Source organism: Streptomyces sp. XM4193 (assembly GCF_023072595.1).
Taxonomy (GTDB): domain Bacteria; phylum Actinomycetota; class Actinomycetes; order Streptomycetales; family Streptomycetaceae; genus Streptomyces.
This window is the reverse complement of the sequence record NZ_JALLGK010000002.1, coordinates 573662-630129: the sequence shown is the minus strand read 5'-3', so window position 1 is coordinate 630129 and position 56468 is coordinate 573662. Positions and strand designations below refer to the sequence as shown.

Below are 56468 nucleotides of genomic sequence, written 5' to 3'. Positions count from 1 at the left end.
CGCGGTGGTCAGCAGTCGGTAGCCGACCAGTGCACGCCACAGCGGTGCCTCCACCGAGACGCTCGGCGCGGTGGCGGGAGGCGCGGTGGCGCTCGGGGTGTCGGTCGTCGGTGCGCCGGTGGCGCGGGATGCTGCGGTCTCGGTCACGTTCCCCCTCCGGGTGCCCGGCACGGTACGGGGCCGCGGCCCCCGGGCGTCTGTCCTGCGGCGCGTCCGGAGCCCGAACTCCGGTCGCCGGCAACGGAATCGGTGCTACTTCCGGTTCTGGTCGCCCGACGCCTTCGCCGCCTCGTCGATCCGGCGCCTGGCGGCGGTGGCGTAGATGTCGACGTACTCCTGCCCCGAGAGCCGCATGATCTCGTACATCACCTCGTCGGTCAGCGCCCGGGTGATGAACCGGTCGTGCTCCATGCCGTCGTAGCGGGAGAAGTCCAGCGGACGGCCGATCCGGATGCCCGGCCGCAACAGCTTGGGAACCACCTTGCCCGGGGGCTGGATCTTCTCGGTGCCGATCATCGCGACCGGGATCACCGGGGCGCCGCTCCCGAGCGCGACCCGCGCGAGGCCGCCGGGCCTGCCCCGGTAGAGCCGCCCGTCCGGGGACCTGGTGCCCTCGGGGTAGATCCCGAACAGCTCACCGCGCTCCAGCACTTCGATGCCGCTGCGGATCGCCGCCTCGGCCGCGCCGCGCACTCCGGACCGGTCCACCGGGAGCTGGCCGGCGCCTCTGAAGAACGCCGCGGTCATCCCGCCCTTGACGCCCGGGGCCGTGAAGTACTCGGCCTTCGCCACGAAGGTGACCTTGCGCGGAAGCACGGCGGGCAGGAAGAAGGAGTCGGAGAAGGAGAGATGGTTGCCGGCGAGGATGGCCGGGCCCCGCTCGGGGATGTTCTCCAGCCCTTCGACCCAGGGGCGGAAAGCGAGCTTCAGCGAGCTGCCGACCGACAGCTTCATCGCGCCGTACAACATCCGGACCTCCCTTTGTCCCACCCGCCGACCCTATCCCGCCACCTTCTGGCGCGAACCCTGCGCGAACGGTCCCGCCCCGCGTCCTCCGCCCCTGCGCCCGCACTGCGGGCTACCCGCCCGGTGCCCGCTCCGCGTAGGGTGATCGGACCCCCGAAACGCGTGCTGTCGAACGGAGACCACGGTGCCTCTGCTCCCCGGTAGTGAGCCGATGTTCCACGAGGGCGGCCGGACCGGCGTACTGCTCTGCCACGGCTTCACCGGCTCGCCGCAGTCGCTCCGCCCCTGGGCGCGCCACCTCGCAGAGCAGGGCCTGACCGTCTCGTTGCCGCTGCTGCCCGGGCACGGCACCCGCTGGCAGGACCTCCAGCACACCGGCTGGCAGGACTGGTACGCCACGGTGGACCGGGAGTTGCGGCTGCTCACCGAGCGCTGCGACCGGGTCTTCGTGGCCGGGCTGTCGATGGGCGGCGCGCTCGCGCTCAGGCTCGCGGCCCGTCACGGCGACACCGTCAGCGGCGTGGTCGTGGTCAACCCGGGGATGACGATGAAGCCGTTGGACTCACTGGTGCTGCCCGTTGCGCGCCATCTGAAGGCGTCCACCCGCGGCATCGTCAGCGACATCGCCAAGGAGGGCGTGGAGGAGAGCGGCTACCAGCGGGTCCCGCTGCACGCCGCGTACTCCCTGCGGAACTTCTTCACCCTGGTGCGCGGGGAGCTGCCGCAGGTGACCCAGCCTCTGCTGGTGCTGCACAGCAGGGTCGACCACGTGGTGCCGCCGAGCGACTCGGCGATCGTGCTGAACAAGGTCTCCTCCACCGATGTGACGGAGACGGTTCTGGAGGACAGCTACCACGTGGCCACACTGGACCACGACGCGGAGCGCATTTTCGCGGACTCCTGCGGATTCATCACCCGGCTGACGACGAGGAAGATCAGCACGTGACGGAGCGTGAGCACGGACGCGGCGAAGGCCGCGAGCCCCTCGACGAGGAAGCTGCCTGGGCGCAGATCGTGGCGGGTTACGACCGGGACGGGCGTTCCCCCGTCGAGTCGGACCCGGCCGAGGACGCGGGCGCGGCCGGACGAGGTGCCTCGGGCACGGCGTCCCCGCAGGACCGGTCCCCGGATTCCCGGGAGCCGGGCCCGGCCGCGGAGGCCGAGGACGGTGCGGACGCCGGGGCGCGTACCGGCGAGGACGCCGACCGGGGTTCGGGAGCGGACGGGGCGGGTTCGGGCAGCCTGCTGGAGAAGCGCCGCCCCTCGGGCGACGACGAGGCCCGCTCCGAGGAGGACGGTCCGGACGCGGGCGAGCAGGACAGCGGCGACGGCGACCCGAAGGTGCGCACCTTCACCGTCTACGCCGCGGGCACCGGCCCCCGCGACTGGCAGCCCGCCGAGAGCGACGAGGACGACCACTTCGTTCCGCCCGAGCCGCCGCCGTTGCCGAAGCTCGACACCACTGCCCGGTTCGCCTGGCTCGCCGTACTCGGCGGCCCGGCCCTGCTCTTCGGGGCGGTGATCTTCCAGATCCCGATGAACTGGTGGATCACCACGCTCGGAATCGGCGGCTTCCTGGGCGGTTTCGGCACTCTGATCGCCCGGATGCGGTCGGAGGACGACGACGAGGGGTTCGAGGACCCGGGCCGGGGCGCGGTCGTCTGAGTCGGTCGGCGTGCAGCCGGCGCCCGCGAGAGATTGCCGGGTTCTGGCAATGCGCCCCGGCGCCCCCAGCTCCAGACTGAGGTGACCACACACCACAGGACCTGGGGGAAACATGGCCCTGCTGCTCGTCTTCTCAGCCATAGCACTGCTCACCGGCTGGGCACTGGCCGTCCAGCGCAAACGCGAGGCACGCGACCGCGGAGAGCGCCCCGAGGAGGAGTGAACGTCCCCGAGGCGGCGGGCAGTTGCCGAGGGCCCGCAACCACACGGAGTCGGTGACAGCGCCGGAACGCCGGACCGGGGCGTACCGGCGGCGGGGGCCTGGACGTACGGGGTTGCGGGGCGGGGCCGGTGAGCAGCTGCGGGGATCCGGTTCCGAACGGGCGGGACCGGCGGGCGGGGGCTGCGTCAGCGCGCGGGAGGCAGCCGCAGGGCGGCCAGCACCGGGAGATGGTCGCTGGCGGCGACCAGATCCGCGCGGGAGACCCCGGGCAGCCCGTCCGGCACCCCGCAGCCCAGCACCTCCACCGAGGAGGAGGCGAGCACCGCGTCGATGCGCTGGTGCGGGCGGGCGGCCTCGGAGGTGTGACCGCCTCCCCAGGGCCGTACCGCGTGGCCGTCCTGGAGCCGGTCGGCCAGTCTGCGGAAGGACCGGCCGTCAGGGCGTTCGTTGAGATCGCCGGCGGCGACCGCGCCGACCGGTCCGCCGCGCAGCTCCCCCCTCGCGGTGAGCGCGTCCAGCCGGTCGAGCAGCATCTCCGCCTGACGCCGGCGCTCGTCCTTCTGCAGGCTCAAGTGGCAGCTGACCACTGCCAGTCCGGCGCGGTCGCCGAAGCGCAGCACTGCGGTGGCGAAGCCGCGGCGGTGCAGCCCCGGCGTGTGCGGCAGCAGTACGTCCTCGGCCCACTCCACGCGCGCCCGCAGCGAGGTGAGGATCATCTGGCCGTTGGCGGTGGCGCCGCCGGTGACGTGCACCAGACCGGACATCCCGGCCAGCCGGGCGGCGTGTGCGCGCCAGCGGAAGAAACGCGGCGCCTCCTGCACACAGACGACGTCGGGGGCGCACGCCCGGATGACCCGGGCGAGCGCCCCCACGTCGTCACGCATGGAGCGGATGTTGTAGCTGAGCAGCCGGACGACCGCACCGCCGTCGGTGTCCGCGGCGGACGCGGGCAGGTCCGTGAGCGTCATGGCCGCAGCGTACGGCGTCAGCCCTGGCGTGCCAGGTCGGCGACACCCACCAGACCGGCCTTGCCACCGAGTTGGGCGGCGAGCACCTGCGCCTGCGGACGCCACTGCGAGCCGACGAGCCAGCGGCGGTAGGACTTGCGGATCGGCTCCAGCACCAGCTCGCCCTCGTCCGAGACACCGCCGCCGACGATGAAGGCGGACGGGTCGAAGAGGCTCGCCAGGTCGGCGAGGCCGGCGCCGGCCCAGCGGGCCAGCTCGCGGAAGGAGTCGATCGCCACCGGGTCGCCCTCCAGGGCGGCCTGGCTGACGTGCTTGCCGTCCACGCCCTCGGGGGTGCCGTCGCCGAGCCCCAGCAGCAGCGCCGCCCGCTCCGGGGTGGCCACCGCGCGCTGCCGGGCGTACCGCACCAGCGCGCTGCCGGAGGCGTACTGCTCCCAGCAGCCCTGGTTGCCGCAGCCGCAGAGCAGGCCGTCGGGCACCATCCGGATGTGGCCGAACTCCGCCGCCACGCCGAACCGGCCGCGGTGCAACCGGCCGCCGATGATGATGCCGCCGCCCAGGCCCGTACCGAGCGTGATGCAGACGACGTCGTCGTGGCCCTGGCCGGCACCGAAGCGGTACTCGCCCCAGGCCGCGGCGTTGGCGTCGTTCTCGATGACGACGGGCAGCCCGACCCGCTTCTCCACGAGGTCCTTCAGCGGCTCGTGCCGCCAGCTGAGGTTCGGGGTGAACAGCACCGTGGCGCGCTTGTCGTCGACGTACCCGGGAGCGCCGATGCCCACGGCGTCCACCGTGTGGTGGGCGCTGGCGCCGCGGACGGCGTCCGCGATGGCGTCGATCACTCCCTCGGTGGTCTTGGGGGTCGGCACCTTGCTGGTCTCGAGGATGTTGCCCTCCTCGTCGACCACACCGGCCGCGACCTTCGTACCGCCGATGTCGACACCAATGGTGAGTCCCATATGTCCCTCAGTTATCCGGTCGAACCCCGCCGCGCACAACGGTACCGGAGGCCCTGGAGGGCTTGTGACCCGCTTCAGTCCAGGTCGATGCGCTCGGTCGCGGGCGGATCGTCGTCCCCGCCGCCCCCGGAGGGCTTCTCGCCGCCCGCTGCACCGGCTCCCCCGCCGCCGCCCCCGCGCCCGGCGGAACCGGGCTCTTCGCCGCTCGCGGCTTCCTCGCCGCTCCGCTTCCGGGCCTGCTCACCGGCCTGCCCGGCGGGCTCGGCACCGGCCGGCTCGTCGTCCCGGGGCACCCGGACACTGGCAGCTTCCTGCCGCGTCCAGCGCTGCTCCTGGCCGGTGACCGCGGCCTGGTAGGCCGAAAGCAGCTCGGAACCGGCCGCCGCCAGGTGCTCCATCACCCTGGGGTTGCGCTCGACGATCGGCCCCAGCAACTCCTTGGCACCGTCGGCGAGTTGACGGCTCCAGTGCTCGGCTGTGGACTCGGCCGCCCGGCGGCCGGCCGACTCTCCGGCGGCGCCGGCCAGCGGGGTGGTGAAGTCGGAGATCCGGCGGGCCACCGAGTCGACCAGTCTGCCGAACTCGTCCGCCGCGCTCGCCGGACGCTCACCGGCCTGCTCGCGACGACGAGCCCGCTCGGCCGCCAGGTCCTCCGCACACGCCTCGGCCCAGGCGCTGCCGTCCGGCTCCTCGGGACCGCGAGGGCTCTCGGAGCGCTCCGGGCGCTTCGGGCTGTCCGGCTCGCTGGAATCGCTCATCACTTGCTCCCGCGGATTCTTCTCGATCGGGCGTTGGAGGCTCTGACGGTTCAACGGGTCCCGGCCGCCGAACGTTCCGGTCGACGGGTGCGCCGCGACCCCGGTGCGGGCCGTCGGTCGGCGCAACCCGTCGGCAGGCACGGCGCCTGGCGGGGCCCCCGCGGCCGTCCACGGCATCCGGACGTCCGGCCGCCGTGGCTCCGACAGTACCGCTCAGCGGGACCGCGGCCACAGTGCCGGATCGGGCCGGAACCGCACCGCGAGTCCGCCCTCGGTCAGCCGCGCCCCGGCCACGGTGCAGCGCCGCAGCGCCGCGGGCAGCGGCAGCGCCCTGCGGTACGGGCCGACGGTCACGATCGCCTCGTCACCGCGCCGCACCAGCGCGAGCTGTTCCTTCCGCGCGCCCGGCAGCGGCAGCCACCAGACCAGCTCGCCCTCCTCGCTCAACCGGTCCTCCACCCACCGCCCCACACCGCGCGAAGCATCGCGGGCCCGGCTCGCGTTCGCCGCCGCGGCCCCGGTGCCGGCACCGGCCTCCGAGGGGACTGCCGCGCCCGTGACCGCGTCGGCACCTCTCGCGTCGGCGACGGTGGTGCCCGCGTCCGCGTCCGCCGCGTCGCCGTCCGCCGCGTCGAGACCCGTCGCGTCGAGATCCGCCGCCGCCAGGGCGACGGCCAACTGCTCCGTCGGGTCCGAAACCCCGCCCAGATGCGGGAGTTCGACGACGGGCACGGGCCCGGCGGCCCCGGCGAGCTCCTTGCACACGGCCCGCTGTTCGGCGGCCCAATCGGCCTGCCAGGCGTCGCCGCCGTCGGGCACCATCCGGTTGGCGATCAGCGCCGTGACCGGCACTCCGGCGAGCGCCATTCCGGCCCGGGTCTCGGCGACCGTCCGCACGGTCGAAGCGCCCGGCTCCACAACCAGCACAGCCGTGCTGCCGACGCTCTCGACCAGCTCCGCGAGGGCCGTGCACTCCGCGCGCAGCCGCTCGCCGACCTCGTACAGCCGCCGTGCGGGCATCGGCACTCCCGCGAGCTGGGCCAGCATCGGCCGCAGCGCCCTCGCCGCCTGCCGTTCGGCCGGCATCAACCGGCCCAGATAGCGGTCGAGTTGGGCGGGCAGGAGGAGCAGCCGCACGGCCTCGGCCGCCGGCGGCAGATCGACGACGATCCGTCGATGCCCCGCGGCGACGGCTTCGCGCAGCGCGCGCAGCACCGCCAGCGCGGTCGCCCCGGGAAGCTCGGTGACCTCGTCGCTCTCCAGCGGTTGGGCGCCGAACTGGTCCAGCAGGTCACCGCCGCCGCGCTGCACATCGGCCACCCGGTCGCGGAAGTCCGCGACCACGTCCACGGCGATCACCTCGACCGCGGCCGGTGAGGCGGCGGTCGTGCGCGGCGGCGCCGGCTCGGTGGTGATCAACGCGGTGCGCGCGCCACCGGTGCGCGCGAGTGCCGCGGCGACGGTCGTACGCCCCGCGCCGCCCGCGCCGGTGACGAACCGCACCTGTACGCCGCCGCCACCGGGACCGCCCGCGCCGCCCGTCTCGCCCTGCGCCTCGGTCTCCTCCGCCGCGTCGGCACCGGATGCCGCGTCGGCACCGGATGCCGTGACGGCGCCCTCCGCCGCGTCGGCGCCGGGGGCCGCGTCGGCGTCCCGCGATGGGTGCTCGGACACCTAGGCCGCGCCGCCGGACGTGGACTCGACCCGCTTCTTCAGCCCATCCAGCGCCCGGTCGATGATGACCTTCTCGGCCTTGCGCTTGATCATCCCGAGCATCGGGATCTTGACGTCCACGGTCAACTGGTAGGTTACCTCGGTCTGTTGGCCGGTGGTGCGCAGTTCGTAGGAGCCGTCCAGCGCGCGCAGCATCTGCGACTTCACCAGCGACCAGCGCACCGAGAGGTCCGAGGACCACTCGTAGGCCAGCGTGTGCTCGTCCTTGATGGCCCCGGCGTCCAGCAGCAGCCTGACCTCCTCGGCCCTGCCCTGCTCGTCGGTGGAGAGGACCTCTGCCTCCTTCACCTCGCCCGTCCACTCGGGGTAGCGCGCGAAGTCGGCGATGACGCCCATGACTTCGGCCGCTGGCGCGTCGATGGTGATACTCGACCTGGTGTGTTCCGCCATCCCTGCGGCTCCTTTGGAAGACCCGTGCCGGTGCTGACCGGAGTTGCTGTCGCGACCGCTGCGCCGCGGTGACCGGCGGCCGTCCGCCGCCCGGGCAGGACGTGCCGGGGCGGGTGTCCGAGCACCCGCGGGGGCGGGTGCCGCCCGTGCCCGTGCGTACGGCCGCCTGCGCAGGCTATCGCGCGCCCGGGGCGGCGCCGTCACCACTCCAGCACGTACGGCTTCCCGGTCGCGTTGAAGTGGCCGACGTTGACGCACTCGGTGGCGCCGATCCGCATCCGGGACGCCAGCGGCTGGTGGACGTGGCCGAAGAGAGCCCAGCGCGGGCGCACTTCGTGGATCGCCTCCAGCAGGGCGGCGCTGCCTCGTTCGAAGCGGCGGGCCACGGTGTCGTAGCAGAGGTCGGGCACCTCGGGCGGGATGTGCGAGCACAGCACGTCGACCCGCCCGAGGGCGGCGACCTTGGCCGCGTACGTCTCGTCGTCGATCTCGTACGGGGTGTTCATGGGGGTGCGCAGTCCGCCTCCGACGAAGCCGACCGTCAGCCCGCCGACCTCGACCGTCTCGCCGTCCAGCACCGTGGTGCCCGGTCGGGCGAACTCGGGCCACAGATCAGGGGCGTCGACGTTGCCGTAGGTCGCGTAGGTCGGGGTGGGGAAGGCGGCGAAGAGCTCGGTGTACTGGCGGCGCACCGCGGCCTGCACCGCGGCCTCCCGGTCGACCGTGGCCCACAGCCGCCGGGTGAACTCCCGCGCCTCGGTGAAGCGGCGGGCGGTGCGCAGCTCGACGATCTCGTCCGCGGCGTCCTTGCCGAAGAGGTCGGGGAAGATCCCGCGCGAGTGGTCGGCGTAGTCGAGGAAGAGGATCAGATCGCCGAGGCAGAACAGCGCGTCCGCGCCCTCGCCGGCCCTGGCGAGATCGGCCGCGTTGCCGTGTACGTCGCTGACCACATGAATCCGAGTGCCGCCCATGGCGGCCAGCCTAGGACCCGGCAGCCGGGCCGCGGGTCGGAACAGCGACTTCCGCGGTCCTCGCCGGCCGAGCGGAAACAGGCGGGACACGGATCACGCCCGATCGATCTCGGGCTGTTACCACAACGGACAAAGGGTCGCTTACTCTTCCCTTCAGCGACACATGCCCAGGCAAGTCGATGTGTGACACACCGAACATCTGACCCCGACCCCCTATCCGCAGTGCCATACCCGTGGGTAACGTCCGGGCCGTCCAACTCAAGGTTTCCGCCTTGAAGCGAGCCAACGGAGGCCGCCGCAACGGCCGATGTTCCGGCGCCGATGAGGAGCAGCAGTCTTGCGCGAGTTCAGCCTTCCGGCCCTGTACGAGGTGCCCGCGGACGGAAATCTGACCGATCTGATCCGCCGCAACGCAGCCCAGTACCCGGACGCTCCGGTGATCGCGCGCAAGGACGCGAAGAACCCGGAGGCGTGGCAGGACCTCACGGCAGTGGAGTTCCGCGCGGAGGTGCACGCCGCGGCCAAGGGCCTGATCGCGGCCGGCGTACAGCCCGGGGACCGCGTCGCGCTGATGTCGCGCACCCGCTTCGAGTGGGCGCTGATGGACTTCGCGATCTGGCACGCCGGCGGCGTCACCGTGCCGATCTACGAGACGAGCTCGCCCGAGCAGATCGCCTGGATTCTCAGCGACTCCGGCGCGGTCGGCATCCTGGTGGAGAACGCCGCGCACGCCGCCAGTGTGGAGTCCGTGCGCGAGCGCGTACCGGGTCTGCGGGACGTGTGGGTCATCGAGGACGGCGCGGTCGCACAGCTCAACGCCGCGGGCGCCGACGTCGAGGAGGCGAAGCTGGCCGAGCACTCGGCCGCCGCGAACGCCGACTCCCCCGCCACGATCGTCTACACCTCGGGCACCACCGGCCGCCCCAAGGGCTGTGTGCTCACCCACCGCTCGTTCTTCGCCGAGTGCGGCAACGTCGTGGAGCGGCTGCGCCCGCTGTTCACCCCGGGCGAGGGCTCGGTGCTGCTCTTCCTGCCGGCCGCGCACGTCTTCGGCCGCATGATCCTCGTCGCCTCGGTGATGGCGCCGGTGCGGCTCGGGCTGGTTCCCGACATCAAGCAGCTCACCGACGAGCTGGCCTCCTTCCGGCCCAACGTCATCCTCGGCGTGCCCCGGGTCTTCGAGAAGGTCTACAACTCGGCACGCGCCAAGGCGCAGGGCGAGGGCAAGGGCAAGATCTTCGACAAGGCCTCCGACACCGCCATCGCCTACAGCAAGGCGCTGGACGCACCCGGCGGTCCGTCGCTCGGCCTCAAGCTCAAGCACAAGCTCTTCGACAAGCTCGTCTACACCAAGCTGCGCAACGTGCTCGGCGGTCGCGCCTCGCACGCCATCTCCGGCGGTGCGGCGCTCGGCGAGCGGCTGGGCCACTTCTACCGCGGCGTCGGCTTCACGGTGCTGGAGGGGTACGGCCTGACCGAGTCCTGCGCGGCGACGGCGTTCAACCCGTGGGACCGGCCGAAGATCGGCACGGTCGGCCAGCCGCTGCCCGGCACCGTCATCCGCATCGCGGACGACGGCGAGGTGCTGCTGCACGGCGAGCACCTGTTCACCGGGTACTGGGAGAACGAGACCGCCACCGAGGAGTCGCTCACCGAGGGCTGGTTCCGCACCGGTGACCTCGGCACCCTCGACGAGGACGGCTATCTGGCGATCACCGGCCGCAAGAAGGAGATTCTGGTCACCGCGGGCGGCAAGAACGTGGCGCCCGCGGTCATCGAGGACCGCATCCGGGCCCACGCGCTGGTCGCGGAGTGCATGGTCGTCGGCGACGCCCGTCCGTTCGTCGCCGCGGTGGTGACCCTGGACGAGGAGTTCCTGCCGCGATGGGCCGAGGAGAAGGGCAAGTCCGGCCTCAGCCGCGAGGAGTTGATCGCCGACGCCGATCTGCTGGCCGCCGTCCAGCAGGCCGTCGACGACGGGAACGCGGCCGTCTCCCGCGCCGAGTCGGTGCGCAAGTTCCGCGTGCTGACGAGCCAGTTCACCGAGGAGTCGGGGCACATCACCCCCTCCCTGAAGCTCAAGCGCAACGTGGTCGCCAAGGACTTCGCCGACGAGATCGAGGCGCTCTACCGCTGACCCCGGGCCACCTCCGGCCCGCGGGACGGGCCGGAGCGCCCGACGGGTCCGCACCGCGCGCCGTACCGCCCGCCGAGCGAGAAGTGCCCGCAGTCCCGAGGGGGCTGCGGGCACCTTCCGTCTGCGGCCGGCGCGCGGACGTCCCGCACGCCGGGACCTCGGGGCTCGCCTCAGAGCAGTTCCTCCAACCGCTCGGCCAGCAGGTCCCGGCGCCACTTCTCCTCGACCCAGGCGCGCCCGCGCTCCCCCATCCGCTGCCTCAACTCCGCGTCCAGCAGCAGGGTGGCGACCCGCTCGGCCGTCTGCGCCGCGTCGCCGCCGCGCACGACCCAGCCGGTCTCGCCGTCCAGCACCGCGTCCGGGGCGCCGCCGGAGTCGCCGGCGACCACCGGCAGCCCGGTCGCGGAAGCCTCCAGGTAGACGATGCCGAGCCCCTCGACGTCCAGCCCCTTGCGCCGCGTACGGCAGGGCATGGCGAAGACGTCGCCCGCCCCGTAGTGCGCCGGCAGCTCCTCCCAGGGCACCGCACCGGTCAGACGCACCGAGTCCGCGACGCCGGTGCGTTCGGCCAGCGCCCGCAGCTTCTGCTCGTACGGGCCGCCGCCCACGATCAGCAGTACGGCGTCGGGCACCCGGGAGAGGATCGCGGGCATGGCCTCGATGAGGGTGTCCTGCCCCTTGCGCGGCACCAGACGGGACACGCACACGACCACCGGACGGTCGCTCAGGCCCAACCGCTCGCGCACCAGGTCGCCGCCGGAGCCGGGATGGAAGGTCTTCTCGTCCACGCCCGGGGGGAGTTGGGTCATCCGGGCCGCCGCCTGCGGGCTCAGCGCCCGGGCGATCCGCGACCTGGTGTACTCGCCGAGGTAGGTCATGGTGTCCGTCGCGCCGCCGATCCGACCCAACAGCTGCCGTGCGACGGGCAGTTGGGCCCAGCCGGCCTCGTGTCCGTGCGTCGTCGCCACGAGGCGCCGCGCGCCGGCCCTGCGCAGCGCCGGGGCCATCAGCCCTAGCGGCGCCGCGGCCCCGAACCACACCGAGGTGCAGCCGTGCTCGCGCAGCAGCGCGGTCGCCCGGCGCGTCACCCGCGGGGTCGGCAGGAGCATGGTGGCGCGGTCGCGCACCACGGTGTAGGGCTGCTCCGCGTCGAACTTCTCGGTGGCCGCCAGCCCTTCGGCGGTGCGCTTCCAGGTCGAGGCGTAGACGACCAGCCGATCCGGGTCGAGACGGAGCGCCATGCTGTGCAGAAACGCCTGGATTCCACCCGGCCTGGGGGGAAAGTCGTTGGTCACGATCAGGGTCTTTTCCATCAGCGCCGACAGTACCGGGTGGTACGGAGCACCGCGTACGGTCGGGGGATGCGTCCGACTCTGCCCGCCGTCCTGACCGCCTGGGCGGCCACCAGGGCCGTGCTGCTGCTCTGCGTCCTCCAGATCCTGACCCTGCCGGGCCCGGTGGTGACCAGTGATGTGGAGGTCATCTACCAGGGCTGGTCCGAGGTCCTGCGCACCGGCGTCTTCCCCGAGGACGACGTCACCTGGCAGTACCCGCCGGCCGCGGCGCTGCCCGTGCTCGCGCCCCTGCTGCTGCCGTTCCTGGAGTACGCCCCGGCCTTCTACACCCTCGTCCTGCTCACCGACGCCGTCGTGCTCGCGCTGCTGCTGCGGGCCGGCCGGGGCAGGGGCCGCAGCCGTGCGGGCGCCTGGCTCTGGGTGGCGGGAGTGCCGCTGCTCGGCCCGACCGTCTATGCCCGGTACGACCTGATGGTCACCGCGGTCGCGGTCGCCGCACTGCTGTGCGCGGTGACCAGGCCGCGGGTGGCGGGGGCGCTGGTGGCCTTCGGCGCGCTGCTGAAGGTCTGGCCCGCCCTGCTGCTGGCCGGAGCCGCACGCGGTCGCGGCGGCCGACGGATGTGGGGCGCCGCGGTGCTCACCGGGCTGGGGGTGACGGGGGCGTTCGCCCTGGCGATGCCGAACGCGCTGAACTTCCTCACCGCGCAACGGGATCGGGGTGTCGAGGTGGAGTCGCTCGGCGCCCTGGTCTTCCACATCGCCCGCCACTTCGGGTGGGAGGGACGCGTCGAACTGCACTACGGCTCCATGGAGTTCCTCGGACCCCAGGTGTCCACCGTCGCCGACGTCTCGCTGCTGCTGAGCCTGGTGGCGTTCGGGTGGCTGCTGTGGTGGCGGGTGCGCGCGGTCGAGTGGACACCCACCACCTGTGCCGACGCCGCGTTCGCCGCGCTGCTGCTGTTCACCGTCACCAGCCGGGTCATCAGCCCGCAGTACATGGTGTGGCTGGTCGGAGTCGCCGCGGTGTGCCTGACCCTGGAATCCCGGCGTCAACGGATGCCCGCCCTGCTGGTGCTGGCGGCGACGGGGGTGACCCTGCTGGAGTTCCCGATCTTCTTCGGCGAGGTCGTCACCAGCGAACCGCTGGGCGTGGCGCTGCTGGTGCTGCGCAACGGCCTGCTGGTCGTGGCCGGCCTGGCCTCCTGCCGGGCGCTGTGGCACACCACGGTCACCGCGCCGCGGCCCCGGGCGGCCGGCCCCACGCCCGGGAGCACCGGAGCCGGTACGACGCCGCACGACGCACCCGACCCGCTGCTCACCCGCTAGCCCCGGCCCGACAGCCCCGGCCCCGCTCGCCCGGCAGGCGCCTGGCCGCCGTCGACGGTCAACCGGCGTCCACGGCCGGACGCGCCGGGTCGGCGGCGGGGGCGGCGGGTCGGCGACGGAGGGCGGAGGACAGAGGACGGCGGACAGAGGACGGCGACGGTGGGCGGTCAGCCGAGCTTGTGGCGGACGAAGTGGCGCCAGCGGGCGTGGAACTCCTGCTCGTCCACGCCCAGTTCCGCCCGCAGGGCGCGGTCCAGCGCCCCCGGGCCGGGACGACCGGCGGCGGCGTAGAACCTCCGCAGGCTCTGCTCGCCCCACTGCTCGGCGACCATCAACGCGCCGAGCCAGCCCGCCTCGTAGGAGAGCGCCAGCGCGTGCGCCGGGCCGTCGAAGGCGAAACCGCCGTCGGCCGGCAGCCGCTCGGGCAGCGTGCCCGCCCGCAGGGCCTCCCGCAGCCGGGGTGCCGCGTCCGGCAGTTGCGCGTCGGTGCCGCCGTAGCCGATCCAGTCGGCCAGACCTTCCGAGAGCCACATCGGGGTGGTCTCCGTGGTGGCCTCCCGGGTCGCCACATGGGCGGCCTCGTGGGTCATCACGACCTGCCGTCCGGCCGCGCTCAGGGTGCCGAACGGCCCGGGGTTGACCACGATCCGGTCGGCCGCGTGCCCTCTGCCGCTCTCGCTGGTCGTCACCGCGGCGATGCCGCGGTACTGCGCGGGCGCGGCGGACAGCAGCTGCGCCGTACGGTCCAGATCGGCCGGCGCCAGCACCACGATCCGACGCGGCCAGCGGCCCGGCCACAGCGCGCTGACCTCGGGCACGGCGCGGTCGGCGGCCCGCGCCAGGGCGCGCAGCTCGCTCCGGGGCCGCCCGGAGCCGAGCACCAGCGAGCGTCTGCCGGTGACGACGTCGAGCCGGCCCTGCTCCCACACCTCGCGGGTGTCGGCGAAGCGGGTGCTGTCGCGGTACCAGCGGCCGTCGCGGGCGACCACGGTCCAGCGCTGGGTGGCGGTGCGGGTGCCCTCGTCGTATCCGCGCAGCCGGTAGCGCAGTTGGGCGACGACCTCGGCCCGGGCCCGGCCGCCGACGGAGCCCTCGGCGAGCGAGACCTCGGCCACCCGGTAGGACCAGTGGGAGAGCGGCAGTCGGCGCACATTGCGCAGCAGCCGCCGCTCGGTGGTGCGGTAGCGCACCGCCCGGGGGTCCACCGTCTCCAGGTACGCCGCCTCGTCCCCCTCCAGCACCGCCGCCGCCTGGCGGTCCAGCAGACGCTGCATCCGGTGCTCCGAGGGCGCCTCCAACAACGAGGTGACCGCGGGTACGCAGCTGAGCGAGCCGGCCGCGAGCGCCGCGGCCAACAGGCAGAGCAGCACGGGCCGCAGACGGGCACGGACGCCGGGCGCGCTCACCGGCCGCACCGACCGTGTCCGCACCCGCCCGGGCCGGACGCCGCTCCCGCCGCGCCCGCAACTCCCGCGACCGCAACGCCCGTCACGCCCACAGCTCCCGTCACGCCCACGGCTCCCGCCGCGACCGCAACGCCCGCCGGGCGCACGCACCCCGCCGGCACCGCCGACCGCGCCGGAACCGCCACGCCCGCACCGCGCTCGGCCCGGCCGCTCACGGCCGCTGCACCGCGCTCACGGGCATCATCCCGATCGGGTCGTACCGGACCGCGGCACCCGGGTACGGGGAGTGGATCACCTGCCCGCCGCCCGCGTAGATCGCGACATGACTGGCGTCGCCGCGGTAGATCACCAGGTCTCCCGGCTGCGCCTGCGACGGCGACACCGAACGACCCACCCCCGCCTGCCCCTGGGAGGTGCGCGGCAGCGCCACCCCGGCCCTGGCGTACGCCCACTGCGTCAGCCCGGAGCAGTCGAACGCCGAGGGGCCGGCCTGCCCCCAGGCGTACGGGCGCCCGAGCACGCTTGTGGCGGCTGCCAGCGCGGCTCCCGCTCTGCCCTCCGCTCCCGGGCCCCCGACGGCGGATCCCGGGCCCCCGACGGCGGACGCGGGGCGCACAGCGCCCTCCTGGCGGCTCTCGCGGGCCGCACGCTCCTCGGCGCTCATCCGGTTCAACATCCGCTGTGCGGTGGCGAGTCGACCGCGCACGTCCTTGCGCCGGTCGGCGAGCTCGGTCCGGTGCCGCGCCAACTCCGCCAGGGCTCTCGCGCCTTCCTGCCGGTGCTGGCGCAGCACCCGCTGGGCCCGCTGGAGTTCGGCGAGCCGACCGGCGGCCCGGTGCCCGACCCGCTCCAGCGCGGCGGCGCGGGCGAGGTAGGCGTCCGGCTCGTCGGTGAGCAGCAGTGCGAGGGCGGGGTCGAAACCCGCGGAACGGTACTGGCTTCCGGCGACGGTGCCCAACGAGTCGCGCAGCCTGTTCACTTCGGCCTGACCGCGTGCCGCGCGGTCCTGTGCCCGGCTCAGCTGTCGCTGGAGGCCGCCCACCCGCTCGGCGGCCGCGTTGTACTTCTCGGTGGCGCGCTCGGCGTCCGCGTAGAGCCCGTCGAGCGCGGCCGGCGGGTCCTCGGCGGGACGCGCCGCGGCGGTGCCGCCGCCGAGCGTCGCGGCCGTCGCGGCAGCCGCGGACAGAGCCGTCAGCCCCCTGCCCCGCGGGGTGGACGCCCTGTGTCGTGAGGACCGGTGAGACACCACGGGTGCCGCACTCCTTCCGCCGGCGCTCCCCCGGCGGGAGCGGCGCGAGCAGACAGTAGCGCCGGCTCGTTCGGCGTTCCACCGACCGCGCGCTGCCCGGGAACGCCGAAGCCCCGCCGCTGACGCAGGTCATCGACGGGGCGAACGCTTTGGCGACCGCTGCCCCGAATCACCCGTACGAGGGAGATTGGCGGGGCCGCGAGCGCGGGCGGCGGAGGAGGCGTCAGACGCGGACGCCGAACATGAACGGCATGTTGTTGATCGACTCGTACCGCACGTTGGCGCCGGGCTTGGGCGAGTGCAGGATCTGGCCGTTGCCCGCGTAGAAGCCGACGTGGTGCAGGTCGTTGTAGAAGAACACCAGGTCGCCGGGGGCGAGTTGGCTGCGCGAGATCCGGGTGCCGATGTTGGCCTGCGCCTCGGAGGTGCGCGGGATGGAGACGCCGGCCTGCTGGAAGGCCCAGGAGGTGAGCCCGGAGCAGTCGAAGGAGCTGGGGCCGGTGGCGCCCCAGACGTAGGGCGAGCCGACCTTGCTCTGCGCCGCGCCGTACGCGCTGGACGCCCGGCCGGGTGCGGGGGCCTCGCTGCCGCCGCCGAGGTCGGCGCGGTCGCCGGCGTCGCGGCTGGCGCGCTCCTCGTCCGCGGCGATCTGCTGGCGCTCCTCGGCGGTGAGCTCGTTCAGCAGCGAACGCGCCTTGCTGAGCTTGCCCTGGATGTCCTTCTTCTTGCTGCCGAGCTCCTTGCGGGTGCTCTCCAGCTGGTCGAGCTTGGTCTTGGCCTCCTTGCGCTGCTGCGCGAGGGACCGCTGCTTGTCCTGGATCTGCTTGAGCTCGCCGGCCTGCTTGCCGCTCATCTGGTCCAGCGTGGCGGCGCGGGCGAGGTAGGAGTCCGGGTCCGCGGAGAGGAAGAGCTGCATCGAGGGGTCGACCGAACCGCTGCGGTACTGCGCGGTCGCCATGGCGCCGAGCCCGTTGCGGAGCTTGTTGAGCTCGGCCTGGCCGCGCGCCACGGAGTCGCGCAGACGCTCCGTCTGCTTCTCCAGCTTGTCGGCCTTCTCCTTGGCCCCGTTGTACTTCTCGGTGGCCGCGGAGGCTTCCTCGTAGAGCTTGTCGACCTTGGCCTTGACCTCGGACTTGGACGAGCCCGGATCGGCCTGGGCGCTCTGAGCGGTGACAGCGACAGCAGCAGCGGCGGTCGCGGTGAGCACGGTCACGCGGGTACGGCTCGGCTGCTTGGGACGACGGTGGGACGCCACTGGGGCGATCTCCTTCTTCCTCAGCCGCCTGCCAGAAGTTGGGCGCTTCCGGCTCCGCGTGAACGCCGCGGAATCGGCGGTTCCTTCACTGCCGCCCCGGGTGGGCGATCAACCGTGCGAAGGTTCGAGGGCAGACACTAGCCAGCCGCGGAATGCGCTTCAAATCTTCGCGGAAAAAAAGTTGCTTCTGCCGGGAATCCTTTACCAACTTCACACGGGCAGCGACCGTCAACTGACCCTGTGTAGAAGTGAGATGGCTTCGCGGTGACGCGTACCACACCCTCCGCCACCATCCGGGCAGCCCGGCCCATTCGCCCAAAAGGCGTCAGGTGCGCCCAAGTCGCTTCAGCAGCAGGCTGGAAGGGACCGGCCGCGCGCCGGCGGCGGCGACCCCGTCGGCCACCTCCCGGTCGGTCGAGACCACGACCACCGGACGCCCCTTGGGCTCCGCGCGCACCAGACGGCGGATCAACTCGTCAGCCGTCTGGCCGGACTTGCTGAAGAGCACCCGGACTCCGCGCGGCGGCGCCAGCAGCACCGGCACCGCCAGCTCCGCCCCGTCGAACACACAGGTGACCTCCGCCCCCGACTGCGCCGCCAGCATCGACAACCCGCCCAGCAGCCGCAGCCGCTGCTTCTCCAACGGGAGCGACGGGTACCCGGTCTTGGTCACGTTGTAGCCGTCGATGAGCAGATGCACCTGGGGCAGCGCCAGCAACTGGTCCAGCAGCGCCGGGTCCTGCTCGGTCAGGGCGCGCTGGGCGATGTCCCCCGGCGTCATCCGTCCCGGCTCGACCGCCTCGACCAGATCGGCCGGGTGCTGGCTCGTGGGCGGCAGTGCCAGCTCGCGCCGCAGCCCCTGCGCCGCGTCGAGCACGGTGTCCAGCAGCAGCCGCACCCGCATGTCCTCGACGCTGCGCCCCTCCCGCACGGCTCGGCGACCGGCCTCCAGCGCCGCCTCGGCCTCCTCCGCACGCGCCCGCAGTCGCCGCGCCTCGCCGTCGGCGGCGGTGCGGTGGTGGGCCAACTGCCCGCGCAGCTCCTCGGACTCGGCGTGCGCCTTGCGCACCGCGGCCTCGCCCCGTTTGACGTCGCTCAGGGCGCTGCGCAGCTTGCGGTGCAGCGCGTCGTTCTCCTTGCGCACCGCCTCCAGATCCGCCTTCACCCGCGCGGTCTCGTCCCGGGCGGCGCTCTGGGCCTGCGTCAACTCCTCGCGCAGGCGGGCCGCTTCGCGGGCGGCCTCCTCGCCGATCCGCTCCGCCTCGGCCCGCTCGGCCTCTCCGCCGGCGGCCTCCACCAGCTCGCCCCAGCCCGGCGGACGCAGCAGGTACGCGAGCGCCGCCACGTCGACCGGGTCGGCGGCGGCCGGCGGCGCCCCGGCGTTCAACGCCTCGGCCAGAGCCGGGAACTCCTCGCGCTGGTGGTCGGCGATGCGTCCGCGGAAGACGGCGTCGCTCTCCAGCGCGGCGGCCATCGCGTTGCCGCCGAACCTCGCCCTGCGCGAGGGCGTGAAACGGGCGTACTGCCGCAGCGAGGCGGGCAGTTCGGAGACGGTCATCCCTCCGAGCGCGTCGTCGGTCAGCGCCACCACCTTCCGCCGGACCTTCTCCGGCAGGGGGCGCTGCGGCTCCTCGGTCGGCTGCCGGTCCTCGGGGGCCGGCTCACCGCCTGTCCGTTGCTCCACCTCTCACACCGCCGCCCGCTCAGACCTGCGCGCCGGGCCGGTCGACCAGCTCCACCCGGTCGACGGCGTCGCACCAGCGGCAGCGCACGGACTCGAGTGATTCGCGCAGCACCTCGCGCTCCTCGACGGTGGGCTCACCCGCGAGGTCCAGGTGGACGTACTCCACGACCCTGCTGCTGCGCATGACGTCGAAGCGGGTGAGATTCCCGCACAGCGTGCAGCGCCAACGGGTCTGCGCCGTGGGCTCGGGGACCGTCATGGCTCGTCCTTCACTCTCGCGATGGGTGCGCGGCCCGCCGACCGTGCCCGACCGGGCGGGCCGGCGCGGCGCGGACCGCACGGTTCCACTCGGTTCGGCTCTCTGTGCCGCAAACCCTACGGCCTGTGGTGCGGCGCGTGTGTCGGCACGGCTGGTCCGTGGCCGAGCCGTCATCATCCACCCCATGCCGCGTACCCCGGGGAGCAACCTGATCGGACAACTGGCCGGACGCCCCGTCGCCACATACGGGCTGGCCGCCGTGAGCGTGGCGCTCTTCCTGCTCGGCCCCGCCTCCGGCTTCACCACCGTCCACGGCGAGGGAGCCGAACTGCGGGCGGCGCAGCAGGCGTACTTCCAGCAGTGGGGCGTGGTCCCCGTACAGCTGTGGGACGGCGGCCTGCGCGCCTGGACGACGCCGCTGACCGCGCTCTTCCTGCACGGCAACTGGTTCCACCTGCTCGGCAACGTGCTCTTCCTGCTCGTCTTCGGCCACCTGGTCGAGGAGCGGACGGGCGTGGCGCGCTTCCTGTGCGCCTATCTGTGCGTCGGGTACGCCGCCACGGTGGTCTACGCCGTCGCCCACCCCGACTCCTCGGAGTCGCTGGTCGGGGCCTCCGGTGCGATCTCCGGCGTGCTCGGAGCCTTCCTGTACCTCTTTCCCCGCGCACGGGTCACCAGCGTCTACCCCTTCCTCTTCTTCCTGCCGCTGCGGCTGCCCGCCTGGCTGGTGCTGGTCTTCTGGGTCTCGTTGCAGTGGCTGGCGCTGCGGATCGACACCGAGGGGCCCGGGGTCGCCCACCTCGCCCATGTCGCCGGTTTCGCACTGGGCTTCACCTGGGCGTGGGTCTGGTCCCGCGGACGCAGGAGTAGGGTGAGCACGCCGGCTCAGGCGACCGAGGGAGAGGCAAGAACGTGATCACTTCGATCGTGCTCATCAAGACCAGCACCGACCGCATTCCCGAGATCGCCGAGCAGATCGCCGCGTTGGAGGGCGTCAGCGAGGTCTACTCGGTGACCGGCGCGCACGATCTGATCGCGATGGTCCGGGTGGCGCGCCACGACGATCTGGCCGAGGTGATCCCCGGCCGGATCAGCAAGGTGCCCGGCGTCGAGGCCACCGAGACGCACATCGCCTTCCGCACGTACTCCCAGCACGACCTCGAAGCGGCCTTCGCCATCGGGCTGGACGCCTGACGCAGCGTTCTGCTCGCGCCCGACGCGGCGTTCTGCTCCGCGCCCGACGCAGCGCCGACGGCAGAGGCAGACCGGCCCCTCCGCATTGCCGGCCTGCCTCCGCGTGGGTCAGTGTGCCGTCTTCCCGCCGGTCAGAGCGGTGCGACGCGGCGCGGAGGCCACATCCGGCACACAGCGCCCCTCTTCCGTGCGGTAGTTCAGCTTCGCGCCCTCGCGGACCAACTCCCGCACCGCTGCGACGAATCGGTCGATGTGCTCGTCCGGGGTGCCGACCCCGAAACTCACCCGTACGGCGTTCAGCGACCGCTCCCCCGGCGCCGCTTCGGGCGCGCCGCACTCACCGGGTTCCGCGTCCTCGGCTCCGAGCAGCGCCCGCAGCAGCGGGTGGGCGCAGAAGAGCCCGTCGCGCACCCCGATGCCGTGTTCGGCCGAGAGCGCCGCGGCGAAGTGCGAGCTGTTCCAGCCCTCGACAACGAAGGAGACCACGCCCACACGCGGCGCGTCCGGGCCGAAGAGCGAGAGCACCCGCACCTCGGGCAGTTCGGCCAGCCCGCGACGCAGCCGCCCGAGCAACTCCCGCTCCCTGGCGACGATCCGGTCGAATCCGGCCTCAGTCAGCGCCCGGCAGGCCGAGGCGATGGAGTACGCGCCGATGACGTTCGGCGAACCCGCCTCGTGCCGGGCGGCGGTGGTCTGCCACTCGACGGCCAGCTCCCCGTCCGCCTCGCGCGACACCTTGCGGCTCGCGCCGCCGCCGGCCAGGTAGGGCTGCGCCGCACGCAGCCAGTCCGACCGGCCGGCGAGCACCCCGGCGCCGAAGGGCGCGTACAGCTTGTGGCCGGAGAAGGCGATCCAGTCCACGTCCAACTCGCCGATGTCCACCGGGTGGTGGGGCACCAGCTGGGCGGCGTCCAGGACGATGCGGGCGCCGTGCCGGTGCGCGACCTCGGCCAGTTCGGCCACCGGCCAGAACTCACCGGTGACGTTGGAGGCTCCCGTCACGCAGACCAGCCGGGGGCCCTGCGGCGCCGAGACCAGCGCCTGCTCCAGCAGCTCCACCGCACGGGCGGGGGTGCGCGGCGCACCGAGCACCTGCGTGGTGTGGTCGCGCCAGGGCAGCAGCGAGGCGTGGTGCTCGGTCTCGAAGACGAAGACCCGGGTGCCCGGGGGCAGCGCCGCGGCCAACAGGTTCAGCGAGTCGGTGGTGGAGCGGGTGAAGACCACCTGGTCCGCCTCCTCCGCCGGCGTGCCCTCCGCGGCCGGGCGGCAGCCGACGAAGCGCGCGACGGTCTCCCGGCTCTGCTCGAAGAGGTCGGTGGAGAGCTGCGAGAGGTAGCCGGCGCCCCGGTGGACGCTGCCGTAGTACGGGGCGTACGCGGACACGTCGTCCCACACCCGGGCGAGTGCCGGGGCGCTCGCCGCGTAGTCCAGCGCGGCGTACTCGATCTCGCCGCCGGCGGCGAGCGGCACCCGGATGCCGTCGCCGAGAACCGGCAGCACCGGGGCGTCGGGGACGTCGTCGGGCAGAGGTGAACGGCCGTTCGTCCGAGGACAGTCGGAGGGCCGGGCGGACGCGGACACAGAGGAAACAGACATCAGGAGATCTCCCGGAAAGGGCGAGGAAGTCCCGGTGTCGGAGAACGCGCCGCAGCGGGACGACGTCGGCTCCGGCCCGGGTGTGCTGAAGGGGCGGGCGGCTGTGGGGCGTGCAGCCCTACCGCATTCGCTGATTCATCGACGTACTCCCTCGACCGCGCTTGCCGCAGACCTTGCTGTCTTGCGGCCTGGTCATCACCCGGAGCACCCCGCCACGGACGGAGGGTTGCCGGACAGCAGGCCGGGGCCTTCTCTCGCTGTCACTCGTGACCTGAAACGTGAGTCTGCCACACAGCCGCCGTCGGGAACACCCGGTCCACATTCCGGACCGGACCGGGGCGACCACACCGCCCACGGCACTCGCCGCCGCGCTCGCCGGCCGCAGACACGGCCGCGGGGCGGCGAACCACCGTTCGCCGCCCCCGCGCACACTCACCCGCGCCGCGCCGACGCCCATCCGGCGATCCGGCGTACGGCCCTCAGCGGTGGCTGGCCGCCACCCAGCGCTCCAGCGCGCTCCGCGCCGCGCCGGAGTCGATGGACTCGGCCGCCTTCGCCATTCCCGCCGCGATCCGCTCGTGCAGTCCCTCCGCCGTGGGCTCCAACGCGGCCAGCGCCGCTGCCGAGTTGAGCAGCACCGCGTCGCGCACCGGCCCGTGCTCGCCGTCCAGCAGTCGCCGGGCGACATCCGCGTTGTACGCGGCGTCCGCGCCGCGCAGCGCCTCGATGGGCACCAGCTCGACGCCCACCTTCCGCGGGTCGAAGGACTCCTGTCGCACTTCGCCGCCCTCGACGATCCAGACCGTGGAGGTGCCGGTGGTGGTCAGCTCGTCCAGTCCGTCGTCGCCGCGGAAGACCAGGGCCGAGGTGCCGCGGCGGGCGAGCACCCCCGCGAGGATCGGTGCCATACGGGCGTCCGCGACCCCGGTCGCCTGTGCCTGCACCCGGGCGGGGTTGGTCAGCGGACCGAGGAAGTTGAACGTCGTCGGGATCCCCAACTCCCGTCGCGTACCGGCGACATGACGCAGCGACGGGTGGAACTTCACCGCGAAGCAGAAGCTGATGCCGGCCTCGGAGGCGACCTCGGCGACCCGCTGCGGGCTCAACTCCAGGTTCACGCCCAGCTTCTCCAGCACGTCGGAGGAGCCGCTGGCCGAGGAGGAGGCGCGGTTTCCGTGCTTGACGACCCTGGCCCCGGTCCCGGCCACCACGATCGCCGACATGGTGGAGATGTTGACCGTACGGGCCCGGTCGCCGCCGGTGCCGACGATGTCCACCGTGGCGCCGGGGACCTCGATGGTGTTGGCGTGCTCGTACATCGTGCGCACCAGGCCCGAGACCTCCTCCACGGTCTCGCCCTTGGCGCGCAGCGCGACCGCGAACCCGGCGATCTGCGCGTTGGTGGCCTCGCCCCGCATGATCCGGTCCATCGCCCAGGCCGTGGCCTCGGCGCTCAGGTCCTCACCCGCGAGCAGACTGCTCAGGACGTCCGGCCAGGAGCGCTCGGCCACGGTGTCGCCTCCGACTGGGGTCCCAGCACTCATCGCCCACGCTCCGGGTAAGTCGATCCCTGTGAATGCCCGCCACCCTATCGAGGGTGGGCGGACAGCGCTGAGCCCCCGTCCAAGGAACGGACGGGGGCTCGGCTGTGTGGCGTGAAAGCGGCGCTGCCGCCCGGAAATCAGTGGTGGCCGTGGCCGCTCATGATCTCCTTGTACTCCTCGGGCGTCGCCTTCGGCACCTGGCCGTGTTCACCGAAGTAGCCGCGGCTGATGCGCACCCGCACCTTCTCGATGATGCCGGGCCGGCTCTCGACGCCGTTCTTGTCGACGGCCGGCGGCAGTTCGGCCGCCTTGTACTGGTGGTGCTGGGTCAGCAGGTGCAGCTGCTCGGGCGGCAGCGGCTCGTGCACCTCGACGAACTCGCCGTGCGGCAGCCGCTTGATGATGCCGGTCTCGCGACCGTGCAGCACCTTGTCGCGGTCCCTGCGCTGGAGTCCCAGGCAGATCCGGCGCGTGATCATGAAGACCACGACCGGCACCACGAAGAAGCCGATCCGGACGAACCAGGTGATCGTGTTGATCGACAGATCGAAGAAGATCGCCCAGAGGTCGTTTCCACCACCGACCAGCAGCACGAAGTAGACGCTGATCCAGGCCGCGCCGAAGGCGGTGCGGGTGGGCACGTTGCGCGGGCGGTCCAGCAGGTGGTGCTCGCGCTGGTCCTTGGTCACCCACGCCTCGAAGAACGGGTAGACCGCGATCGCGCCGAGCACCGCGGGCAGGAGCATCAGCGGGATGAACACACCGAAGTTGATGGTGTGGCCGGTCGGGATGACCCACTCCCAGGCCGGCATGGCCCGGATCAGTCCCTCGGAGAAGCCCATGTACCAGTCGGGCTGGGCGTTGGTGGAGATCTTGTCCGGCCGGTAGGGGCCGAGCACCCAGACGGCGTTGATGGTGAACGTCGCCGAGATCATGGAGATGACGCCGAACACCAGGAAGAAGAAGCCGCCGGCCTTGGCCATGTAGATCGGCATCAGCGGGTAGCCGACGACGTTGTTGTTGGTGCGGCCGGGACCCGGGTACTGGGTGTGCTTGTGGTAGAAGACCAGGATCAGGTGGGCCACCACGAGACCGAGCATGATGCCCGGCAGCAGCAGGACGTGGATGGCGAAGAACCTCGGGATGATGTCCGTTCCGGGGAACTCCCCGCCGAAGAGGAACATCGCCATGTACGTGCCGACCAGCGGCACGGCGAGGATCGCGCCCTCCATGAAGCGGATACCGGTGCCCGAGAGCAGGTCGTCCGGCAGCGAGTAGCCCGTCAGACCGGTGAACATGCCGAGCACCAGCAGCAGGAAGCCGAACAGCCAGTTCAGCTCGCGCGGCTTGCGGAACGCACCGGTGAAGAACACCCGCATCATGTGGACGAACATCGCGACCAGGAAGATCAGCGCCGCCCAGTGGTGGATCTGCCGCATCAGCAGACCACCGCGCACGTCGAAGCTGATGTCCAGCGTGGAGGCGTACGCCTCCGACATCAGCACGCCCTGCATCGGCACGTAGCTGCCGTGGTAGTGCACCTCGGCCATGCTCGGCTTGAAGAACAGCGTCAGATAGACGCCGGTGAGCAGGATGATGATGAACGAGTAGAGCGCGATCTCACCGAGCAGGAACGACCAGTGGTCGGGGAAGACCTTGCGCAGGTTCTTCTTCGCACCGCCGTAGATCCCGAGGCGTCCGTCCGCCCAGTCGGCCACCCGCTCGCCGGCAGGGGCCTTGCCCCGGCTCTGGGTTTCAGTCTTGGTACTCATCCGCGCTCCCAGAAGCTCGGCCCGACGGGCTCGGCGAAGTCGCCTTCTGCCACGAGTTCACCGTCGTTGTTGACGTTGATGTTCAGCTGCGGCAGCGGGTGGCCGGCCGGGCCGAAGATCACCCGTGCGCCGTCGGTGAGGTCGAACGTCGACTGGTGGCAGGGGCACAGCACGTGGTGCGTCTGCTGCTCGTAGAGGCTGACCGGGCAGCCGACGTGCGTGCAGATCTTGGAGTACGCCACGATGCCCTCGTGGGACCAGTCGAGCTCCTGCTTGTCCTTGATGTCCTTCGGTTCCAGACGGACGAGCATCAGCGCGGCCTTGGCGATCTCGTGCATGAACTCGTGGCTGTCCTCCTCCAGGCCGTCCGGCTTGGCGAAGACGAGAGAGCCCACCGTGATGTCCTCGGGACGAAGCGGCTCACCGGTGTTCTGGTTGATGAGCCGCAGGCCCTTCTTCCACATGGTGCGCCGGAGCTTGTCCTCCGGGAGCGGACCAAGGTCGCGCAGCAGCACCACTCCGGAGAGCGGCACCAGGGCCAGCGCACCGATCATGGTGTTGCGGATCAGCTTGCGACGGCCGAGGCCCGAGTCGGCCGCGCCCTGCGCGAACTCCTCGAGGGCGGCGGCCTTGGTCTCCGGCGTGGCCGCGATCGGGTGCCGCTCCTGGACGTGCTCCTCGCCGCTCATCAGCGTCCGCGACCAGTGCACCGCACCGGCGCCGATGCAGAACAGCGCGATGCCCAGGCTCAGTCCGAGCGAGAAGTTCAGCGCGGAGATGTGGCCCAGCGGGAACAGATAGAAGATCTTGTCGACCGGGAAGGCCACGAACGAGGCGATGAAGGCGATCGTCGCCAGCATCGACACGATGAAGAACATGGCGACGGTGCGCTCGGAGCGCTTGGCCGCGCGCTCGTCGATGTCCTGGATGCGCGGCTCGTGATGCGGAATACCGGGGTCGGCGAAGGGGTTCTCGTCCACCTCCGCGACAGCGGTCGAATCCTGCGCCGAAGGCAGGTGCTTCTCTGACACGTCTTTGTGAGATCCAGTCTGGCTACTCATGACTTCCTGGCCTTGGCGTTGCGGGCCGCGATCCAGACGGTGATTCCGATGAGGATCGCCAGCACGATGGTCCAGGCGAACATGCCTTCGGAGACCGGGCCGAAGCCGCCGAGACCGAACCCGCCGGGGCTCTCGGACTCGGAGGAGTTGACCTTCTCCAGATAGGCGATGATCTGCCGCTTCTCCTTCTCCGGCATCACCGTGTCGGGGAAGGCGGGCATGTTCTGCGGCCCTGTCTCCATGGCCTCGTAAATGTGCTTGGGGCTGACGCCGTCCAACGCCGGGGCGTACTTGCCCTTCGTCAGCGCGCCTCCCTCACCGGTGAAGTTGTGGCACTGCGCGCAGTTCTGCCGGAAGAGGTCGCCACCGGCGGCGATCTCCTCGTTGTCCAGCCCCTCAGTGCTGTACTGCTCCTTGCCGGGCACCGCGGGTCCCGCGCCGAGGGAGGCGACGTACGCCGCCAGCTGGCGGGTCTCCTCGTCGTTGTAGACCTTCGGCTTCGCGGGGGCCTGCACTCCCGGCGCCTGCATCGGCATGCGGCCGGTGCCGACCTGGAAGTCGACCGCCGCCGCTCCCACGCCGACCAGGCTCGGGCCGTCGGAGGTGCCCTGGCCGCCGGTGCCGTGACAGCTGTTGCAGCCCACGGCGTAGAGCTTCTTGCCCTCCTTGATGTCGAGGGACTGGTTCGACTTCTCGGCCTTGGCCTCACCCGCAGGAGCGAACGCGGCGTACAGCCCCCCGGTGGCCGCCAGCGCGAAGAGTAGAACGACGATCGCCGCCAGCGGATGGCGCCGTCGTGCGGAGAGCTTTTTCACGGATTACCCCGGTGTCAGGATCTGCTGCGTCGAAACTTCTGAGCAGTGTCTGTCGATACGTCTTGCGGGCGCGCGCCTGATTACTTGATCAGGTAGATCGTGGCAAACAGGCCGATCCACACGACATCGACGAAGTGCCAGTAGTAGGACACGACGATGGCCGCGGTGGCCTGGTGGTGGGTAAAGCGCCGCGCCATGTACGTCCTGCCGAGGACGAACAGGAACGCGATCAGCCCGCCTGCCACGTGGAGCCCGTGGAAGCCGGTCGTCAGGTAGAAGACCGAGCCGTACGGGTCCGACGAGAGGGAGAGGCCCTCGTGCTTGACCAGTTCCGCGTACTCGAAGATCTGACCTCCGATGAAGACGGACCCCATGATGAACGTGACCACGAACCAGCTGCGCAGCTTCTTCACGTCACCGCGCTCGGCGGCGAAGACGCCGAGCTGGCAGGTGAGTGAGGAGAGCACCAGGATCGTGGTGTTCGTCAGTGCGAACGGGAGGTTGAGCAGGTCGGACTTCTCCGTCCAGTACTCGGCTCCCATCACCGATCGCAGGGTGAAGTACATCGCGAAGAGGGCCGCGAAGAACATCAGCTCGGAACTCAACCAGATGATGGTTCCGACGCTGGTGAGGTTCGGCCGGTTGACCGATGGGTGCGCGTGCCCGGTTTCTACTGCAGTTGCTGTCGCCACGCCGACATTATGTCGGTCGCTTATTCCGTCCTCACTTCGGGGGGTGCTCTTCGGTGTGTCCATCCCCCGTGGGCTGCGCAAACGCCCGGGATCACCGGCCACAGAAGGTGGTTCCGGACGGTGTTGACGGGGCGCCAGAGGGAGTAGCATCCCGGGCACGCGCATCGTGGCGCGCGCGGTGACCGACCGGACAGCCTGCGAGCAGGTGCGAGCCGGCCGGCCCCACCGCCCGCCACACGCCGCGTACTTGGCACTCACGACGTCTCGCACCGCCAGACCAGGCGGCGACCCGGTACGACAACGCGGAGGAACGATGCAGTCCACGGCCACGGTGCTGGTCTACAGCGACGATGCGAGCACCCGCGAGCAGGTGCGACTGGCCGTCGGTCGGCGCCCGGCCGCGGACGCCCCCAGCGTGGAGTACGTGGAGTGCGCCACACTTCCGGCGGTGCTCAGCGAGCTGGAGAAGGGCGGAATCGACGTCTGCGTGCTGGACGGCGAGGCGACTCCCGCAGGCGGTATGGGCGTGGGTCGGCAGATCAAGGACGAGATCTACAACTGCCCGCCCGTGCTGCTGCTCATCGGCCGCCCGCAGGACGCCTGGCTGGCGACCTGGAGCCGCGCCGAGGCCGTGGTGGCCCACCCGCTGGACCCGGTCGCCCTCGCCGACGCGCTGGCGGGTCTGCTGCGCGGAGACGTCCACAGCGCCGCCTGAGGCCCGAGGCGCCTCCGTGCGCTCCTCGGCCCCACGGCCTGCGGTACCGGCCGCGAGGCAACCGCCTGCAGGTGCGCGGCACGCGCAGTCGCACGGCCCCGAGAGACGCGCCGACCGGCTGCACGCCAGCCGCAGCCCGGCCACGCCGCAGACGCGCGGCACGACTGAACTGGGCGCGACCGCCCCCGTGGACGGTCGCGCCCAGTCGTGCGCGGGGCCGCTGCCGGCCCGGTCGGGATGCTCAGAGCCCGGGGCGCAGGCGGGCGGAGTCGGCGGGGGCCCCACCGAGGTCGCGTTCGGCGCCGAGGTCGGAGCCGTTCTTCTCCGTCGAGCGTGCGTGCTTGGCGTCCTTGGTCTCGGCCTCGGAGTCCTCGTCCTCCCCGCTGCCGCGCTCCCGCTCCCCCCGGTCCTGGTCGGGAGTCGGCCCGTCGTGGAGGGCGCTGCCCTTCTGCCACTGCTCCCAACTCAGGTTCCACTCACCGAAACCGTTGTCGAAGACGGTCATGTCCTCGCCCTCGGTGTTGGTGTGGGTGACGAGGTCGCCGGCACGGACGGTGTCGTAGAACCACTTGGCGTTCTCGGTGCTCATGCCGGTGCAGCCGTGGCTGACGTTCGCCGCGCCGTGCGAGCCGGAGGACCAGGGCGCGCCGTGCACGTACTCGCCGCTCCAGGTGATCCTGGTCGCCCAGTGCACCGGCAGATCGTAGAAGTCCGCGCTGCCCTCGCCGATGCCGATGCTGGTGCTCTGCATCCGGACGAAGGGCTCGCGCTCCAGTACCACCTTGGTCCCGTTGCGGGTGCGGAAGCCGGCCTTGCCGGTGGTGATGGGTATGGACCGCAGCACCTCGCCGTTCTTCTTCACCGTCATACGGAGCTTGGCCGCGTCCGCGACCGCCTCGACCCGGTCCCCGGTGCGCAGCTTCAGCGCCTTGTTCGCGCCGCCGTACAGGCCGTCCCTGATGCGCAGGCCGGAGAGCGTGCTGCGGACCGATATACGGGCGTTGGTGGGCCAGTAGGCCTTCGGGCGGTAGTGCAGCTTCTTGTCGTCGACCCAGTGCCAGGAGCCCTCCACCTTCGGACTGGAGTCGACCTCCAACGCGCCCTCCACCACCCGGCGTTCGGCGCGCTTGGACACGGCGCGGCTGAGCTCGGCGGTGACCGGCTGGCCCACCCCGTACGTGCCCGCGTCCGGACCGAGCTTGAGTCCCAGCTTCTTGGCCTTGCCACCGGGGGCCCTGGTGTCGAAGGTCATCGAGGCGCGGCCCGGTCGGCCGCTCTTCTCGGTGCTGACCTTGACGGAGTACTTGGCGCCGGCGGCCAGCGCGCCGGTGCTGCGCCAGCGGCTGCCGTCGGCGGAGAGTTCGCCGGCGAGTCTGCGGCCGGCGTCGTCGACGACGACCACATCGGTGATCTGGTCGTGGTCGCTGTCGGCGGAGACGACCAGCGGGTCGGCCGGGTCGAGGGGCGTGCTGCCGGAGTGGACCTTTCCGGCGCCGCCCAGGCTCACCCGCTTCGCCGCGTCGTACGGTTCGGAAGCCAGTGGGTGGGAGGAGTCGCCGCACGCGGTGAGCACCATCACGGGTGCCATCAGCGCACAGCCCAGCGCGATTCGGGGTGATCCCTGCGTACGGTGCCTCATGCAGCAAAGCTATGAACGCGGCCGTGCGGGGGCGCGTTCTGTTCGTGCAAAAGAGTCACCCCCGGAAGGCCCTCCGGGGGTGACTCTTGACTTTCACTCAGCGAGTGCTCGCGCGGAGCGGGCGACTCACTGGTTCTGGTTCTCGCCGTGGTAGTACTCGAACGTCCAGCCGAAGATTCCGACCAGCAGCACCGGCAGCGAGATGAACAGCAGCCACCAGCCGAAGACGACGCCGAGGAAGGCCATGGCGCAGCCTCCGGCGAGCACCAGCGGCTGCCAGCTGTGCGGGCTGAAGAAGCCCAACTCGCCGGCGTCGTCCGCCACTTCGGCGTCCTTGTTGTCGCCCGCACCGGTGTCGACCCGCTTGGCGGTGAAGACCAGGTAGTACCCGATCATGATCGACAGGCCGAAGGCCATGAAGAGCGCGCTGGTGCCGACCGGCTCCTTCGCCCACAGCCCGTACAGGACCGCGATGGCGAGGATGAACAGGGCCAGCCACAGGAACATCTTGCCCTGGATCTTCACTTGCCGGCCTCCTTGCCGCTCTCGCCGTCATCGGTCGAGACCGCACCGACAGCGACGGCTTCGCCCATCTGGTGGCCGGTGTTGTCCATCTGGTCCAGCGCGGCGATCTCCGGGTGGTGGAGGTCGAAGGCCGGGGATTCGGAACGGATCCGCGGCAGGCTGGTGAAGTTGTGCCGCGGCGGCGGGCAGGACGTCGCCCACTCCAGCGAGCGGCCGTAACCCCAGGGGTCGTCCACCTCGATCTTCTTGCCGTACTTGGCCGTCTTCCAGATGTTGTAGAAGAACGGCAGCATCGACAGGCCGAGCAGGAACGAGCTGATCGTGGAGATCGTGTTCAGCGCGGTGAAGCCGTCGGCGGCGAGGTAGTCCGAGTAACGACGCGGCATGCCCTCCGCACCCAGCCAGTGCTGCACCAGGAACGTGCCGTGGAAGCCGATGAACAGCGTCCAGAAGGTGATCTTGCCGAGACGCTCGTCGAGCATCTTGCCGGTGAACTTCGGCCACCAGAAGTGGAATCCGGCGAACATCGCGAACACCACGGTTCCGAAGACCACGTAGTGGAAGTGGGCCACCACGAAGTAGGAGTCCGAGACGTGGAAGTCCAGCGGCGGCGAGGCCAGGATGACACCGGTCAGACCGCCGAAGGTGAAGGTCACCAGGAAGCCGATGGTCCACAGCATCGGGGTCTCGAAGCTCAGCGACCCCTTCCACATGGTGCCGATCCAGTTGAAGATCTTCACGCCGGTCGGTACGGCGATGAGGAACGTCATGAAGGAGAAGAACGGCAGCAGCACACCGCCGGTGACGTACATGTGGTGCGCCCAGACCGTCACCGACAGACCGGCGATGGCGATCGTCGCGGCGATGAGGCTGATGTAACCGAAGATCGGCTTCCGCGAGAAGACGGGGACGATCTCCGAGACGATGCCGAAGAACGGCAGCGCGATGATGTACACCTCGGGGTGGCCGAAGAACCAGAACAGGTGCTGCCAGAGCAACGCACCGCCGTTGGCGGCGTCGAAGACGTGCGCACCGAACTGTCTGTCGGCCTCCAGCGCGAACAGCGCGGCGGCCAGCACCGGGAAGGCCAGCAGCACCAGCACACCGGTGAGCAGCACGTTCCAGGTGAAGATCGGCATCCGGAACATCGTCATGCCGGGTGCGCGCATGCAGATGATCGTGGTGATGAAGTTGACCGCACCGAGGATCGTGCCGAAGCCGGAGAGCGCCAGACCCATGATCCACATGTCGGCGCCGACGCCCGGGGAGCGGACCGCGTCGGAGAGCGGCGAGTAGGCGAACCACCCGAAGTTCGCCGCGCCGTTGGGGGTCAGGAACCCGCCCACCGCGATCAGCGAACCGAAGGAGTAGAGCCAGTAGGCGAACATGTTCAGCCGCGGGAACGCCACGTCCGGGGCGCCGATCTGGAGCGGCATGATCCAGTTGGCGAAGCCGGCGAAGAGCGGAGTCGCGAACATCAGCAGCATCACCGTGCCGTGCATGGTGAAGAGCTGGTTGAACTGCTCGTTCGAGACGATCTGCGAGCCGGGGCGGGCGAGTTCGGCGCGCATCACGAGCGCCATCACGCCGCCGATGATGAAGAAGACGAACGACGTAATCAGATACATCGTGCCGATCGTCTTGTGGTCAGTGGTCGTGAGCCACTTGACCACGATGTTGCCGGGCTCCTTGCGCCGCACCGGCACCGCGCCCTCGGGCGCTTCGGGTGCCGCGGTGGCACCCTGGGGTTCGTTGACGATACTCACGGGTTGTTCGTCTCCGCATTCCTAGCCGAGTCTGCCTGCGGGATCCCCGCGGGGAGGTAGCCTTCCTGGCCCTTCGCCTTCAGCTGCTCAAGGTGCTCCTGGTACTTCTCCGGAGAGACGACCTTGACGTTGAAGAGCATCCGGGAGTGGTCCGTGCCGCACAGTTCGGCGCACTTGCCCATGTAAGTGCCCTCCTTGGTGGCGGTGACCTCGAAGCGGTTGGTGTGGCCCGGAATGACGTCCTGCTTCATCAGGAACGGCACCACCCAGAAGGAGTGGATGACGTCGCGAGAGGTCAGGATGAACTGGACCTTCTCACCCTTGGGCAGGTAGAGCGTCGGACCCGGGTTGTTGTTCTGCGGGTTGCGCACGCCGGGGTTGCCGACCTCGTGGACGCCTTCGGCGCCCTCGGGGAAGGCCTTCTTCATACGGTCCGGGATGGCGGCGAGTTCTTTCTCCTCCGCGGCGTTGCCCGTACTCGCGTCCCCGTCGACGTCCTCGACGTAGTTGAAGGCCCAGCTCCACTGGAAACCCACCACGTTGATGACGTGGGCCGGCTTGTCCGAGGTCTCCAGGAGCTTCGCTTCGTCGCGAGCGGTGAAGTAGAAGAAGACCGACACGATGATGAGCGGAACCACCGTGTACAGGGCCTCGATCGGCATGTTGTACCGCGTCTGCGGCGGAACCTCGACCTTGGTCCTGGAACGCCGGTGGAAGTACACACTCCACAGGGTCAGGCCCCAGGTCAGTACGCCGACGACGATCGCGGCGACCCAGGAGCCCTGCCACAGGGAGAGAATCCGTGGCGCCTCCTCGGTGACCGGGGTCGGCATACCGAGGCGAGGGAGGTCTTCTGATGTGCAACCGGTGGCGGTCGCCAGGACCAGGCCCGCAGCCAGCACCTGCGGCAGGGTCCGCCGCATCGGGCGCCGCGACGAGCGGTCGGAGCCGTTGGGACTCACGTAGCGCCTTCCCGAGAGTCTCGCCCGCTCGGCCTGGCGCGGCCCTTGATGACCGGCGCCGGCCCTGGCGCGGGCAGGGTTTGGATGTTTATGCGGACCAAACCCTACTGGACGCAATTTGGCGCTGCGCGGGGAGGGTCACTAACGCGCCGCCGGTCCCTCCGAAGGAGTGGAATGCCCTGTTCGCGGGGGTCTTCTGACGCGGATTCCCCTCCTCCGCGAGGGTCGCGCTAGCGTCGTCGAGTGCCCTACTTCGACGCCGCCTCCGGTCTCCCTCCGCACCCCGTCGCACGGCAGGCGATGCTCGCCGCGCTGGACGAGGGGTGGGCCGATCCCACCCGGCTGCACCGCGAGGGCCGTCGCGCCCGGCTGCTGCTGGACGCCGCCCGGGAGAGCACCGCCGAATCCCTCGGCTGCCGTCCCGACGAGGTGGTCTTCGCTCCGTCCGGCACCCGCGCGCTGCACACCGCGGTGGCGGGTGCGCTGACGGGACGTCGGCGGGTGGGCAACCGGCTGCTGGTCTCGGCGGTGGAACACTCCGCGGTGCTGCACGCCGCCGAGGCGCACGAGGCCGGCGGCGGCCGGGTCTACCGGCTCGGCGTGGACCGGGAGGGCCGCGTACTGCTGGAGGAGGTGCGCGACGCGCTGGCCGAGGAGGACGGTGGTGCGGCGCTGCTCTGCCTCCAGTCCGCCAACCACGAGGTCGGGACCGTTCAGCCGCTGGCCGAGGTCGCCTCGTACTGCCTGGACGCGGGGGTGCCGCTGCTGGTCGACGCCGCACAGACGCTGGCCTGGCAGACCCCGCCCGCGGGCTGGTCGCTGCTGACGGGCAGCGCACACAAATGGGGCGGCCCCGCCGGCGTCGGCCTGCTCGCGGTGCGCAAGGGAACCCGGTTCGCCCCGACGGGCCCGCAGGACGAGCGCGAGCGCGGCTGGATGCCCGGCGCGCCCGGCCTGCCCGCGATCGTCGCCGCGGCGGCCTCGCTGCGTGCCGTGCGCGCGGAGTCCGCCGGGGAGAGCGAACGGCTGCGCACGCTGGTGGACCGGATCAGGACGGCGGTGCCCCAACTCGTCCCGGACACCGAGGTGGTGGGACACCCGCGAGAACGCCTCCCCCACCTCGTCACCTTCTCCTGCCTCTACGCCGACGGCGAGTCGCTGCTGCACGCCCTGGACGAGGCGGGGTTCTCCGTCTCCTCCGGGTCCTCGTGCAGCTCCAGCACGCTGACGCCCTCTCATGTGCTGCGGGCGATGGGCGTGCTCTCCGAGGGGAACGTACGGGTCTCGCTGCCGCCGGGCACGACCGGGGCGGAGGTGGACGCGTTCCTCGCGGCGCTGCCGGAGGCGGTGCGTTCGGTACGCGCCCGACTCGACCCGCCCACCGGGGCGGCGGACGGCGCGGCAGTCCCGGACGGCACGGCAGTCGCGGACGGCACGGCGGCCCCGGACGGCACGGCAGTCGCGGACGGCACGGCAGCCCCGGACGGCGCGGCGGCGGGTGCGCCGGCCGGGCTCACGGTCGACGCGCTGGGGCGGCGCTGCCCGATCCCGGTGATCGAACTGGCGAAGGTGATCGACCGGGTTCCGGTCGGCGGGATCGTCACGGTGCTGGCCGACGACGAGGCTGCCCGGCTGGACATCCCGGCCTGGTGCCGGATGCGCGGCCACCGCTATCTGGGCTCCGAGGGCACGACGCACCGGGTGGCCCGGGAGCAGTAGCGTCGCGCCCTGCCGTGTTCAGGAGCGGCCGCGAGCGCGGGAGCGGACACGGATACGGGGCGGGAGCCGCAGCCCCCGCCCCGTCACTTCCGCTGCCGGACTCAGCCCAGGTGCTTCTTCACCTCGGCCGCGGCCTCGTCGCCGTAGGCGGTGGTGAAGCGCTCCAGGAAACGCGCCCGGTGCAGCTCGTACTCCTGGGTGCCGACGGTCTCGATGACGAGAGTGGCCACCATGCAGCCGACCTGCGCGGCCCGCTCCAGGCTGACGCCCCAGGCGAGACCGGAGAGGAAGCCCGCGCGGAAGGCGTCGCCGACGCCGGTCGGGTCGACCTTGGACTCCTCCTGCGGGCAGCCGACCTCGATGGTCGGCTCACCGACGCGCTCGATGCGGACGCCGTTGGCACCGAGGGTGGTGACCTTCGTACCGACGCGCTCGAGCACCTCGGCGGCGGTCCAGCCGGTCTTGCTCTCGATCAGCGCCGACTCGTACTCGTTGGAGAAGAGGTACGCGGCGCCCTCGGTGAGTGCGCGGATCTCCTCGCCGCCCATGCGGGCCAGCTGCTGGGAGTAGTCGGCGGCGAAGGGGATGCCCCGCTTCCGGCACTCCTCGCTGTGCCGCATCATCGCCTCGGGGTCGTCCGCACCGATGTGCACCAGATCCAGGGTGCCGACGCGCTCGGCGACGGACTGGAGCTCGATGTTGCGCGCCTCGCTCATCGCGCCGGTGTAGAAGGAGCCGATCTGGTTGTGGTCGGCGTCCGTCGTGCAGATGAAGCGGGCGGTGTGCAGCACCTCGGAGATCCGCACGGACTGGGTGTCCACGCCGTGGCGGTCGAGCCAGGCGCGGTACTCGGCGAAGTCCGAGCCGGCGGCACCGACCAGCACCGGGTTGGCACCGAGCTGGCCCATGCCGAAGCAGATGTTGGGTGCGACGCCGCCGCGGCGGACGTCGAGCGAGTCCACCAGGAAGGAGAGCGAGACGGTGTGGAGCTGGTCGGCCACGAGCTGGTCGGCGAAGCGACCGGGGAACGTCATCAGGTGATCTGTGGCGATGGAACCGGAGACGGCGATACGCACGGCGGGCTGCTCCCGAGGAGGGCGACGGTGTGGACGCTTCACGCTACCCGTTCGGAGGATATTTCCCGAGTCCCTGAAACTACCCGAAAGTAGGGCTTACCAGCCCCTCTCGGGGTGCGTAGCGTGATCCGCATGACGAAGCAAGTGCCTTCTGCCGCCGACCGTTACACCCACGCTCCCGAGCCCGAGTCGATGGACGACCTCCGCCGGGACTGCGCCCGCATGTCCGCCCGCTGGACCCCGGCCGGCGCCGGCGTGAGCCCGGCCCGGGAAAGTGTCTCGCACTCGCGGCTGCACGGCGTACGCGTCCCCGAGCGGTCGGCCCGGATGCTCGACGGAATGTCCGACTACGGCGACTGATCCAACGGCTCGCCGTACGGCCGGCCCAACGGCTTCGAACCGCCCGTTCCACTCCGCCTCGGTGCGCCCGGGCCCCGCTGCGCGGGAGTCCGGGGGAACCGTTCGCCACCACGGCTCGTCCCACCGCTGTCAGGGCATCCGGAGTCGAAGGAGTCAGTGGTGAGCACCGAAGCCCACACCCACGGCGAGGACGAGCGGGACGGCGCGCAGAAGCCGCGCCGGCGCAGGCTCGCGGCCGTCTCCGTCGCCGCCGCGGTGGTCCTGGCGGCGGGCGGCACCTATTTCGCGCAGGCCCAGGTCGGCTCGGACAACTCCTCCGACGCCCCGGCCGCACAGCGCGAGGACGATCCGGAGCCGCTGAAGCTGGACGGCCACGGCACCACCGGCGAGCCCGACAAGAGCAACCCGCCCTCCTACGAGCTGACCGGCGACAGCGACAGCGGACCGGACCGGGCCCCGGTCTACCGCCCGGCGAAGGTCGACGAGAAGTCCGTGACCGACCTCGCCCGTGAGCTCGGCGCGAAGGGCGAGCCGGACAAGCGCGGCGAGACCTGGGTGGTCGGCAAGGGCCGGTCGGGCCCGGCACTGCGGGTCAGCGGTACGTCCGAGGGCCGCCAGGGCCAGTGGTCGTTCAGCCGCTACTCCCCCGGCGCCGAACCGCGGTGCGGAAAGCTGCCGCAGCCCGACAAGCCGCCGCGCTGCCCCTCGACGGGCGCGGGGCCAGACACCCCGGTCGGGTCCGAGCCGGGCGACGCCGGCGGCGACGAGCGCTCCGAGGGCCAGAAGCCGGTCTCCGAGCGTGCGGCGAGGAAGGCCGCCGAGCCGGTGCTGCGCGTACTGGGCCTGGAGAAGGCCGAGTTGGACAGCTCCACCACCCACGGCGCACTCCGCACGGTCACCGCGCGGCCCACGCTGGACGGGCTGGCGGTCGAGGGCTGGGACACCCGGCTGACGATCGGCTCGGACGGGAAGCTCGTACGCGGTCACGGGGCGCTGGCGCCGCTGACCGAGGGCGCCGAGTACCCGGTGCTCGACGCCGAACAGACCCTCGCGGAGCTGAACAGGCACCGGCCCGTCCACCACGCCGAGATCCAGTGCGTCAAGGAGCCGTGCGAGGGGCCGAAGGGCGGTCCGGCGAAGGTGGTGGACGCCTCGTTCGTGCTGGCGGCGTACTCCTCGCAGGGCAAGCGGGTGCTGGTCCCCTCCTGGAGCTTCGAACTGGGCGCGGGGAAGTCGGTGAGCCATCCGGCGGTCGAGCCCGAGTTCCTGGCGAAGGACAGCCGTACGGACGGCACTTCGGGGAACGCGGGCAGCGGTTCGCAGCCGGGGCACCCCGGGACCGGCAAGCCGACCGACCCCGCGCCCCCGGGCGAGGGCGTGGAACCGTACCGCTCCGGCGACCGTGAGCTGACCGTCCACTTCTGGGGCGGTGCCTGCTCGGACTACGGCGTGAAGGCCGAGGAGAGCGGCGAGCGGGTGCGGATCACCGTGACGGAGAAGCCGCGCGATCCCGGAGGGGTCTGCATCAAGATCGCCAAGGCGATGGAGGAGACCGTGAAGCTGGACGCACCGGTCGGCGACCGCGATGTGGTGGACGAGAAGGGCAAGGAGCTGCCCCGGCGCTGAGCCGCGCGAGCAGCGGGCGAGCCCTGCGTGGACGAGCCTGTGCGGACGAGCCGCTGTGGGGGCGGCAAGCAGGAAGGGCGGGCCCTCCCCGATGGGGAAGCCCGCCCTTCTTGTGCGTCGGTGCCACTCAACGCCCGCCGGTGCTCCGCGACTTCGGCGGGGCCCGGCAAACGCGCGCCCCGCGACTCAGCTGAAGGAGTCGCCGCAGGCGCAGGAGCCGGTCGCGTTGGGGTTGTCGATGGTGAAGCCCTGCTTCTCGATGGTGTCGACGAAGTCGATGGAGGCGCCGCCCAGGTACGGGGCGCTCATCCGGTCGGTGACGACCTTCACACCGTCGAAGTCCTTCACGACATCGCCGTCGAGCGAACGCTCGTCGAAGAACAGCTGGTATCGCAGGCCCGAGCAGCCACCGGGCTGAACGGCGACGCGCAGTGCCAGGTCGTCCCGGCCCTCCTGCTCCAGCAGGGCCTTGACCTTCGCCTGGGCGGCGTCGGACACGATGATGCCGTCAGTGGTCGTGGCGGTCTCGTCCGATACGGACATCTGCTTCTCTCCCGGGTTGTACGGACTGCTCTGCCGCCTGATGCAACAGACGAGTTCCCGGATCTATTCCGGTCCAGGGAGCGTTTCTCGCCACCGCGTTCGCACTGGTCTCGTACTGCTCACCCGGCGCTGCTCCGCTCTCATGCTCGCACACCGCCCGGGCACCGGTCACGGGTCGGCCGACCGCACCCCGGTCCGGCAGGGCGCGGGACGTGAAGCGGCCGGGACCGCGCCGCGTCCGATGTCGCGACCGTCGCCGCTGTTCGCCGGCGGCCGGCGTCGCCGATGCCGCGCCTCCGGCGACGCGGGGCGGAGTCCGGCAGGGGTGGCGAAGCGGGGATGCGTCACATCGACACGAGGCCCATCGTCAAGCTGACGCAAAGCGGCTATCATAGATAGCGTCAAATCGACGAAAAGCGTTGAGCCGAGCAACCAGAAAGGGTGCGTGCTGTGACCGCTGCGTCGAACGCAACCCCGCCCACCCAGACGTTGGACGTCCAGCCCACTCCCCTCGCCCTGCTGCTGCTCGGCCGGGAGGCGGACCCGCGGAGCGAGCGCGGGGTGGAGTGCCCCGGCGACCTCCCCTCCCCCTCGGACCCCGATCTGGTGGCCCGCGCCCGCGCGGCCAAGGAGCGCCTCGGCGACCGGGTGTTCGTGCTCGGCCACCACTACCAGCGCGACGAGGTGATCGAGTTCGCCGACGTGACGGGCGACTCCTTCAAGCTCGCCCGCGAGGCGGCGGCCCGCCCCGACGCGGAGTACATCGTCTTCTGCGGCGTGCACTTCATGGCCGAGTCCGCGGACATCCTGACCTCCGACGACCAGCAGGTCGTACTGCCCGACCTGGCCGCGGGCTGCTCGATGGCCGACATGGCCACCGCCGAGCAGGTCGCCGAGTGCTGGGACGTGCTGACGGAGGCCGGCGTGGCCGAGCAGACCGTGCCGGTCGCCTACATGAACTCCTCGGCCGACATCAAGTCGTTCACCGGGCGCCACGGCGGGACCATATGCACCTCCAGCAACGCGGAACGCGCGCTCGGCTGGGCCTTCGAGCAGGTCGACGCCGACCGCGGCAAGGTGCTCTTCCTGCCCGACCAGCACCTGGGCCGCAACACCGCCGTGCGCGACATGGGGATGTCGCTGGAGGACTGCGTCGTCTACAACCCGCACAAGCCCAACGGCGGCCTCACCCACGAGGAGCTGCGCGGCGCCCGGATGATCCTGTGGCGGGGCCACTGCTCCGTGCACGGTCGTTTCTCGGTGGACTCGGTGCGCGACGTGCGCGAGCGGATGCCCGGCGTCAACGTGCTGGTGCACCCCGAGTGCAAGAACGAGGTGGTCGCCGCCGCCGACTACGTCGGCTCGACGGAGTACATCATCAACACCCTGGAGGCCGCCCCCGCCGGCTCGAAGTGGGCGATCGGCACCGAGCTGAACCTGGTGCGCAGGCTCGCCAACCGGTACGCCGCCGAGGGCAAGGAGATCGCCTTCCTGGACCGCACCGTGTGCTTCTGCTCGACGATGAACCGCATCGATCTGCCGCATCTGGTCTGGGCGTTGGAGTCGCTGGCCGACGGTACGACGGTCAACCGCATCCAGGTCGACCGGGAGACGGAGAAGTTCGCCAAGCTCGCGCTGGAGCGGATGCTGGCCCTGCCGTGACCGCCCTGTCGTGACCCCGCGTCCCCACGCCGACCGGTGTTCGCCGGTCGGCGCGGGGACGTACACGTACGGCCAGGTCGGCGCGGGGACGTTCCGCCTCTCGGCCCGGGGCACTGCGCGACTGCTGCGGGTGCGCTGCGGGACGGCTTGCGGCGGGCTCCGTCGGTTGCGCAGGCGGGCGGGGGCGGGCTGTGCGGGGCGCGCGCCGGGCGGCAGGATGGCCCCATGATCCTTCGCCCGCTACGACCAACTGCCGCTAATGCGGAGGCCGTTCGCACGGTGACGGCTTCGGCCTTCGCCGATCTGGACACCCGCCCCTGGCCGCCGGAGCGGATCGACCGCCACCGCCGCCGGGCACTGCACTTCGCCGAACGCGACCCCGACGGCTGCTGGCTCGCCGAGGACGCGCAGGGCAGACCCGTCGGCACGGTGCTGGCGGGCGTCCGGGAGGGCACCTGGGGCCTGTCGCTGCTCGCGGTCGGCCGGGAGGCCCAGGGCGGGGGCGTCGGGAAGGCGCTGCTGGCCCGGGCGCTGGAGTACGGGCGCGGCTGTCTGCGCGGCGTCATCTGCTCGTCCGACCACCCGGCCGCGGTCCGCGCCTACCGTGCGGCCGGCTTCGATCTGCACCCGGCGATGCGGCTGACCGGCGAGGTGCGGCACGCGGGGCTGGCGGCGCCCGACGGCCCGGTGGCCCCCGGCGGGCCGGACCGGTTCGATCTGCTCGACTCGGTGGACCGGCGGCTGCGGGGCGGGGCGCGCGGCAGCGACCACCACGAACTGCTGCGCCACTTCCGGCTGTTGGTCTGCGACGATCTGGCGGGCAGCGGCTACTGCTACTACTCCCCGGACGGCGGGATCGAGCTGCTGGCCGCCACCTCGCGCCGGCTGGCCACCCGGCTGCTGACCACCGCCCTGCTCGGCATGGACGACGGCGCCGAGGTGGAGGCGACAGGGCTGACCGCGGAGCAGCAGTGGGCCGTGGATGTCGGGCTGGCCGCGGGCCTGCGGGTGTCGGCCGGCGGCTTCGTCTGCCTGCGGGGCATGCGCCCGCCGACGCCGTACGTGCCGTCGGGGGCGTACCTCTGAGCGGGGCCGGTGCCTCCGGGTGCGGCGGCACTCGCAGCGGCTTCCGCCGCAGCCCCCGCGGCGGCTTCCGGCGACGGGACGGCGTCCGCCCTGCTGCGCGGGCGCGGGCGCCCGGGAGGCGGGCGGACCCCGGCCGGCCGGTCCGGTGCGCCGCCGGTCAGCCGCGTACGCCGCACAGGTGCAGCTGGGCCGCCACCGCGCGGTAGGGGTCGGTGGTGCCGGCCCGCTCCTCGGCGGCGAGCAGCCGCTGCCACTTCTCGCCCTGCGGAGGTTCGGCGTCGTCCGGCGCGAGGTCGGTCAACACCCGTACGCCGTACCAGCGGGCGAGCGGGACGCCGATGCCGGCCAGCGTGGCGGTGAGGCTCTCCAGCCGGTCCGCGCGGGCGGCGAGGCCGAGGCGGTTGGTGTACCCGGGCTCGTCGAATGCGGACAGCGCCGCGGCCCAGTCGCCCGACTGGCCGGGCCGCAGGGCGAGGGCGTCGGCGTTGCGCACCAGCAGCGAGAGCAGACCGTCCTTCGCCAGCACCCGCGCGAGCCCGGCCAGCGTCGGCCCGGGCTCCGCGAGGTACATCAGCACGCCGTGGCAGAGCACCACGTCGAAGCTGCCCGGCGCGAAGAGCGCACCGGTGTCCCTGGCGTCCCCGGCCCGCAGCTGCAGCCGGGCGCGGATGCCCTCGGGCTCCCCCTCCAGCGCGGTGTGCGCCGCCGCGAGCATGGTGGGGTCCGACTCCAGGCCGGTGACCTCGTGGCCGAGGCGGGCCAGCCGCAGCGCCTGGACGCCCTGGCCGCAGCCGACGTCGAGCACCCGCAGCCGCCGGTCGATCGGATAGCGCTGGGTGAGCTGTTCGTCGAGCTGCCGGGTGACCAGCGCGTGGCGCACGGCGTCGCGGAGCTTGCCCTGTCCGTGCAGCCAGCGGTCGACGGCGGGGCTGAAGTGGTTGACCGCGGTCATCAGCGCCGCGGAGCCTCTCCCCGCGCCACCTGCGGCTTGGGCAGCCGCATGCGGCGCATCTGCAGGGTGCGCATCAAGCCGTAGCCGGTGGTGCCCTTGAGACTCTCGTCCGGGAACCGCTCGCGCAGCGCCTTCTTCAGGCGGCGGGCGGTCAGCACCGAATCGAAGATGATCATGATGATGACGCCCATCCACAGCACCAGCGAGAGGTTCTTCGCGGCGAGCGACGGCATGATGCTCATGACCAGGATGATCAGGGCGATCGGCAGGAAGAACTCGGCGATGTGCCACCGGGAGTCGATGAAGTCCCGGGTGTAGCGCCGCAGTTGGCCCCGGTCGCGGAGCGGCAGATAGCGCTCGTCGCCGGTGGCCAGCGCCTCGCGCTGCTTGGCGAGGTCGGCACGACGGGCCTCCCGGGCCCGCTTCGCGGCCTCCTTGCGGTTGGCAGGCGGCTTCGACAGGCTTCGCCTGCCCGTCTGGGCCTCGCTCCGCTTGGGAGTGGGGCGGCCCTTGGGCGCCTGGGGGTCACGGGTCTGCTTCGTCAGGTCCTCGCCCGGCTGGCTTGGCGCGGCCTGCTCATCCTTGGAACGGCTTCGGAACACGCCCCCAAGAGTACGTGCACCGCACGTGTGGGCCGCGCCGAGGAGGGGAACGATCCCGCAACGGTGTGCGCGGCACAGCGCTCTTCGCTGCGCCGACCTGCGTTCGCTTCCTACTCCTCAGGCGGGAGACGCGGGCTCCACGATCGTCCTGGAGAAGGACCGCATCCGCACCCGAACAGTGCGGTAATGGAACCGGGCCCCGTAGGCTGGGGTTGTAGATGCTGAGGTCGATGTCCATTACGAAGGGGGCGCGCGAGGCCCATGAGCGGTGTCATGAAGCGGATGGGAATGATTTTCCGCGCGAAGGCCAACAAGGCCCTGGACCGGGCCGAGGACCCGCGCGAGACGCTGGACTACTCGTACCAGAAGCAGCTGGAGCTGTTGCAGAAGGTGCGTCGGGGCGTCGCCGACGTGGCAACCTCCCGCAAGCGGTTGGAGCTTCAGCTCAACCAGCTCAACGGCCAGTCCGGGAAGCTCGAGGAGCAGAGCAAGAAGGCCCTGGCCCTGGGCCGGGAGGACCTCGCGCGTGAGGCGCTGGGCCGGAGGGCCAACCTCCAGCAGCAGGTCACCGACCTGCAGACCCAGCACCAGACCCTCCAGGGCGAGGAGGAGAAGCTGACGCTCGCCGCCCAGCGGCTCCAGGCCAAGGTGGACGCCTTCCGCACCAAGAAGGAGACCATCAAGGCCACTTACACCGCGGCGCAGGCGCAGACCCAGATCGGCGAGGCCTTCTCCGGCATCTCCGAGGAGATGGGCGACGTCGGCATGGCGATCCAGCGGGCCGAGGACAAGACGGCGCAGCTGCAGGCCCGTTCCGGTGCGATCGACGAGCTGCTGGCCTCCGGCGCGCTGGACGACCCGACCGGCACCGCGCGCGACGACCTCTCCGCCGAGCTCGACCGCATCTCCGGCGGCGCGGACGTCGAGTTGGAGATCGAGCGCATGAAGGCCGAGCTCGCGGGCGGATCCGGCAGCGGACAGCAGGCACTCGAGGGCGGCAGCGGCAGCACCCAGCAGCAGTCGCAGGAAACCCCTCGGTTCGACAAGCAGTGACCGACGCGGCCCTCGCGCCGCGAGCAGTCCTCGGAGCCCCTGAACAGTCCCTGGAGAAGGAGCGCAGACGTGATCGTGAGGATCATGGGGGAAGGCCAGGTGAAGCTGGACGACAGCCACTTCGCCGAGCTGAACAAACTGGACGATGAGCTGCTGGAGGAGATGGAGAACGGCGACGAGCCCGGTTTCCGTCGCACTCTGGAAGCTCTGCTGGACGCCGTGCACCGGCTCGGCGCTCCGGTGGAGGACGACTTCCTGGAGCCGTCCGAGCTCATCCTTCCCGAGCGGGACGCCACGATCGAGGAAGTGCGCGCCATGCTGAGCGACGACGGGCTGTTCCCGGGCGTCTGACGCCCCGGACAGTGCGCGCGCTCCGCGTCATCCGACCCAGCCGGTCCCCGCTCCGACGTACTCGTCGGGGCGGGGATTTTTCTGTGCCCGCCCCGGGGTGGCCGCCCCTGCGCGCCCCGGATCGTAACGGGCGGGGCTCGTTCAGCTGCGTTTCCGGGGTGTCCGTCGACGGGGCGCCCGCGCACGTACGGGCGAGGCGCACGGGGTGCGCGTACGGGCGGGGCCGGGAGCGGCGGGGCACCTCGGCGCACCGCGGGGGTGAGGGTCCCAGGGCATCCGCCGCCGGGTGGGGACACTGCACGCTATGCGTCACATGTCTGGCATTCGCCGATCGGTCTGCTTCCTCTGCTGCGCGGTGCTGATCGCGGCGGGCGGGTCCGCGTGCACCGGGATCGACGGGGATCCCGGACAGCGCGACGGCTCCTCCGGCACGCCCTCCACCTCCGTCGAACCCGCGCCCGAGCCCAGCGTCGACGAGGCCCTGGAGGACCGGTACCAGCAGGTCGTACGGGATGTTCTCCCCTCGGTCGTGCAGATCACCACCGGCGAGGAGCTGGGTTCGGGAATCGTCCACGACCGGGAGGGCCACATCGTCACCAACGCCCATGTGGTTGGCCGCTCCGAGAAGTTCGAGGTCGAGCTGGCGACCGGAGGACAGCCGCTGAAGGCGAAGCTGGTGGCGGGCCACCCGGAGGAGGACCTCGCGGTGATCAAACTGACGGACCCGCCGAAGCGCCTGCGGCCGGCCGTCTTCGCGGACTCCTCGAAGGTCGAGGTCGGCCAGATCGTGCTGGCGATGGGCACTCCGCTGGGCCTGTCCTCCAGCGTCACCCAGGGCATCGTCTCCGCGGTCGGGCGAGCCGTGACCGAGGGGGAGGACCAGGCCACCCTCGGCAACATGGTGCAGACCTCGGCGGCCATCAATCCGGGCAACAGCGGTGGGGCGCTGGTCAACCTCTCCGGGCAGGTCGTCGGCATCCCGACCCTGGCGGCGCGCGACCCGCAGCTCGGCGGCGGTGCCGCGCCCGGCATCGGTTTCGCGATCCCCGCCGTCACGGTGCGCCATCTGGCGGCCCAGATGATCGAGCACGGCAAGGTGGTCGACCCCCGGAAGGCGTCGATGGGCGTGGCGGTGCGCACCATCCTCGGCGAGGACTTCCAGCCCGCGGGTGCCTCGGTGGTGCGGGTCGCGAAGAACGGGCCGGCCGGCCGTGCGGGCATCCGTCCCGGCGATCTGATCGTGCAGGTGGACGAGGAGCCGGTCGCGGACACGGTCTCCCTCGCCGAGGTGCTGGCCACCCGGCAGCCGGACGACAGGGTGCGCGTCACCTTCGTACGGGCCGACGAGCGGGAACGGGTGAACGTGAGGCTCGGGGAGTCCTGACCACCGTCCCGGTCGGCACCGACCGGGGCGCCCCCGTCTCGGCGGGCCTGTCAGCACTCGCTGCGGGGCCCCGAAGCAGTACGGGCAGCCCGCGGCAGAGGCGGGGCGGGCGCCGTGCGGCAGCGGCGGCGGGCGGGCGCCCGCCCCAGCAGGACGGGCGCCCGCCGCAGCTGCCGCGGCGTCCGACGGCGGCAGCAGTGCCCCGGCCGTCGGACGCGGTCAGTCCTTGGCCTCGTGCAGGCTCATCGGGCCGTAGATCTCCTTGCCGTCCTCGGAGAGCCGCACCTGGTCCACGCCGCCCTCCAGCAGCTCCCGCCAGACCTCACCGATCCAGGACTCGGCATCGCCCTGGGTGGTGAACTCCTCGGGTTCGACGGCAGGTTGGGTCTCCGTACCGTCGGACTTCTCGAACCGCCACGTCCACGCCATCGTCGCCTCCTGAAGATCACCCGACAGTGCTGTCCGCAGCGTACGTCGGAACGCGGCGGAAGCCGGGTGGTGTGCGGGAATCAGCCGTTCGACACCCTCCGCGCGCCGTCTCGCCCCGTGCACGCGCCCAACCCGGCGGGACGCGAGACGATCGGGGTGTGGAACTCACTCTGCTCGGCACCGGAGCCCCCGACGGACTCCCCCGGCCCGACTGCCCCTGCGCACGCTGCGCGCTCGCGACCGGGCAGCACGCGCGGGCGGCGACCGCCGCACTGATCGACGGCGTGCTGCTCCTGGACCTCACGCCCGGCCCCGCCTTCGCCGCCGCCCGGGTCGGACGCTCGCTGCACGGCGTACGCCAGGTGCTGCTCTCGCATCCGCGCTCCGGGCCGCCGGTGGAGTTCCCGGAACCGCTGCCGACCCCGGTACGGGTCCCGGACGGCGAGGAGCTGGTGCTGCTGTCCGGCCACCGGGTCACCGCGCTTGCGCTGGACTCCCCCGGCACCGGCTACGAGGTGGTCGGCCCTGGCGGGGAGCGTCTGCTGTACCTGCCCCCCGGCGGTGCGGTGGCCGGCGAACTGCCGCCCGGGCGCAGCCGTACGGGGTCGAAGCCGGGCCCGGCGCGCGGCGGCCGGCGCGACCGCTCGGCCGGCGGGCGGGAGCGGGCCGAGCCGGGCACCGTGCCGTACGACCTGGTGCTGCTCGACGTCCTCGGCCGACCCGACGGGCTGGCGCGGTTGCGCGCGGTCGGCGCGGTGGGCGCGGAGACCGACGTGGTGGCCGTGCATCTGGACCACTCCACCCCGCCGGGCGCCGAGACCGTGCGGCGGTTGGCCGCTCTGGGTGCCGGGGCGGAGCCGGACGGCAGCACGCTGGTGGTCGGCGACTTCCGGGCGGCGCCGCAGATTCCCCGCCGGACGCTGGTGCTGGGCGGGGCGCGTTCGGGGAAGTCGGCGGAGGCCGAACGGCGCCTGGCCGCCTTCCCCGAGGTGCTGTACGTGGCGACCGCGGGCCGCCGCGACGGCGACGCGGAGTGGGACGCCCGGGTCCGGCTGCACCGGGACCGTCGCCCGGCGAGCTGGCGCACGGTGGAGACCTGCGAGCTGCTGCCGCTGCTCGCGGAGGACGACCCGCATCCGCTGCTGATCGACTGCCTCTCGCTGTGGCTGACGGACGCCATGGACGCGGTGGACGCCTGGGACGACGCGTCCTGGCACGGCGGCGGCGCCCACAAGCTCCGGCAGCGGATCGACGAACTGGTCGGTGCGGTGCGCGACAGCCGCCGTGTCGTGGTCGCGGTCAGCAACGAGGTCGGCTCGGGCGTCGTCCCCGCGACCCTGGCGGGCCGGCGCTTCCGCGACGAACTGGGGAGGCTCAACGCCGCGTTCGCCGCCGAGTGCGAACAGGTCCTGCTGGTCACCGCGGGACTGGTGCAGCCACTGCGCGGCTGAGCGGCGGTGCGCCCGGGGTGTCGGGGACAAGATCCACCGGGCAGGCTCGGAGCCGAACACCACGGCCGGTAACCTCCCCGTATGAGTGATGACCGGCTGAACCTGGACGACTTCGGCGATCTGATCCAACGCCCGGACGGCTCCGTCCGTCGCGGCGCGGAGGAGCGCCGGGAACGCACCGGGCTCGCCCCGAGCGCCCTGGGCAGGCTGGACGAGCTCGCCGAGTGGCTGTCGGCCGCGCAGTCCGAGGTTCCGGTGCGGCCGATCGGCCGGCCGAAGCTGGTGCTGTTCGCCGGCGACCACGGGGTGGCGGACCTAGACGTCTCGGGTCAACCGGCCGGTTCGGCCGGCGAGTTGGTGCGGGCGCATCTGGACGGCGAGACCCCGGCCGCGATCCTGGCGCGCCGGCAGGGCGTGCCGACCCGCATCGTCGACATGTCGCTGGACTGCGAGCGCGCCGGGCTGCCCGCCGAGGTCACCGATCTGCGGGTCCGGCACTCCTCCGGCCGCGTCGACATCGAGGACGCGCTCACCCTCCACGAGACCGAGCAGGCGGTACGGGCCGGCATGGCGCTCGCCGACGAGGAGGCGGACTCGGGCACCGACCTCGTCGTGCTCGGCGACCTCAGCGTGGGCGGCACCACCATCGCGGGCATCCTGATCGCCGCCCTGTGCGGCACCGACGCCTCGGTCGTCACCGGCCGCGGCGGTGCACACATCGACGACCTCGCCTGGATGCGCAAGTGCGCCGCGATCCGCGACGGACTGCGCCGCGCCCGCCCGGCCATGGGCGATCAGGTGGAGCTGCTGTCCGCGGTGGGCGGCGCCGACTTCGCCGCGACGACCGGATTCCTGCTCCAGTGCTCGGTGCGCCGCACCCCGGTGATCCTGGACGGTGTGGTCTCCGCGGCGTGCGCGCTGGTCGCCCACCGGGCCGCCTTCCGCGCTCCGGACTGGTGGCTGGCCGGACACGCGAGCGGCGAACCCGCGCAGCTCAAGGCGCTGGACCGGATGGGACTCGACCCGCTGGTGGACCACGGTGTGCGGGTCGGCGCGGGGGCGGGAGCGCTACTCGCGCTGCCCCTGCTCCGGTCGGCCGCGGAACTCGCCGCGCAACTCCCGGTGCGCGAGCCGGAGTCGGGCGCGTCGACCGCCGCGGGCGCGACGGGTGCTTCGGGTGCGGCGGAGATCCTCGAGGCGACCTGAACCGCCCCGTTCACTGCACCACCGGCGTACCGGTGCCGCACGTACCGGCCCACCGGCGCCGCCCGCACGACGGTGCGCGAGCCCGCCCCGCAGCAGCCCTGCGCGGCGGGCTCGCGCCGTACCGGGACCCGGCGCACCGGCCGCAGCGGGCCGCCGACGACGGCCGCTTAGGGTGCACAGCGATGAACGAGACACCGGCACACCCCCTGGACGGCCCGCGCTTCGCCTTCGGCACGCTCACCGTGCTGCCCGTACGGGTGGTGCGCTGGGACCGTGCGGCGGCGCGCGGCGGCATGCTCTGGGCGCCGGCCGTCGGGCTGGTGGTCGGGCTGTTCGCCGCGGCGGCGGGCGGCGTGCTGCTGGTGTCGGGCGCGGGTGCGACGGTTGCGGCGGTGGTATCGGTCGCGGTGCCGGCGGCGCTGACCCGCGCACTGCACCTGGACGGACTGGCCGACGTGGCCGACGGGTTGGGCAGCGGCCTGGAGGCGGAGGGCGCCCAGCGGGTGATGAAGCGCTCGGACATCGGCCCGTTCGGGGTGGTGACGCTCGTCCTGGTGCTGCTGGCGCAGACGGCCGCGCTGGCACAGCTGTACGCGCAGGGGTGGACGCACGGGGCGCTCGGCTGCGCCCTGTCGGCGGTGGCCGCCCGTACCGCGCTCACGCTCACCGCGCGGCGCGGGGTCGCCGCGGCCAGGTCGGACGGGCTCGGCGCCGTGGTGGCCTCGGTGGTGCCGCCGCTCGCGGCCGGCGCGGTGGTGGTGGCGGTGGTGCTGTTGACCGGGCTCGCGGTGTGGCCAACGTGGGGCGCCGGGTGGGCAGTTGGGGCCGTACTCGCGGTGGCGGCGGCCCTGGCGGCCGGTGAGGGGTTGCTCCGACGCTGCTGTCAGAGGTTGGGTGGGGTGAGCGGGGACGTGTTCGGCGCGGTCTGCGAAGTCGCCGGTACGGCGGCTCTGTTGACGCTCACGCTGTGCTGAACACCGGCATGCACTCGGCGCCGGCGCCGGTCCGGGTTTCCCGGTCGGGGCGGGTTCGAGTTCCTTCCTGGCCCGCAGGGGCCTCATCCGATGGGCGTAGGCTCTCGCCCATCTACAACCAACGAACAGGATCGCGAAGACCGTGACTGCACTGACCCTCAGTTCCTCTTCCGCCGCGGCGTTGCGTGCGGATGCCGTCGTCATCGGAGTCGTTCAGGGCGCCGACGGGGCGACCACGCCCGTGCTCGCCGCCGGTGCCGAGACCGTCGACGAGTCCTTCGGCGGCCGGCTCGCCACGACCCTGGAGACGTTGGGCGCGAGCGGGCGCGAGGGTGAGGTCACCAAGCTGCCCTCCCCCGAGGGGGTCAAGGCACCGCTGATCGTGGCCGTCGGCCTGGGCGCACAGCCCGCCGAGGACGAGACGTACGCCGCCGAGACGCTGCGCCGCGCCGCCGGCGCCGCGGCACGCGCGCTGGCAGGCACCAAGAAGGGCGCCTTCGCGCTGCCCGTCGCCGAGGACGTCGAGGCCGTGGCGGCCGTCGCCGAGGGCGCGCTGCTGGGCGCGTACTCCTTCACCGCCTACCGCGGCTCGCAGAAGGCCAACGCCAAGAACGGCAAGTCCAAGGACACCAAGGACGCCAAGGACACGAAGGCCGGAGCCAACAGCGGTGCGCCGCTGGCCGAGATCGCACTGCTGGGCGCCAAGCCCCGCGACAAGGCGCACAAGGCGGCCGTCGAGCGTGCCGGCGTGCTGGCCGCGGAGGTGGCCCGGGCCCGCGACCTCATCAACACCCCGCCCAACGACCTCGACCCCAAGGCGTTCGCCGAGCACGCCCAGGCCGCCGCCAAGGAGTTCGGCCTCAAGGCACAGGTGCTGGACGAGAAGCAGCTCGTCAAGGGCGGCTACGGCGGCATCATGGGCGTCGGCCAGGGTTCGCAGAGCCCGCCGCGACTGGTGCGGCTGAGCTACACCCACCCGAAGGCGGAGAAGACGGTCGCGCTGGTCGGCAAGGGCATCACCTACGACTCGGGCGGCATCTCGCTGAAGCCCGCGGGCCACAACGAGACGATGAAGTGCGACATGAGCGGCGCCGCCGCCGTGTTCGCCTCCGTGGTGACGGCCGCCCGGCTGGGCCTGCGCGTCAACGTCACGGGCTGGCTGGCGCTCGCCGAGAACATGCCCTCCGGCGGCGCGCTGCGCCCCGGTGACGTGCTGACCATGTACAGCGGCAAGACCGTCGAGGTGCTCAACACCGACGCCGAGGGCCGGCTGGTCCTCGCCGACGCGCTGACCAAGGCGTGCGAGGAGTCCCCGGACGCGATCCTGGACGTGGCCACGCTGACCGGCGCGATGATGGTGGCGCTCGGCAAGCGCACGTTCGGTGTGATGGCGAACGACGACGCGTTCCGCACCGAGGTGCACGAGACGGCGGAGGAGGCGGGCGAGCAGTCCTGGCCCATGCCGCTGCCGGTCGAACTGCTCAAGAGCATGGACTCGCCGACCGCCGACCTCGCCAACATCGGCGACCGGATGGGCGGCGGTCTGGTCGCGGGCATCTTCCTGAACGAGTTCGTCCCCGAGGGCACCCCGTGGGCCCACCTGGACATCGCGGGTCCGGCCTTCAACGAGTCCGGCCCGTTCGGCTACACCCCGAAGGGCGGCACGGGCGTGGCCGTGCGGACGCTGGTGCGTCTGCTGGAGCGCACCGCCGACGGCGAGCTCGGCTGACGCCGGTTCGACCGACTCCGGGCGCCTCGCTCGACGGTGGGGCTGCGGGCCGAGCGCGGCCCGCGGCCCCACCACCCGCTCCTCGCCCGGTTCGCACCGGTACGTCCGCACTCCTCCATGGCGTTCGCGTCACGACGGAGGGACACTGGTGTCCTGACGGGCGAGGAGAGGGGGCACGCCATGCCCACCACGCACGACGGACATCGGCGCACCCGCGCACTGGGACTGGACCTGTTCTTCCTGGTACTGCTGGGGGTGGTGGTGTTCACCGCGACCAGCCTGGCGGCGGGCGGTCTGCCGGGTTACGTCCCCGCGGCCATCACCGCGGCGGTGGTGCTCGCGGCCTGGGCGGCGCTGTCCTACCGGGGCACCCACCCCGCACACCACGGCACCCACCGCGCGCACTGAACCCGACCCGGCACACCGGGGCACACTCCCGGGGCCGGTGCGTTCCGTGACTCGACCGCTGCTCAGCGGCGTTGCCGCCGCCCCCGGCACCGGCGGCACGTTCGTTCGCTCACAGCGATTGAGTGGGCTACTGGTCAGTAAATCCGCGTGGTCCACCCGGTTTCGGCGCTTTGCACGCCTTTGACGGCTCTCGTTTCGAACGGGTGGCCGCCCCTCGGCACGGCCCGGCGTCCCGTCGCGCGCCAACAAGTGCGAAGATGTTGTACCGGCAGGACAGGGGCCCGCAAAGCCAAGGGCCGACAACAAGCGGCCGTACATTCAGCCGCCCGGTCACAGTGGACCGGCTCCGGCGCACCCATGCATGGAGGACGTGACGTGGCGAACGACGCCAGCACCGTTTTCGACCTAGTGATCCTCGGAGGCGGTAGTGGCGGCTATGCCGCTGCCCTGCGCGCCTCGCAGCTGGGTCTGGACGTCGCCCTGATCGAGAAGAACAAGGTGGGCGGCACCTGCCTGCACAACGGCTGCATCCCCACGAAGGCGCTACTGCACGCCGGCGAGCTGGCCGACCAGGCCCGTGAGAGCGCCGAGTTCGGCGTGAAGGCCAGCTTCGACGGCATCGACATGGCAGGCGTCCACAAGTACAAGGACGGCGTCATCTCCGGCCTGTACAAGGGCCTCCAGGGCCTGATCGCCTCCCGCAAGATCACCTACGTGGAGGGCGAGGGCCGACTGTCCTCCGCCACCTCGGTGGACGTCAACGGCCAGCGCTACGAGGGTCGGCACATCCTGCTGGCCACCGGCTCCGTGCCGAAGTCGCTGCCCGGTCTGGAGATCGACGGCAACCGCATCATCTCCTCCGACCACGCGCTGGGCCTGGACCGCGTACCGCAGTCCGCCATCGTCCTGGGCGGCGGCGTGATCGGCGTGGAGTTCGCCTCCGCGTGGAAGTCCTTCGGCACCGACGTCACGATCGTCGAGGGGCTCCCGCACCTGGTCCCCGCCGAGGACGAGGGCAGCTCGAAGCTGCTGGAGCGCGCGTTCCGCAAGCGGGGCATCAAGTTCTCGCTCGGCTCCTTCTTCGAGAAGGCGGAGTACACCGACAACGGCGTCAAGGTCTCCCTGGCCAACGGCAAGGAGTACGAGGCCGAGGTGCTGCTCGTCGCCATCGGCCGCGGCCCGGTCTCGCAGGGCCTGGGCTACGAGGAGGCCGGCGTCGCGATGGACCGCGGCTTCGTCCTGGCCGACGAGTACTGCCGCACCAACGTCCCGACCATCTCCGCCGTCGGTGACCTCATCCCCACCCTCCAGCTGGCCCACGTCGGCTTCGCCGAGGGCATCCTGGTCGCCGAGCGGCTGGCCGGCCTCAAGACCGTGCCGATCGACTACGACGGCGTACCGCGCGTCACCTACTGCCACCCCGAGGTCGCCTCGGTCGGCCTCACCGAGGCCAGGGCCAAGGAGGTGTACGGCGCCGACAAGGTCGTCTCGCTGAAGTACAACCTCGCGGGCAACGGCCGCAGCAAGATCCTCAAGACCGCCGGCGAGATCAAGCTGGTGCAGGTCAGGGACGGCGCCGTGGTCGGCGTCCACATGGTCGGCGACCGCATGGGCGAGCAGGTGGGCGAGGCCCAGCTGATCTACAACTGGGAGGCGCTGCCCGCCGAGGTCGCCCAGCTCATCCACGCCCACCCCACGCAGAACGAGGCGATGGGCGAGGCGCACCTCGCGCTGGCCGGCAAGCCGCTGCACTCCCACGACTGACGTCACGTCGGGCGCGACTCCACTTCCGCAATTCGTAAGGAGCAACCGAAACCATGGCGGTTTCCGTAACCCTGCCGGCGCTCGGCGAGAGCGTCACCGAGGGCACCGTCACCCGCTGGCTGAAAGCCGAGGGTGAGCAAGTCGAGGCCGACGAGCCGTTGCTCGAGGTCTCCACCGACAAGGTCGACACCGAGATCCCGGCCCCCGTGTCGGGTGTGCTGTCGGCCATCAAGGTCGCCGAGGACGAGACGGTCGAGGTCGGCTCCGAGCTGGCACTGATCGACGACGGTTCCGGCGCCCCCGCCGCCCAGCAGGCCCCGGCCGCACAGCCGGAGCCGGAGCAGGCCCCCGAGCCCGCTCCGGAGCCGCAGCAGGCCCCGGCCGCGCAGGCCGAGGCCGCTCCCGCCGCGCCGCAGGGCGGCTCCGCCGAGGGCACCGAGGTCGTGCTGCCGGCGCTCGGCGAGAGCGTCACCGAGGGCACCGTCACCCGCTGGCTCAAGGAGGTCGGCGACGAGGTCGCCGAGGACGAGCCGCTGCTGGAGGTGTCGACGGACAAGGTCGACACCGAGATCCCGGCCCCGACCTCCGGCACTCTGCTGGAGATCGTCGTCGGCGAGGACGAGACGGCCGAGGTGGGCGCCAAGCTGGCGGTCATCGGCTCCGGCTCGCCCGCCCCGGCAGCCGCACCGGCGCCCGAGCAGCAGGCCCCGGCCGCGCAGCCCGAGCCGGCGCCCGCCCCGGAGCCCGCTCCGGCGCCCAAGCCCGAGCCCACTCCGGCGCCCGCGCCCGCGCCCGCCAAGCAGGCCCCCGCGCCCGCACCGGCTCCCGCGCCGGCGCAGGCCCCCGCCGCCCCGGCGTCCGCTCCTGCGTCCGCTCCCGCGGGCGAGGGCGCGTACGTCACTCCGCTGGTGCGCAAGCTCGCCGGTGAGAACGGCGTGGACCTGAGCAGCGTCAAGGGCAGCGGCGTCGGCGGTCGTATCCGCAAGCAGGACGTCCTGGAGGCCGCCGAGGCCGCCAAGTCCCAGGCCGCGCAGGCACCTTCGGCGCCCGCGTCGTCGGCTCCGCGCACGCCGAAGCTCGAGGTCTCGCCGCTGCGCGGCCAGACGGTGCCGATGTCGCGGATCCGCAAGGTGATCGCCGCCAAGATGGTGGAGGCGCTGCAGAAGCAGGCGCAGCTGTCCACCGTCGTGGAGGTCGACGTCACCCGGGTCATGCGGCTGCGCGCCCAGGCCAAGGAGGGCTTCGCCGCGCGCGAGGGCGTCAAGCTCTCGCCGATGCCCTTCTTCGTGAAGGCCGCCGCCGAGGCGTTGAAGGCCCACCCGGCCATCAACGCCAAGATCAACGACGACGGCACCGTCACGTACCACGACACGGAGAACGTCGGCATCGCCGTCGACTCCGAGAAGGGCCTGATGGTCCCGGTCATCAAGGGTGCGGGCGACCTCAACCTGGCGGGCATCGCCAAGAAGACCGCCGAGCTGGCCGGCAAGGTCCGCTCCGGCGGGCTCAGCCCGGACGACATGTCCGGCGGTACGTTCACGATCAGCAACACCGGTTCGCGCGGTGCGCTGTTCGACACGATCATCGTGAACTACCCGCAGGTCGCCGAGCTCGGCATCGGCGCCACCGTGCGCCGCCCGATGGTCGTCAACCACCCGGACCTGGGTGAGACCATCGCGATCCGCGACATGGTCTACCTGACCCTGTCCTACGACCACCAGCTGGTCGACGGCGCGGACGCCGCCCGCTACCTGGGCGACGTCAAGGCCCGCCTGGAGGCAGGCGAGTTCGAGGGCGAGCTGGGCCTGTAGCCCCGCTCTCCACCGCATGAGGGTGGCCCCGTCCCGAGCTTCCGGCTCCGGGACGGGGCCACCCTCATCTGCGTGAGCGGCTGTGCGCCGGCGCTCACTCCGCCGGTTCGCGCCCGCGGCAGGCGGCGTCCACCGCCGCCAGTTCGTCGTGCACCGCCTGCCGTACGGCCGCGGCGAGGGTCGGCGTCCGCACCCGGGCCAGCAGCCTGGCCAGGCGCCCCGGCTCGGCGGTGCGCACCGTCGCGCGCAGCAGCGTGCCGTCGGCAGGGCCCTCGGCGGCGCCCTCGCCGACGCGGCTCAGCAGCGCGTACTCCACCGACCAGGCCGCGGCGCCGCTGGTGGCGGGCTCCACGACGTACCCGGCCCCGGGGACGCAGCGGGTCACCAGGAGTTCGGCGGTGACCGGGCGGCCGTTGACCCACCGGGTCTGCCACCTGCTGGTGCCCACCCCGAACGTCCCGGGCTCCGGGCCCCGTCCCGCGCTCAGCCCGTCCGGGCGGACGCCCGCCTCCGACGAGGTCAGCAGGTTCCACACCGTCTCCACCGGGGCGGCGATCCGCCGCTCCAGGACTGCGTTCCGGTACGACATGGGTTCATTGAACCGCCGCCCCCGCGCGCCGCCCGTGCGCCGTGCCGGAGGGGGCCGGGGAAGGTGAGCCTTCTCGCAACGCGGCTCCGGTCGCCGCTCCGAGCGCTCCTGGAGGCAGCTGCGCCGTATTGTCAGTGGCCTCGTACATTACGGAGGAGTAGGCCCAT

53 protein-coding genes and 1 riboswitch (2 of these 54 running past the window's edge) are annotated in these 56468 nt (G+C 72.1%); of the genes, 23 read left to right on the top strand and 30 right to left on the bottom strand.

From position 1 onward, the window contains the following. Positions 1-54 carry the 5' portion of a MacS family sensor histidine kinase gene (macS, locus tag MTQ01_RS09980; protein ID WP_247489190.1) on the bottom strand. 1092 nt of this gene lie to the left of the window's left edge, so 54 of the gene's 1146 nt are visible here — the first part of the coding sequence; the start codon lies at positions 52-54; its stop codon lies beyond the left edge, outside the window. Positions 55-252: 198 nt separating this feature from the next. Then, the gene (locus tag MTQ01_RS09975) at positions 253-969 is read right to left on the bottom strand and encodes a 1-acyl-sn-glycerol-3-phosphate acyltransferase (RefSeq protein WP_247489188.1); all 717 of its coding nucleotides are present in this window, start codon (positions 967-969) and stop codon (positions 253-255) included. 181 nt (positions 970-1150) lie between these two features. Between MTQ01_RS09975 and MTQ01_RS09970 the strand changes: the two genes are divergently transcribed. Together MTQ01_RS09970 and MTQ01_RS09965 are read left to right on the top strand one after the other, a co-directional pair. Then, positions 1151-1912 (top strand): carboxylesterase, encoded by a 762-nt coding sequence (locus MTQ01_RS09970; protein WP_247488712.1) that lies wholly within the window; start codon positions 1151-1153, stop codon positions 1910-1912. Then, positions 1909-2631, top strand: a complete 723-nt coding sequence (locus MTQ01_RS09965) for a hypothetical protein (protein WP_247488710.1) — start codon at positions 1909-1911, stop codon at positions 2629-2631. The genes MTQ01_RS09970 and MTQ01_RS09965 overlap by 4 nt, the downstream gene beginning before the upstream one ends. 408 nt (positions 2632-3039) lie before the next feature. Here the strand turns inward: MTQ01_RS09965 and MTQ01_RS09960 are convergent, their stop codons facing one another. The 6 genes from MTQ01_RS09960 to MTQ01_RS09935 all read right to left on the bottom strand — a co-directional run bounded on the left by MTQ01_RS09960 (position 3040) and on the right by MTQ01_RS09935 (position 8634). Beyond that, complete coding sequence (locus tag MTQ01_RS09960; RefSeq protein ID WP_247488708.1) at positions 3040-3822, bottom strand: endonuclease/exonuclease/phosphatase family protein; 783 nt, start codon at positions 3820-3822, stop codon at positions 3040-3042. A gap of 17 nt (positions 3823-3839) precedes the next feature. Beyond that, on the bottom strand, positions 3840-4781 hold the full coding sequence (locus MTQ01_RS09955; RefSeq protein WP_211039753.1) for an ROK family glucokinase: 942 nt from the start codon (positions 4779-4781) through the stop codon (positions 3840-3842). 74 nt (positions 4782-4855) lie between these two features. Next, positions 4856-5539, bottom strand: coding sequence for a DUF5304 family protein (locus MTQ01_RS09950; protein WP_247488706.1), 684 nt, complete (start codon positions 5537-5539; stop codon positions 4856-4858). A gap of 213 nt (positions 5540-5752) precedes the next feature. Further along, entirely contained in the window at positions 5753-7213 is a 1461-nt protein-coding gene (locus MTQ01_RS09945) for an ArsA family ATPase (protein WP_247488704.1), read from the bottom strand. Continuing rightward, on the bottom strand, positions 7214-7663 hold the full coding sequence (locus MTQ01_RS09940; RefSeq protein ID WP_247488702.1) for an SRPBCC family protein: 450 nt from the start codon (positions 7661-7663) through the stop codon (positions 7214-7216). 200 nt (positions 7664-7863) lie between these two features. Continuing rightward, positions 7864-8634, bottom strand: coding sequence for a metallophosphoesterase (locus MTQ01_RS09935; RefSeq protein WP_247488700.1), 771 nt, complete (start codon positions 8632-8634; stop codon positions 7864-7866). 337 nt (positions 8635-8971) lie between these two features. On the opposite strand from MTQ01_RS09935, the gene MTQ01_RS09930 reads away from it, so the two are divergent. Next, positions 8972-10771: a long-chain fatty acid--CoA ligase gene (locus MTQ01_RS09930; protein WP_247488698.1), complete on the top strand. Its 1800-nt coding sequence runs from the start codon at positions 8972-8974 to the stop codon at positions 10769-10771. Between the two features lie 170 nt (positions 10772-10941). On the opposite strand, the gene MTQ01_RS09925 is transcribed toward MTQ01_RS09930, so the two are convergent. Beyond that, a complete protein-coding gene (locus tag MTQ01_RS09925; RefSeq protein WP_247488696.1) occupies positions 10942-12084 on the bottom strand; it encodes a glycosyltransferase family 4 protein in 1143 nt (380 codons plus the stop codon). Between the two features lie 48 nt (positions 12085-12132). Here MTQ01_RS09925 and MTQ01_RS09920 point away from each other — a divergent pair, with 48 nt between their 5' ends. Next, the gene (locus tag MTQ01_RS09920; protein WP_247488694.1) at positions 12133-13392 is read left to right on the top strand and encodes a glycosyltransferase 87 family protein; all 1260 of its coding nucleotides are present in this window, start codon (positions 12133-12135) and stop codon (positions 13390-13392) included. A gap of 167 nt (positions 13393-13559) precedes the next feature. On the opposite strand, the gene MTQ01_RS09915 is transcribed toward MTQ01_RS09920, so the two are convergent. The 5 genes from MTQ01_RS09915 to MTQ01_RS09895 all read right to left on the bottom strand — a co-directional run bounded on the left by MTQ01_RS09915 (position 13560) and on the right by MTQ01_RS09895 (position 19245). Continuing rightward, positions 13560-14798 carry a hypothetical protein gene (locus MTQ01_RS09915; RefSeq protein WP_247488692.1) on the bottom strand — a complete coding sequence of 413 codons (1239 nt, stop codon included), beginning with the start codon at positions 14796-14798 and terminating at the stop codon, positions 13560-13562. Between the two features lie 211 nt (positions 14799-15009). Next, positions 15010-16047, bottom strand: coding sequence for a C40 family peptidase (locus tag MTQ01_RS09910; RefSeq protein WP_247488689.1), 1038 nt, complete (start codon positions 16045-16047; stop codon positions 15010-15012). A 223-nt stretch (positions 16048-16270) separates the two neighbouring features. Next, entirely contained in the window at positions 16271-17302 is a 1032-nt protein-coding gene (locus MTQ01_RS09905; protein ID WP_247488687.1) for an NlpC/P60 family protein, read from the bottom strand. Between the two features lie 325 nt (positions 17303-17627). After that, a complete protein-coding gene (locus tag MTQ01_RS09900) occupies positions 17628-18986 on the bottom strand; it encodes an NYN domain-containing protein (protein WP_374207675.1) in 1359 nt (452 codons plus the stop codon). A gap of 19 nt (positions 18987-19005) precedes the next feature. Next, positions 19006-19245 carry a hypothetical protein gene (locus MTQ01_RS09895; RefSeq protein ID WP_247488685.1) on the bottom strand — a complete coding sequence of 80 codons (240 nt, stop codon included), beginning with the start codon at positions 19243-19245 and terminating at the stop codon, positions 19006-19008. A 184-nt stretch (positions 19246-19429) separates the two neighbouring features. On the opposite strand from MTQ01_RS09895, the gene MTQ01_RS09890 reads away from it, so the two are divergent. Together MTQ01_RS09890 and MTQ01_RS09885 are read left to right on the top strand one after the other, a co-directional pair. Then, entirely contained in the window at positions 19430-20161 is a 732-nt protein-coding gene (locus MTQ01_RS09890; protein WP_247488683.1) for a rhomboid family intramembrane serine protease, read from the top strand. Beyond that, entirely contained in the window at positions 20158-20439 is a 282-nt protein-coding gene (locus MTQ01_RS09885; RefSeq protein WP_211039764.1) for an Lrp/AsnC ligand binding domain-containing protein, read from the top strand. The genes MTQ01_RS09890 and MTQ01_RS09885 overlap by 4 nt, the downstream gene beginning before the upstream one ends. Positions 20440-20547: 108 nt before the next feature. Here MTQ01_RS09885 and MTQ01_RS09880 read toward each other — a convergent pair whose 3' ends face one another. The 6 genes from MTQ01_RS09880 to MTQ01_RS09855 form a co-directional block, all read right to left on the bottom strand. Further along, positions 20548-22035 carry an aminotransferase class V-fold PLP-dependent enzyme gene (locus tag MTQ01_RS09880; RefSeq protein WP_247488680.1) on the bottom strand — a complete coding sequence of 496 codons (1488 nt, stop codon included), beginning with the start codon at positions 22033-22035 and terminating at the stop codon, positions 20548-20550. 152 nt (positions 22036-22187) lie between these two features. After that, a riboswitch (SAM riboswitch) is annotated at positions 22188-22307 on the bottom strand. Between the two features lie 207 nt (positions 22308-22514). Further along, positions 22515-23579: an anthranilate phosphoribosyltransferase gene (gene trpD, locus MTQ01_RS09875; protein WP_247488678.1), complete on the bottom strand. Its 1065-nt coding sequence runs from the start codon at positions 23577-23579 to the stop codon at positions 22515-22517. A gap of 137 nt (positions 23580-23716) precedes the next feature. Beyond that, positions 23717-25351, bottom strand: coding sequence for a cytochrome bc complex cytochrome b subunit (locus MTQ01_RS09870; protein ID WP_247488676.1), 1635 nt, complete (start codon positions 25349-25351; stop codon positions 23717-23719). Next, positions 25348-26412, bottom strand: a complete 1065-nt coding sequence (locus MTQ01_RS09865) for a ubiquinol-cytochrome c reductase iron-sulfur subunit (protein WP_247488675.1) — start codon at positions 26410-26412, stop codon at positions 25348-25350. The genes MTQ01_RS09870 and MTQ01_RS09865 overlap by 4 nt, the downstream gene beginning before the upstream one ends. Further along, positions 26409-27227 carry a cytochrome c gene (locus tag MTQ01_RS09860; RefSeq protein WP_247488674.1) on the bottom strand — a complete coding sequence of 273 codons (819 nt, stop codon included), beginning with the start codon at positions 27225-27227 and terminating at the stop codon, positions 26409-26411. The genes MTQ01_RS09865 and MTQ01_RS09860 overlap by 4 nt, the downstream gene beginning before the upstream one ends. Before the next feature lie 80 nt (positions 27228-27307). Then, positions 27308-27919 carry a heme-copper oxidase subunit III gene (locus tag MTQ01_RS09855; RefSeq protein WP_247488673.1) on the bottom strand — a complete coding sequence of 204 codons (612 nt, stop codon included), beginning with the start codon at positions 27917-27919 and terminating at the stop codon, positions 27308-27310. Positions 27920-28232: 313 nt separating this feature from the next. On the opposite strand from MTQ01_RS09855, the gene MTQ01_RS09850 reads away from it, so the two are divergent. Then, positions 28233-28634, top strand: coding sequence for a hypothetical protein (locus tag MTQ01_RS09850; protein ID WP_247488672.1), 402 nt, complete (start codon positions 28233-28235; stop codon positions 28632-28634). Between the two features lie 241 nt (positions 28635-28875). On the opposite strand, the gene MTQ01_RS09845 is transcribed toward MTQ01_RS09850, so the two are convergent. The 4 genes from MTQ01_RS09845 to coxB form a co-directional block, all read right to left on the bottom strand. After that, positions 28876-30273 (bottom strand): Ig-like domain-containing protein, encoded by a 1398-nt coding sequence (locus MTQ01_RS09845; protein WP_374207674.1) that lies wholly within the window; start codon positions 30271-30273, stop codon positions 28876-28878. Between the two features lie 126 nt (positions 30274-30399). Further along, a complete protein-coding gene (locus MTQ01_RS09840; protein ID WP_247488671.1) occupies positions 30400-30798 on the bottom strand; it encodes a cytochrome c oxidase subunit 4 in 399 nt (132 codons plus the stop codon). Then, positions 30795-32564, bottom strand: a complete 1770-nt coding sequence (ctaD, locus tag MTQ01_RS09835; RefSeq protein WP_247488670.1) for a cytochrome c oxidase subunit I — start codon at positions 32562-32564, stop codon at positions 30795-30797. The genes MTQ01_RS09840 and ctaD overlap by 4 nt, the downstream gene beginning before the upstream one ends. Beyond that, positions 32561-33526, bottom strand: coding sequence for a cytochrome c oxidase subunit II (gene coxB, locus MTQ01_RS09830; protein WP_247488669.1), 966 nt, complete (start codon positions 33524-33526; stop codon positions 32561-32563). The genes ctaD and coxB overlap by 4 nt, the downstream gene beginning before the upstream one ends. 243 nt (positions 33527-33769) lie before the next feature. Here coxB and MTQ01_RS09825 point away from each other — a divergent pair, with 243 nt between their 5' ends. Continuing rightward, positions 33770-35245, top strand: coding sequence for a cysteine desulfurase/sulfurtransferase TusA family protein (locus MTQ01_RS09825; protein ID WP_247488668.1), 1476 nt, complete (start codon positions 33770-33772; stop codon positions 35243-35245). A 101-nt stretch (positions 35246-35346) separates the two neighbouring features. On the opposite strand, the gene MTQ01_RS09820 is transcribed toward MTQ01_RS09825, so the two are convergent. Next, positions 35347-36321 (bottom strand): carbohydrate kinase family protein, encoded by a 975-nt coding sequence (locus tag MTQ01_RS09820; protein ID WP_247488667.1) that lies wholly within the window; start codon positions 36319-36321, stop codon positions 35347-35349. A 132-nt stretch (positions 36322-36453) separates the two neighbouring features. Between MTQ01_RS09820 and MTQ01_RS09815 the strand changes: the two genes are divergently transcribed. Together MTQ01_RS09815 and MTQ01_RS09810 are read left to right on the top strand one after the other, a co-directional pair. Beyond that, positions 36454-36681: a hypothetical protein gene (locus MTQ01_RS09815; RefSeq protein WP_247489240.1), complete on the top strand. Its 228-nt coding sequence runs from the start codon at positions 36454-36456 to the stop codon at positions 36679-36681. 159 nt (positions 36682-36840) lie between these two features. Further along, entirely contained in the window at positions 36841-38307 is a 1467-nt protein-coding gene (locus MTQ01_RS09810; protein WP_247488666.1) for a hypothetical protein, read from the top strand. A gap of 186 nt (positions 38308-38493) precedes the next feature. Here MTQ01_RS09810 and MTQ01_RS09805 read toward each other — a convergent pair whose 3' ends face one another. Beyond that, positions 38494-38850: an iron-sulfur cluster assembly accessory protein gene (locus MTQ01_RS09805; protein ID WP_211039779.1), complete on the bottom strand. Its 357-nt coding sequence runs from the start codon at positions 38848-38850 to the stop codon at positions 38494-38496. Between the two features lie 441 nt (positions 38851-39291). On the opposite strand from MTQ01_RS09805, the gene nadA reads away from it, so the two are divergent. Further along, entirely contained in the window at positions 39292-40512 is a 1221-nt protein-coding gene (gene nadA / locus MTQ01_RS09800; RefSeq protein WP_374207673.1) for a quinolinate synthase NadA, read from the top strand. A gap of 225 nt (positions 40513-40737) precedes the next feature. Beyond that, positions 40738-41598, top strand: a complete 861-nt coding sequence (locus MTQ01_RS09795; RefSeq protein WP_247488664.1) for a GNAT family N-acetyltransferase — start codon at positions 40738-40740, stop codon at positions 41596-41598. A gap of 157 nt (positions 41599-41755) precedes the next feature. Here MTQ01_RS09795 and MTQ01_RS09790 read toward each other — a convergent pair whose 3' ends face one another. Both MTQ01_RS09790 and MTQ01_RS09785 read right to left on the bottom strand, forming a co-directional pair. Continuing rightward, on the bottom strand, positions 41756-42466 hold the full coding sequence (locus MTQ01_RS09790) for a bifunctional 2-polyprenyl-6-hydroxyphenol methylase/3-demethylubiquinol 3-O-methyltransferase UbiG (protein WP_247489182.1): 711 nt from the start codon (positions 42464-42466) through the stop codon (positions 41756-41758). A gap of 83 nt (positions 42467-42549) precedes the next feature. Then, entirely contained in the window at positions 42550-43152 is a 603-nt protein-coding gene (locus MTQ01_RS09785) for a DUF3043 domain-containing protein (protein ID WP_247488662.1), read from the bottom strand. Positions 43153-43413: 261 nt separating this feature from the next. On the opposite strand from MTQ01_RS09785, the gene MTQ01_RS09780 reads away from it, so the two are divergent. The 3 genes from MTQ01_RS09780 (at position 43414) to MTQ01_RS09770 (ending at position 45940) form a co-directional block, all read left to right on the top strand. Continuing rightward, positions 43414-44205 carry a PspA/IM30 family protein gene (locus MTQ01_RS09780; protein WP_247488661.1) on the top strand — a complete coding sequence of 264 codons (792 nt, stop codon included), beginning with the start codon at positions 43414-43416 and terminating at the stop codon, positions 44203-44205. 69 nt (positions 44206-44274) lie between these two features. Beyond that, entirely contained in the window at positions 44275-44556 is a 282-nt protein-coding gene (locus tag MTQ01_RS09775; protein WP_247488658.1) for a hypothetical protein, read from the top strand. A 304-nt stretch (positions 44557-44860) separates the two neighbouring features. Further along, positions 44861-45940, top strand: coding sequence for a S1C family serine protease (locus MTQ01_RS09770; RefSeq protein ID WP_247488656.1), 1080 nt, complete (start codon positions 44861-44863; stop codon positions 45938-45940). A gap of 219 nt (positions 45941-46159) precedes the next feature. Here the strand turns inward: MTQ01_RS09770 and MTQ01_RS09765 are convergent, their stop codons facing one another. Beyond that, complete coding sequence (locus MTQ01_RS09765; protein WP_247488654.1) at positions 46160-46369, bottom strand: hypothetical protein; 210 nt, start codon at positions 46367-46369, stop codon at positions 46160-46162. Positions 46370-46527: 158 nt separating this feature from the next. Here MTQ01_RS09765 and MTQ01_RS09760 point away from each other — a divergent pair, with 158 nt between their 5' ends. The 7 genes from MTQ01_RS09760 (at position 46528) to sucB (ending at position 55712) form a co-directional block, all read left to right on the top strand. Continuing rightward, the gene (locus MTQ01_RS09760; protein WP_247488651.1) at positions 46528-47820 is read left to right on the top strand and encodes a bifunctional adenosylcobinamide kinase/adenosylcobinamide-phosphate guanylyltransferase; all 1293 of its coding nucleotides are present in this window, start codon (positions 46528-46530) and stop codon (positions 47818-47820) included. Positions 47821-47916: 96 nt separating this feature from the next. Next, complete coding sequence (locus MTQ01_RS09755; protein ID WP_374207700.1) at positions 47917-49026, top strand: nicotinate-nucleotide--dimethylbenzimidazole phosphoribosyltransferase; 1110 nt, start codon at positions 47917-47919, stop codon at positions 49024-49026. 182 nt (positions 49027-49208) lie between these two features. Continuing rightward, entirely contained in the window at positions 49209-50000 is a 792-nt protein-coding gene (locus MTQ01_RS09750; protein WP_247488647.1) for an adenosylcobinamide-GDP ribazoletransferase, read from the top strand. Positions 50001-50142: 142 nt separating this feature from the next. Continuing rightward, a complete protein-coding gene (locus MTQ01_RS09745; protein WP_247488645.1) occupies positions 50143-51729 on the top strand; it encodes a leucyl aminopeptidase in 1587 nt (528 codons plus the stop codon). A gap of 180 nt (positions 51730-51909) precedes the next feature. Then, positions 51910-52137, top strand: coding sequence for a hypothetical protein (locus MTQ01_RS09740; protein ID WP_247488643.1), 228 nt, complete (start codon positions 51910-51912; stop codon positions 52135-52137). Positions 52138-52512: 375 nt separating this feature from the next. After that, a complete protein-coding gene (gene lpdA, locus MTQ01_RS09735; RefSeq protein ID WP_247488641.1) occupies positions 52513-53901 on the top strand; it encodes a dihydrolipoyl dehydrogenase in 1389 nt (462 codons plus the stop codon). Between the two features lie 53 nt (positions 53902-53954). Further along, positions 53955-55712, top strand: a complete 1758-nt coding sequence (sucB, locus tag MTQ01_RS09730) for a 2-oxoglutarate dehydrogenase, E2 component, dihydrolipoamide succinyltransferase (RefSeq protein WP_247488639.1) — start codon at positions 53955-53957, stop codon at positions 55710-55712. 94 nt (positions 55713-55806) lie between these two features. On the opposite strand, the gene MTQ01_RS09725 is transcribed toward sucB, so the two are convergent. After that, on the bottom strand, positions 55807-56301 hold the full coding sequence (locus MTQ01_RS09725) for a hypothetical protein (protein WP_247488637.1): 495 nt from the start codon (positions 56299-56301) through the stop codon (positions 55807-55809). A 165-nt stretch (positions 56302-56466) separates the two neighbouring features. Here MTQ01_RS09725 and MTQ01_RS09720 point away from each other — a divergent pair, with 165 nt between their 5' ends. Continuing rightward, positions 56467-56468: a 2-nt sliver of a GntR family transcriptional regulator gene (locus tag MTQ01_RS09720; protein ID WP_247488635.1), read on the top strand. The gene runs 622 nt beyond the window's last position; a 2-nt sliver of its 624-nt coding sequence is all that appears in the window; its start codon straddles the right edge of the window (only 2 of its three bases are visible, at positions 56467-56468); its stop codon lies off the right edge, out of view.

What these genes read in the sequence shown, in the direction of transcription:
- MTQ01_RS09975 (WP_247489188.1), bottom strand. Translation starts at nt 969, where the DNA reads ATGTTGTACGGCGCGATGAAGCTGTCGGTCGGCAGCTCGCTGAAGCTC.
- MTQ01_RS09960 (WP_247488708.1), bottom strand. Translation starts at nt 3,822, where the DNA reads ATGACGCTCACGGACCTGCCCGCGTCCGCCGCGGACACCGACGGCGGT.
- MTQ01_RS09955 (WP_211039753.1), bottom strand. Translation starts at nt 4,781, where the DNA reads ATGGGACTCACCATTGGTGTCGACATCGGCGGTACGAAGGTCGCGGCC.
- MTQ01_RS09950 (WP_247488706.1), bottom strand. Translation starts at nt 5,539, where the DNA reads ATGAGCGATTCCAGCGAGCCGGACAGCCCGAAGCGCCCGGAGCGCTCC.
- MTQ01_RS09940 (WP_247488702.1), bottom strand. Translation starts at nt 7,663, where the DNA reads ATGGCGGAACACACCAGGTCGAGTATCACCATCGACGCGCCAGCGGCC.
- MTQ01_RS09935 (WP_247488700.1), bottom strand. Translation starts at nt 8,634, where the DNA reads ATGGGCGGCACTCGGATTCATGTGGTCAGCGACGTACACGGCAACGCG.
- MTQ01_RS09925 (WP_247488696.1), bottom strand. Translation starts at nt 12,084, where the DNA reads ATGGAAAAGACCCTGATCGTGACCAACGACTTTCCCCCCAGGCCGGGT.
- MTQ01_RS09920 (WP_247488694.1), top strand. Translation starts at nt 12,133, where the DNA reads ATGCGTCCGACTCTGCCCGCCGTCCTGACCGCCTGGGCGGCCACCAGG.
- MTQ01_RS09895 (WP_247488685.1), bottom strand. Translation starts at nt 19,245, where the DNA reads ATGACGGTCCCCGAGCCCACGGCGCAGACCCGTTGGCGCTGCACGCTG.
- MTQ01_RS09890 (WP_247488683.1), top strand. Translation starts at nt 19,430, where the DNA reads ATGCCGCGTACCCCGGGGAGCAACCTGATCGGACAACTGGCCGGACGC.
- MTQ01_RS09880 (WP_247488680.1), bottom strand. Translation starts at nt 22,035, where the DNA reads ATGTCTGTTTCCTCTGTGTCCGCGTCCGCCCGGCCCTCCGACTGTCCT.
- trpD (WP_247488678.1), bottom strand. Translation starts at nt 23,579, where the DNA reads ATGAGTGCTGGGACCCCAGTCGGAGGCGACACCGTGGCCGAGCGCTCC.
- MTQ01_RS09870 (WP_247488676.1), bottom strand. Translation starts at nt 25,351, where the DNA reads ATGAGTACCAAGACTGAAACCCAGAGCCGGGGCAAGGCCCCTGCCGGC.
- MTQ01_RS09865 (WP_247488675.1), bottom strand. Translation starts at nt 26,412, where the DNA reads ATGAGTAGCCAGACTGGATCTCACAAAGACGTGTCAGAGAAGCACCTG.
- MTQ01_RS09850 (WP_247488672.1), top strand. Translation starts at nt 28,233, where the DNA reads ATGCAGTCCACGGCCACGGTGCTGGTCTACAGCGACGATGCGAGCACC.
- MTQ01_RS09845 (WP_374207674.1), bottom strand. Translation starts at nt 30,273, where the DNA reads ATGAGGCACCGTACGCAGGGATCACCCCGAATCGCGCTGGGCTGTGCG.
- MTQ01_RS09815 (WP_247489240.1), top strand. Translation starts at nt 36,454, where the DNA reads ATGACGAAGCAAGTGCCTTCTGCCGCCGACCGTTACACCCACGCTCCC.
- MTQ01_RS09805 (WP_211039779.1), bottom strand. Translation starts at nt 38,850, where the DNA reads ATGTCCGTATCGGACGAGACCGCCACGACCACTGACGGCATCATCGTG.
- MTQ01_RS09795 (WP_247488664.1), top strand. Translation starts at nt 40,738, where the DNA reads ATGATCCTTCGCCCGCTACGACCAACTGCCGCTAATGCGGAGGCCGTT.
- MTQ01_RS09780 (WP_247488661.1), top strand. Translation starts at nt 43,414, where the DNA reads ATGAGCGGTGTCATGAAGCGGATGGGAATGATTTTCCGCGCGAAGGCC.
- MTQ01_RS09770 (WP_247488656.1), top strand. Translation starts at nt 44,861, where the DNA reads ATGCGTCACATGTCTGGCATTCGCCGATCGGTCTGCTTCCTCTGCTGC.
- MTQ01_RS09765 (WP_247488654.1), bottom strand. Translation starts at nt 46,369, where the DNA reads ATGGCGTGGACGTGGCGGTTCGAGAAGTCCGACGGTACGGAGACCCAA.
- MTQ01_RS09750 (WP_247488647.1), top strand. Translation starts at nt 49,209, where the DNA reads ATGAACGAGACACCGGCACACCCCCTGGACGGCCCGCGCTTCGCCTTC.
- MTQ01_RS09740 (WP_247488643.1), top strand. Translation starts at nt 51,910, where the DNA reads ATGCCCACCACGCACGACGGACATCGGCGCACCCGCGCACTGGGACTG.
- sucB (WP_247488639.1), top strand. Translation starts at nt 53,955, where the DNA reads ATGGCGGTTTCCGTAACCCTGCCGGCGCTCGGCGAGAGCGTCACCGAG.
- MTQ01_RS09725 (WP_247488637.1), bottom strand. Translation starts at nt 56,301, where the DNA reads ATGTCGTACCGGAACGCAGTCCTGGAGCGGCGGATCGCCGCCCCGGTG.